The 44,531-nt window shown below is 65.6% G+C and carries 49 protein-coding genes; 27 read left to right on the forward strand and 22 right to left on the reverse strand.

The window, feature by feature from the left end:
• The first annotated feature begins 131 nt into the window (after positions 1–131).
• Positions 132–818 (forward strand): hypothetical protein, encoded by a 687-nt coding sequence (locus tag A0U87_RS15030; protein ID WP_170978403.1) that lies wholly within the window; start codon positions 132–134, stop codon positions 816–818.
• Between the two features lie 87 nt (positions 819–905).
• Here A0U87_RS15030 and A0U87_RS15035 read toward each other — a convergent pair whose 3' ends face one another.
• Positions 906–1,358: a peptidylprolyl isomerase gene (locus A0U87_RS15035; protein WP_004208636.1), complete on the reverse strand. Its 453-nt coding sequence runs from the start codon at positions 1,356–1,358 to the stop codon at positions 906–908.
• 183 nt (positions 1,359–1,541) lie between these two features.
• On the opposite strand from A0U87_RS15035, the gene mgtE reads away from it, so the two are divergent.
• Both mgtE and A0U87_RS15045 read left to right on the forward strand, forming a co-directional pair.
• Entirely contained in the window at positions 1,542–2,993 is a 1,452-nt protein-coding gene (mgtE, locus tag A0U87_RS15040) for a magnesium transporter (protein ID WP_010339599.1), read from the forward strand.
• 23 nt (positions 2,994–3,016) lie between these two features.
• On the forward strand, positions 3,017–3,415 hold the full coding sequence (locus tag A0U87_RS15045) for a DUF1489 domain-containing protein (RefSeq protein WP_010339600.1): 399 nt from the start codon (positions 3,017–3,019) through the stop codon (positions 3,413–3,415).
• 19 nt (positions 3,416–3,434) lie between these two features.
• Here A0U87_RS15045 and A0U87_RS15050 read toward each other — a convergent pair whose 3' ends face one another.
• The 6 genes from A0U87_RS15050 to A0U87_RS15075 form a co-directional block, all read right to left on the reverse strand.
• On the reverse strand, positions 3,435–4,760 hold the full coding sequence (locus tag A0U87_RS15050) for an amidohydrolase family protein (RefSeq protein WP_010339601.1): 1,326 nt from the start codon (positions 4,758–4,760) through the stop codon (positions 3,435–3,437).
• Between the two features lie 67 nt (positions 4,761–4,827).
• The gene (locus A0U87_RS15055; RefSeq protein WP_010339602.1) at positions 4,828–6,234 is read right to left on the reverse strand and encodes a UdgX family uracil-DNA binding protein; all 1,407 of its coding nucleotides are present in this window, start codon (positions 6,232–6,234) and stop codon (positions 4,828–4,830) included.
• Positions 6,235–6,244: 10 nt separating this feature from the next.
• Complete coding sequence (locus tag A0U87_RS15060) at positions 6,245–6,715, reverse strand: hemerythrin domain-containing protein (RefSeq protein ID WP_010339603.1); 471 nt, start codon at positions 6,713–6,715, stop codon at positions 6,245–6,247.
• 61 nt (positions 6,716–6,776) lie between these two features.
• Complete coding sequence (locus A0U87_RS15065; RefSeq protein WP_010339604.1) at positions 6,777–7,133, reverse strand: hypothetical protein; 357 nt, start codon at positions 7,131–7,133, stop codon at positions 6,777–6,779.
• Between the two features lie 82 nt (positions 7,134–7,215).
• Positions 7,216–8,457: a putative DNA modification/repair radical SAM protein gene (locus A0U87_RS15070; protein WP_048937449.1), complete on the reverse strand. Its 1,242-nt coding sequence runs from the start codon at positions 8,455–8,457 to the stop codon at positions 7,216–7,218.
• 44 nt (positions 8,458–8,501) lie between these two features.
• A complete protein-coding gene (locus tag A0U87_RS15075) occupies positions 8,502–10,364 on the reverse strand; it encodes a CHASE3 domain-containing protein (RefSeq protein ID WP_010339606.1) in 1,863 nt (620 codons plus the stop codon).
• Positions 10,365–10,480: 116 nt separating this feature from the next.
• Here A0U87_RS15075 and A0U87_RS15080 point away from each other — a divergent pair, with 116 nt between their 5' ends.
• A complete protein-coding gene (locus A0U87_RS15080) occupies positions 10,481–11,635 on the forward strand; it encodes an FAD-dependent oxidoreductase (protein ID WP_137405663.1) in 1,155 nt (384 codons plus the stop codon).
• Positions 11,636–11,665: 30 nt separating this feature from the next.
• Here A0U87_RS15080 and A0U87_RS15085 read toward each other — a convergent pair whose 3' ends face one another.
• Complete coding sequence (locus tag A0U87_RS15085; RefSeq protein WP_137405664.1) at positions 11,666–12,559, reverse strand: NAD(P)/FAD-dependent oxidoreductase; 894 nt, start codon at positions 12,557–12,559, stop codon at positions 11,666–11,668.
• A gap of 119 nt (positions 12,560–12,678) precedes the next feature.
• Between A0U87_RS15085 and A0U87_RS15090 the strand changes: the two genes are divergently transcribed.
• Together A0U87_RS15090 and A0U87_RS15095 are read left to right on the forward strand one after the other, a co-directional pair.
• Positions 12,679–13,143, forward strand: a complete 465-nt coding sequence (locus A0U87_RS15090) for an Rrf2 family transcriptional regulator (RefSeq protein WP_004208622.1) — start codon at positions 12,679–12,681, stop codon at positions 13,141–13,143.
• A 46-nt stretch (positions 13,144–13,189) separates the two neighbouring features.
• Complete coding sequence (locus A0U87_RS15095) at positions 13,190–16,771, forward strand: hydantoinase B/oxoprolinase family protein (protein WP_010339609.1); 3,582 nt, start codon at positions 13,190–13,192, stop codon at positions 16,769–16,771.
• Between the two features lie 48 nt (positions 16,772–16,819).
• Here A0U87_RS15095 and A0U87_RS15100 read toward each other — a convergent pair whose 3' ends face one another.
• Positions 16,820–17,578 carry a class II aldolase/adducin family protein gene (locus tag A0U87_RS15100; RefSeq protein ID WP_029548003.1) on the reverse strand — a complete coding sequence of 253 codons (759 nt, stop codon included), beginning with the start codon at positions 17,576–17,578 and terminating at the stop codon, positions 16,820–16,822.
• 233 nt (positions 17,579–17,811) lie between these two features.
• Here A0U87_RS15100 and rpsU point away from each other — a divergent pair, with 233 nt between their 5' ends.
• Complete coding sequence (rpsU, locus tag A0U87_RS15105) at positions 17,812–18,018, forward strand: 30S ribosomal protein S21 (RefSeq protein ID WP_004208618.1); 207 nt, start codon at positions 17,812–17,814, stop codon at positions 18,016–18,018.
• An 83-nt stretch (positions 18,019–18,101) separates the two neighbouring features.
• Positions 18,102–18,683 (forward strand): FKBP-type peptidyl-prolyl cis-trans isomerase, encoded by a 582-nt coding sequence (locus A0U87_RS15110; RefSeq protein WP_004208617.1) that lies wholly within the window; start codon positions 18,102–18,104, stop codon positions 18,681–18,683.
• A gap of 139 nt (positions 18,684–18,822) precedes the next feature.
• Here the strand turns inward: A0U87_RS15110 and A0U87_RS15115 are convergent, their stop codons facing one another.
• The 6 genes from A0U87_RS15115 to pyrE all read right to left on the reverse strand — a co-directional run bounded on the left by A0U87_RS15115 (position 18,823) and on the right by pyrE (position 23,007).
• Positions 18,823–19,149, reverse strand: a complete 327-nt coding sequence (locus tag A0U87_RS15115; protein WP_004208616.1) for a hypothetical protein — start codon at positions 19,147–19,149, stop codon at positions 18,823–18,825.
• Positions 19,150–19,215: 66 nt separating this feature from the next.
• Entirely contained in the window at positions 19,216–20,298 is a 1,083-nt protein-coding gene (locus A0U87_RS15120) for an AI-2E family transporter (RefSeq protein WP_048937447.1), read from the reverse strand.
• A gap of 29 nt (positions 20,299–20,327) precedes the next feature.
• Positions 20,328–21,242: a signal peptidase I gene (lepB, locus tag A0U87_RS15125; RefSeq protein WP_010339612.1), complete on the reverse strand. Its 915-nt coding sequence runs from the start codon at positions 21,240–21,242 to the stop codon at positions 20,328–20,330.
• 35 nt (positions 21,243–21,277) lie between these two features.
• Positions 21,278–21,679, reverse strand: a complete 402-nt coding sequence (gene acpS, locus A0U87_RS15130) for a holo-ACP synthase (RefSeq protein ID WP_010339613.1) — start codon at positions 21,677–21,679, stop codon at positions 21,278–21,280.
• Between the two features lie 13 nt (positions 21,680–21,692).
• Positions 21,693–22,424, reverse strand: a complete 732-nt coding sequence (locus A0U87_RS15135) for a pyridoxine 5'-phosphate synthase (protein WP_010339614.1) — start codon at positions 22,422–22,424, stop codon at positions 21,693–21,695.
• 1 nt (position 22,425) lies between these two features.
• The gene (pyrE, locus tag A0U87_RS15140) at positions 22,426–23,007 is read right to left on the reverse strand and encodes an orotate phosphoribosyltransferase (RefSeq protein ID WP_137405665.1); all 582 of its coding nucleotides are present in this window, start codon (positions 23,005–23,007) and stop codon (positions 22,426–22,428) included.
• A gap of 284 nt (positions 23,008–23,291) precedes the next feature.
• Between pyrE and coxB the strand changes: the two genes are divergently transcribed.
• The 11 genes from coxB (at position 23,292) to A0U87_RS15190 (ending at position 32,463) form a co-directional block, all read left to right on the forward strand.
• Positions 23,292–24,299 carry a cytochrome c oxidase subunit II gene (gene coxB, locus A0U87_RS15145; RefSeq protein ID WP_137405666.1) on the forward strand — a complete coding sequence of 336 codons (1,008 nt, stop codon included), beginning with the start codon at positions 23,292–23,294 and terminating at the stop codon, positions 24,297–24,299.
• Positions 24,300–24,313: 14 nt separating this feature from the next.
• Entirely contained in the window at positions 24,314–25,993 is a 1,680-nt protein-coding gene (ctaD, locus tag A0U87_RS15150) for a cytochrome c oxidase subunit I (RefSeq protein ID WP_004208609.1), read from the forward strand.
• Positions 25,994–26,125: 132 nt separating this feature from the next.
• Positions 26,126–27,046: a heme o synthase gene (locus A0U87_RS15155; protein WP_048937459.1), complete on the forward strand. Its 921-nt coding sequence runs from the start codon at positions 26,126–26,128 to the stop codon at positions 27,044–27,046.
• On the forward strand, positions 27,043–27,180 hold the full coding sequence (locus A0U87_RS26225) for a hypothetical protein (protein ID WP_010339616.1): 138 nt from the start codon (positions 27,043–27,045) through the stop codon (positions 27,178–27,180). The genes A0U87_RS15155 and A0U87_RS26225 overlap by 4 nt, the downstream gene beginning before the upstream one ends.
• A complete protein-coding gene (locus A0U87_RS15160) occupies positions 27,180–27,755 on the forward strand; it encodes a cytochrome c oxidase assembly protein (RefSeq protein ID WP_010339617.1) in 576 nt (191 codons plus the stop codon). Before A0U87_RS26225 ends, A0U87_RS15160 begins: the two co-directional genes overlap by 1 nt.
• Before the next feature lie 44 nt (positions 27,756–27,799).
• A complete protein-coding gene (locus A0U87_RS15165) occupies positions 27,800–28,630 on the forward strand; it encodes a cytochrome c oxidase subunit 3 (protein ID WP_004208605.1) in 831 nt (276 codons plus the stop codon).
• 10 nt (positions 28,631–28,640) lie between these two features.
• A complete protein-coding gene (locus A0U87_RS15170; RefSeq protein ID WP_010339618.1) occupies positions 28,641–29,024 on the forward strand; it encodes a DUF983 domain-containing protein in 384 nt (127 codons plus the stop codon).
• The gene (locus A0U87_RS15175; RefSeq protein WP_010339619.1) at positions 29,021–29,662 is read left to right on the forward strand and encodes an SURF1 family protein; all 642 of its coding nucleotides are present in this window, start codon (positions 29,021–29,023) and stop codon (positions 29,660–29,662) included. Before A0U87_RS15170 ends, A0U87_RS15175 begins: the two co-directional genes overlap by 4 nt.
• 44 nt (positions 29,663–29,706) lie before the next feature.
• Positions 29,707–31,107: a threonine synthase gene (gene thrC, locus A0U87_RS15180; protein WP_048937446.1), complete on the forward strand. Its 1,401-nt coding sequence runs from the start codon at positions 29,707–29,709 to the stop codon at positions 31,105–31,107.
• Between the two features lie 53 nt (positions 31,108–31,160).
• Positions 31,161–32,030 (forward strand): class I SAM-dependent methyltransferase, encoded by an 870-nt coding sequence (locus tag A0U87_RS15185; RefSeq protein ID WP_010339621.1) that lies wholly within the window; start codon positions 31,161–31,163, stop codon positions 32,028–32,030.
• Between the two features lie 166 nt (positions 32,031–32,196).
• On the forward strand, positions 32,197–32,463 hold the full coding sequence (locus A0U87_RS15190) for an endonuclease domain-containing protein (protein ID WP_010339622.1): 267 nt from the start codon (positions 32,197–32,199) through the stop codon (positions 32,461–32,463).
• Between the two features lie 61 nt (positions 32,464–32,524).
• Here the strand turns inward: A0U87_RS15190 and A0U87_RS15195 are convergent, their stop codons facing one another.
• Both A0U87_RS15195 and A0U87_RS15200 read right to left on the reverse strand, forming a co-directional pair.
• Positions 32,525–33,271 carry a glutaminyl-peptide cyclotransferase gene (locus A0U87_RS15195; RefSeq protein WP_010339623.1) on the reverse strand — a complete coding sequence of 249 codons (747 nt, stop codon included), beginning with the start codon at positions 33,269–33,271 and terminating at the stop codon, positions 32,525–32,527.
• Positions 33,268–34,005, reverse strand: a complete 738-nt coding sequence (locus A0U87_RS15200) for a folate-binding protein YgfZ (protein ID WP_010339624.1) — start codon at positions 34,003–34,005, stop codon at positions 33,268–33,270. Before A0U87_RS15200 ends, A0U87_RS15195 begins: the two co-directional genes overlap by 4 nt.
• A gap of 69 nt (positions 34,006–34,074) precedes the next feature.
• Between A0U87_RS15200 and A0U87_RS15205 the strand changes: the two genes are divergently transcribed.
• Complete coding sequence (locus A0U87_RS15205) at positions 34,075–35,406, forward strand: dihydroorotase (protein WP_010339625.1); 1,332 nt, start codon at positions 34,075–34,077, stop codon at positions 35,404–35,406.
• A gap of 185 nt (positions 35,407–35,591) precedes the next feature.
• Here the strand turns inward: A0U87_RS15205 and A0U87_RS15210 are convergent, their stop codons facing one another.
• From A0U87_RS15210 to A0U87_RS15225, 4 genes are all read right to left on the reverse strand, one after another.
• Complete coding sequence (locus tag A0U87_RS15210; protein WP_137405667.1) at positions 35,592–36,200, reverse strand: outer membrane beta-barrel protein; 609 nt, start codon at positions 36,198–36,200, stop codon at positions 35,592–35,594.
• 171 nt (positions 36,201–36,371) lie between these two features.
• Positions 36,372–36,812, reverse strand: a complete 441-nt coding sequence (locus A0U87_RS27125) for an excalibur calcium-binding domain-containing protein (RefSeq protein ID WP_199909696.1) — start codon at positions 36,810–36,812, stop codon at positions 36,372–36,374.
• Between the two features lie 568 nt (positions 36,813–37,380).
• Positions 37,381–38,277, reverse strand: coding sequence for an EamA family transporter RarD (rarD, locus tag A0U87_RS15220; protein WP_199909709.1), 897 nt, complete (start codon positions 38,275–38,277; stop codon positions 37,381–37,383).
• A gap of 2 nt (positions 38,278–38,279) precedes the next feature.
• Positions 38,280–38,501, reverse strand: coding sequence for a hypothetical protein (locus tag A0U87_RS15225; protein WP_004208594.1), 222 nt, complete (start codon positions 38,499–38,501; stop codon positions 38,280–38,282).
• Between the two features lie 162 nt (positions 38,502–38,663).
• On the opposite strand from A0U87_RS15225, the gene A0U87_RS15230 reads away from it, so the two are divergent.
• The 5 genes from A0U87_RS15230 (at position 38,664) to A0U87_RS15250 (ending at position 42,440) form a co-directional block, all read left to right on the forward strand.
• A complete protein-coding gene (locus tag A0U87_RS15230; RefSeq protein ID WP_029548006.1) occupies positions 38,664–39,410 on the forward strand; it encodes a hypothetical protein in 747 nt (248 codons plus the stop codon).
• 140 nt (positions 39,411–39,550) lie between these two features.
• Complete coding sequence (locus A0U87_RS15235) at positions 39,551–39,916, forward strand: hypothetical protein (RefSeq protein WP_010339630.1); 366 nt, start codon at positions 39,551–39,553, stop codon at positions 39,914–39,916.
• Positions 39,906–40,157: a hypothetical protein gene (locus tag A0U87_RS15240; protein ID WP_234415716.1), complete on the forward strand. Its 252-nt coding sequence runs from the start codon at positions 39,906–39,908 to the stop codon at positions 40,155–40,157. The genes A0U87_RS15235 and A0U87_RS15240 overlap by 11 nt, the downstream gene beginning before the upstream one ends.
• An 86-nt stretch (positions 40,158–40,243) precedes the next feature.
• Positions 40,244–41,152, forward strand: coding sequence for a LysR substrate-binding domain-containing protein (locus tag A0U87_RS15245; protein WP_010339632.1), 909 nt, complete (start codon positions 40,244–40,246; stop codon positions 41,150–41,152).
• A gap of 268 nt (positions 41,153–41,420) precedes the next feature.
• The gene (locus A0U87_RS15250) at positions 41,421–42,440 is read left to right on the forward strand and encodes a fatty acid desaturase family protein (RefSeq protein WP_010339633.1); all 1,020 of its coding nucleotides are present in this window, start codon (positions 41,421–41,423) and stop codon (positions 42,438–42,440) included.
• 18 nt (positions 42,441–42,458) lie between these two features.
• Here the strand turns inward: A0U87_RS15250 and A0U87_RS15255 are convergent, their stop codons facing one another.
• Entirely contained in the window at positions 42,459–43,037 is a 579-nt protein-coding gene (locus tag A0U87_RS15255; RefSeq protein WP_010339634.1) for an Lrp/AsnC family transcriptional regulator, read from the reverse strand.
• Here A0U87_RS15255 and A0U87_RS15260 point away from each other — a divergent pair.
• Together A0U87_RS15260 and crcB are read left to right on the forward strand one after the other, a co-directional pair.
• Entirely contained in the window at positions 43,036–43,998 is a 963-nt protein-coding gene (locus A0U87_RS15260; protein ID WP_010339635.1) for a DMT family transporter, read from the forward strand. The genes A0U87_RS15255 and A0U87_RS15260 overlap by 2 nt on opposite strands.
• 44 nt (positions 43,999–44,042) lie before the next feature.
• Positions 44,043–44,429, forward strand: coding sequence for a fluoride efflux transporter CrcB (gene crcB / locus A0U87_RS15265; protein ID WP_010339636.1), 387 nt, complete (start codon positions 44,043–44,045; stop codon positions 44,427–44,429).
• Positions 44,430–44,531: the final 102 nt, after the last annotated feature.

Genomic DNA, 44,531 nt, shown 5'->3' on the forward strand with positions numbered 1-44,531 from the left:
CAGGCGAGCCGCCCGCCGCGCGACATGGGCGGCAGCGCCCGTCCGGCGCCGCGCATGCGGTCGGACGCCGGGACAAGGGGCGGCGGCCGCGAACCGGTTCGGACCCGTCCTCAATAATGCGGGAGACGTTCATGAGGGGAATGACCGGCGCCGCGTTGTTGCTGGGCCTGGTGAGTCTGGCCGCCTGTGACGGGCGGGAGGAAAGCGCGATCGACAATCTTGCCAATGGCGCCAATGCCAGCCAGGTCGAGAATAATGTCCGGGCCGAGGCGCAGGCGCTGATGGAGCCGCTGGCGCCGCCTGCGCCCGGCACGCCCGGTGGCCTGCCGGTCGAACCGGCGCCGGCCGAGGAAGGGGCGATCGACCCCGACAGCGCCCAGGGCGCGGCCCAGGTGGTGCAGGGCTATTATGGCTTGCTGGAGGAAAAGCGCTTCAGCGACGCGCAGGATCTGTGGAACGACAAGAGCGCGATCGGCGCGCAGGATGATGCGCATTTCGCCGCGCGCTTCCGTGGCTTCAGCGAGATCCATGCCAATATCGGCAGCCCGGCCGAGATCGAGGGCGCGGCCGGATCAAGCTTCGTGACGGTGCCGGTGCAGGTCTATGGCCGGCTGAAGGCGAACGGCAGGCCCTGGTATCGGCTGCGCCAGGTGGTGTTGCGCCGGGTCGATGCGGTGCCGGGCGCGAGCGAGGCGGATCGGCGCTGGCATATCGAATCGATCGGCGCCTATGTCGCGCCGCCGGCGGACGAGTCGGACAATGCGACCCAGACCGCGCAGCTGATTTCCGCGACCGACGGCCTGGCCCGGAAACACTGACACCGGCGCGGCGGGGCCGCACCGGTGTCGGGGCTTGGCCTGCCGCCATGCCCATGAGGGCTGGCGGTGGCCTTGACGGCGTATCGCTTAGGCGACGGTCGCCTTGACGATCTTGCCCGGAGTCTTGGGCGGCTCGCCCTTGGGCAGCGCGTCGACATGTTCCATGCCCGAGGTGACTTCGCCCCAGACGGTATACTGACCGTCGAGGAAGGTGGCGTCGTCGAAGCAGATGAAGAACTGGCTGTTGGCGCTGTTCGGGTTCATTGCGCGGGCCATCGAGCACACGCCGCGGACATGCGGTTCGCGGCTGAATTCGGCCTTGATGTCGGGCAGCTTGGAGCCGCCCATGCCGGTGCCGGTCGGATCGCCGCCCTGCGCCATGAAGCCGGGGATGACGCGGTGGAAGACCACGCCGTCATAGAAGCCGTCCTTGGCAAGGGTGGTGATGCGTTCGACATGGCCGGGCGCCAGATCGGGGCGCAGCTTGATCACGACGTCGCCGCCGCTGTCGAGGGAAAGGGTAAGGGTTTCGTCGGCCATGAAAGATCCTCTCATTGGGGAAGGCGTTGATCGCCTCATATAGAGGCTTGGGATGGGGATGGAAGCGGCTGTTTGGCAAAGCCTGTCCCATCTGTTGCCAAAGCGCGTCCAACCCCATTGCAATTATATTGTGCATCGGCGAAAGCATCGAAATGTTACAGGAACCGGACAGTTGCGCGCGCCATGACCGAACGTGGCGATTTGGCCGAGCCGCGGCCGCACGAGGAACTTGCTGACGAGAGTCTGATCTCGGCCGGTATGGAGCAGGCCGAGTCGAGCCTGGACGAGGATGACCGGCTGAAGCCCGAATTCCTGTCCGCCGTGCTGGATGCGGTGGATGAAGGCGATATCGACCATGCGCGCGAGTTGGTTTCGCCGCTGCACCCCGCCGACATCGCCGACCTTCTGGAACTGACGCCCGCCGAGCAGCGTGGCGAAGTGGCCGCCGCGCTGGGCGACCTGGTTGGCGCGGAGGTTCTGTCCGAACTCAATGATTATGTGCGCGACGACCTGATCGGCGCGCTGGCGCCCGAACAGGTCGCCGAATTCGCCTCCGAACTCGATACCGACGACGCCGTCGCGATCATCGAGGACATGGAGGAGGCCGACCAGCAGGCGGTGCTGGAGGCGATGGAGCCGGAGGATCGCGCCGCGATCGAGTCCGCGCTTTCCTATCCCGAAGAATCCGCCGGCCGCATGATGCAGCGCGACCTGGTCGCGGTGCCCGAGCATATGACGGTCGGCCAGGTGATCGACTATCTGCGCGACAATGGCGACCTGACCCGTGATTTCTGGGAAATCTTCGTCGTCGATGAGGGGCATAAGCCGATCGGCACCTGTCAGCTCAGCTGGGTGCTGACCTGTCCGCGCGGCATAGCCATGGCCGACCTGATGAAGCGCGAGCAGACGCTGATCCCGGTCGACATGGACCAGGAAGAAGTGGCGCTGCGCTTCCAGAAATATGCGCTGATTTCCGCCGCGGTGGTCGATGGCAGCGGCCGGCTGGTCGGCATGATCACGGTCGACGACATCGTCCACATCATTTCCGAGGAAGCGGGCGAGGATATTCTCCGCCTGTCGGGTGCGGGCGAAGGCGACATCAACGAGCCGGTGATGGACAGTTATCGCGCGCGCGTGCGCTGGCTGCTGACCAATTTGCTGACCGCGCTGGTGGCGTCCACCATCATCGGCATTTTCGAGAATACGATCGAGAAGATGGTGGCGCTCGCCACGCTGATGCCGATCGTCGCGGGCGTGGGCGGCAATGCCGGCAGCCAGACCATGGCGGTGACGGTGCGCGCGCTGGCCACCAACCAGATTACCGGGTCCAACGCCCGCCGCACCATATTGCGCGAAATTCGCGTGGCTTTGCTCAATGGCTGCACCGTGGCGCTGGTGCTGGGGCTGGGCGTGGGGCTGGTGTTCCACAATGTCGCGCTGGGCGGCGTGATAGCCGCGGCGATGATGACCAATATTGTGACGGCCGGGCTGGCGGGTGCGGCGGTGCCGCTGGCGTTCGACCGGATGAACCTCGACCCGGCGGTGGCATCCTCCATCTTCGTCACCATGATCACGGATTCGATGGGCTTCTTCGCTTTTCTGGGGTTGGCGACGGCGGCGGGATTGACCGGCTGAACCGCCGCCCCATCTAGACGCCAATGCCGCTGCACCTGACCAAGATCGCCTTCCAGAGCGAAAGCCCCGCAACCCTCAAGGCCTGGCTGGAAAGCCATGCGGACGAGGCGCGCCTGACCACCCGTTACCTGCCCAAGCGGCTGGAGGAGATGGAGGGCGGGTCGCTCTACTGGATTCACGGCCATGCGCTGGTCGGCCGCAGTCCGATCCTGGGATTTCAGGAGACCGGGCAGGGGCGCTACTGGATCCGGCTGGCGCCGCGGCTGATCCCGGTGCGGACGGCGCCCAAGCGTGCGCATCAGGGCTGGCGCTATCTGGAGGACAAGGATGCGCCGCCCGATCTGGGCGGGGGCGAGGCGGACGATCTGGAAGCGATGCCGCCCGCCATGCTGAACGAACTGGCGCGGCTGGGGCTGGTCTGACGCCAGCCCCAGGCGAGGTTCAGATCATCGGCTTGCCATCGGCCTTCACCACGGCGCCGCCCTTCATGACGAATCCGACCTTTTCGAGCTGGCGGACATCGGCCAGCGGGTCGCCGTCGACCGCGATCAGGTCGGCATAGCGGCCGGCCTGCAACGTACCGACATCGGCGCTGCCCAGCAGGTCGGCGGCATTGGCGGTGGCGGCCTTGATCGCTTCCATCGCCGGCATGCCCGCCCGCACCATCAGCGCGAATTCCTGGGCATTTTCGCCATGGTCGGACAGGCCGAACGTGTCGGTACCGAAAGCGATCTTGACCCCGGCGGCATAGGCCTCGCGCAGATTCTTCTGCAGCAGCGGGCCGATCACCAGCGCCTTTTCGGCGGTCGAGGGATTGAGCTGTTCGGGATGTTCCTTGGCGCGCTGATAGACGCGCTCGCCCACCAGCATGGTCGGCACCAGATAGGCGCCATATTGCTTGAAGATCTTGTAGCTGCCGGCGTCGGCATAGGAACCATGCTCGATCGAATCGACGCCCAGCGCGATCGTATGGTCGATCGCCTCCTTGCCATGGGCATGGGCCGCGACCTTCATGCCCAGGCTGTGGGCGGTATCGATCACCGCCTTGATCTCCTCGTCGGTCATCAACTGATGCTTGGGATCGTCGCCGATCGACATGACCCCGCCCGAGGGCATGATCTTGATGAGGTCGGCGCCCTCGCGCTTGAGCCTGCGCACGGCGATGCGGGCGGCTTCCGGGCTGTCGATCACATTGTCGCTGATGTGCGGAATGTCGGCAAATTCGACGCGCAGGCCGTTGACCGCGTCGCCATGGCCGCCGGTCGGGCCGAGCGGCGTGCCCGCCACCCACAGGCGCGGGCCGGGGATGACGGCGCCGTCGATCGATTTCTTGAGCGCGACGATCACCTGGGTATCGGCGCCGCAGTCGCGGACCGAGGTGAAGCCGGCGAGCAGCGTGTTGCGCACGAAACCGGTCGCCTCGATCGCGTCCTCATAGGCGCTGCGCGTCACGGCGTTGCGGATCGGGTCGCCGCTGTGCCAGCCGGCGGTGATATGGTCATGGGTGTCGATCAGGCCGGGCAGCACGGTCTTGGCCGACAGGTCGATCACCTCTGCGCCGGCGGGGGTGACGAAACCGGACTGGATCGCGGTGATGCGATCATCATGGATCAGGATCGACACTTTCTCGCGCGCGGCAGCGCCGGTGCCGTCGATCATCCGTCCGGCATGGACCACGACATCCTTGGCCATTACGGCCGGCGCCGACACCGCGACCAGTGCTGCCATGCTGCATGCGGCGAGTGCCGCTGCCTTCCCCCAGATCATGTAACCCCCTGTTTAATTTGATGGCGGCAGCGTCGCGCGCAGCGAGCCGGCCGTCAACGGATTTATATCAGGCGAGGGCGTGGAGCCGATCGCCGACCATCCGCAGGTCGGCGACGAAGCGGGCCTGTTCCTGCGCCTGACGATCGGGGTCGGGCAGGCGCAGCAGATAGCTGGGATGGACGGTGATCCAGGCTTCGGTGCCGTCATCGAGCGGGATCGGCCGGCCGCGCATCTGGCTGATCGTCACCGGCTTGCCCAGCAGGGCGCGGGCCGCGGTGGCGCCCAAAGCGACGATGATGCGCGGGCGGATCAGGTCCAGTTCCTGTTCCAGCCACCAGCGGCAGGCCCTGATCTCCGGCACGTCGGGTGTCTGGTGCAGGCGGCGCTTGCCGCGCTGTTCATATTTGAAATGCTTGACGGCGTTGGTGACATAGGCGCGTGCCCGATCCACGCCGGCTTCGGCCAGTGCAGCGTCGAACAAATGGCCGGCGGGACCGACAAAGGGGCGACCGGCCAGATCCTCCTGATCGCCCGGTTGTTCGCCGATGAAGAGCAAAGATGCGTCGAGCGGCCCTTCGCCGAACACGGTCTGCGTGGCTGGCCCGTGCAGCGGACAGCGGGTGCAGGCCATCGCTTCGTTTCGCAACGCCTGCCAGGCGGCGCGGCTATTGCCGGAGCGAGCGGCCGGGCGTGGCGCAGTGGCGATCATCGCCGCCTCGCGTGCCTGGGCGCCGGCGACCAGATCGGGGATCAGGGCGGCTTCGGGCAGGTTGCGCCAATATTTGCGCGGCATTTCCGACAGCATCGCCCCGGTCTTCAATCGGGCCGGGTTGAAGATGGCGGCATAATAGCCCTTCCACACATCTTCGACCGGATCCTCGGCCGGGGCGTCGCCGCGCTGCGCGCCGGGGCCTTCGGTCAATATGTCGCCATCCCAATGGATGCTGACCTCCGGCGTCAGGATCGACCAGCGCATCGATGCGAAGCGGCGGGTGAAGAAGCCGGCATTGGCGCGGACGATATGATGGTCGGGCTCGAACCAGGCGATGAAGCGCGGGCCGTCGCCTTCATCCAGTTCGCGGAAGCGGACGAAGGCGCGCATCTTGTGGATATCGCGCCGCACCGCCTTGGCCAGATCCTCGACCCGGCGCAGCAGCGGATCGGCGCGATCCTCCATCCGGCCGGGCACCGCGCGCACCGCCAGCAACAGGCTGTAGAGCAGGGAGAAGCGGGCGGGATCGCGATGGAGGATCGCGCTTTGCGCCAGGTCGACAAAGGCGCGCGGCACGGAAAAGGCCGCATCCGCCGGAGCCGGGGGCAGGGGTGTTGCGTCGCTGCCGAACAGGTCTGGCGTGGCGCTGCCCGCGACATCCCAGAGGATGGCGTCGGCGGGAATGGCGGCCAGGGCCAGCGCGCGGGCCGCATCGCGCCAGCCCTCAAAATCGTCCGGCCCCGCCAGCGTCACCCGATGCATGGCCGTCCGGTCAGTCCTCCGCCTCGGCGCGGGCCAGTTCGGCGGGCTTGCGGCGCGCGAACAGCTTCGCCAGCTTTTCCTCCTCGGCGGCGCTCAGTTCCTTGGCGGCGTCGGGGAACATCTCTTCCTCTTCCTCCTCGATATGGTGGAGGTAGCGCTTCTTGAGCTGGTCGAAGGTGCGGCGCCAGGCATCGCCATTGAATTTCAGGCCATCCAGCTCCTCCAGGAAATCGTCGATTTCCTTATGTTCGGACACGCTGTGCTGGGCATCTTCGCGCAGGTCGGGCTGGGCGAGCATAGTGGCGTAGAGCGTCTCTTCCTCGGCGGCGGCATGGGCCGTCACCTCGATCTTGAACTGGTCGAACAGCTTCTCCAGCCGGTCGTCATCCTTTTCGCGCGTCGCCTCCGCCATCTTGTCGAACAGCTGGCGATGGGCGTCATGATCCTGTTTCAGGCGATCGAAAATGCTGGCCTTGGCCATGGGCAATCCTCCTTCATGCGATGAAGGAGGAAACGATGGCCCAGTAAAAAGGGTCCGGCGCTTAGCCGAACAGCGCGTGGAAGATGATCGCGACCGGAACCCAGAGCAGCGCGCCCAGCAGGCTGGTGCCCCAGAGCTGGAGCAGGTCGCGGCGGAAGCGCAGGCGCAGACCGGCATGGGACAGGCCGCTGTGGTCAAGCATCTGCCAGCGATGTTCGAGCGCGCGGGCGGCGATGGCGAAACCGCCGATCGCGATGATGACGCCGAGGTGCAGGACCAGCGAGCCGCCCATCTTGGCGACGATGAAGATCTGAAGCAGGCAGAAGACGACAAGGGCGGCCGCAAGATGCGTGCTGATGCGCTTGGCAAAGCCTGCGCCCTGCCGCTCCATGGCCTGATTGTCGAAAAGTGTCGCCAAAGTCCCGATCCCCTTGCTGATCGTGTTACAAGAGTTTCATGAACCGTGCTTGCGATCAACCGCAAAATTGCCTCGGCTCCCCTTAAAAAAGTTCGAGCTGGGCGGCGGGACGCCGCAACTGCGCGGACAGATCGACTCGGTCGGCCAGTTGCACCGGGCGCCAGTCGGCGGCGATCAGGAAGGGGCGCAGCTTGACGATCGACGTGGTCAGGCGCGCGACATCTTCCAGCCGCAGCTGGCGATGGCGGCGACTGGCCAGGATGCGCTCGACCGCCTTCACCCCCAGGCCCGGCACCCGCAGCAGCATTTCGCGCGGCGCATGGTTGACGTCGACCGGGAAGCTGGCGCGATGCTGCAAGGCCCAGGCGAGCTTGGGATCGATGTCGAGCGGCAGGCAGCCACTGTCCCGGTCGGTCGCGGCGGCGATTTCGGTGGCGGAATAGCCATAGAAGCGCATCATCCAGTCCGACTGGTAGAGCCGATGTTCGCGCATCAGCGGCGGGCGCTTGAGCGGCAGCACGCTGCTGGGCGAGGGGATGGGGGAGAAGGCGCTGTAATAGACGCGGCGCAGCCGGTGCCGGTCATAAAGGCTGCTCGCCCGCTGGATGATGGCGCGATCGTCAGCGGCATCGGCACCGACGATCATCTGGGTCGACTGGCCCGCCGGGGCAAAGCGGGGGGCATGGCGATATTTGCGGCGGGCGTCGCCCATATCGTCCATCTGGCTGCGCATCTGCGCCATCGCCCCCTCGATCCGACGGCCGTCCTTTTCCGGCGCCAGCCGCTTGAGGCCGGGTTCGGTCGGCAGCTCGACATTGATCGACAGCCGATCGGCATGGAGGCCGGCCTGACGCAGCAGGTCCGGATCGGCATCAGGAATGGTCTTCAGATGGATATAGCCGCGAAAATCATGATCCTCGCGCAGGCTGCGGGCGACCTCGACCATCTGCTCCATCGTATAGTCGGACGAGCGGATGATGCCGGAGGAGAGGAACAGTCCCTCGATATAGTTGCGGCGATAGAAGCTGAGCGTGAGGTCGACCACTTCGCGCGCGGTGAAGCGGGCGCGGCGGACATCGCTCGACCGGCGGTTGATGCAATAATGGCAGTCGAAGATGCAGCTGTTGGTCAGCAGGATTTTCAGCAACGAGATGCAGCGGCCGTCGGGCGCATAGGCATGGCAAATGCCCATGCCTTCGGTCGAGCCTATCCCCTTGCCGTCGCGCGAATCCCGCTTGGTCGTGCCGGACGAGGCGCAGGACGCGTCATATTTGGCGGCATCGGCAAGGATTTCGAGCTTTTTACGGGTGGACAGGGCGGACATGTGTTCATGTTACGTTCCTGATTCCGGCTTGTCCATAATCCAGATCAGGCCGGCTCCTCGTCCAGCACCTGGCGCACCTTGCCGGCGAGCTGGTCCATGGTGAAGGGCTTGGCCAGGAAGGCGACGCCGGGATCGAGCATGCCGTTATGGACGATGGCGTTGCGGGTATAGCCGGTGGTGTAGAGGACGCGCAGTTCCGGCCGGTCGGCACGGGCGCGGTCGGCGAGGATGCGGCCGTTGATGCCGGGCATGACGATGTCGGTGAAGAGCAGGTCGACCCGCGGTTCGATCGCCAGCATCGCCAGCGCCTGTTCGCCATCGGCGGCCTGGACGATGGTGTAGCCCAGTTCGCGCAGGGAATCGACCGACATGTGCCGCACCCGGTCCTCATCCTCGACCACCAGGATGATCTCGTCCCCCTGGGCACGGGGCAGATCGAGGGCGATGGCGGGCGCCACCGGATCGGCGACCGGCACGCCATAATGGCGGGGCAGATAGATTTTGATCGTGCTGCCCTGACCGGGTTCGGAATAGATTTTCACATGGCCGTGCGACTGGCGGACGAAGCCGAACACCTGGCTGAGGCCCAGGCCCGTGCCCTTGCCCACGCCCTTGGTGGTGAAGAAGGGGTCGAAGGCGCGCTCGACCACGTCGGGCGTCATGCCGGTGCCGCTGTCGGTGACCGACACCAGCACATATTGGCCGGGGATCACCTCCGCATGGGTCGCGGCATAGGCATCGTCGAGATAGGCATTGCCGGTTTCGACCGTCAGCCGGCCACCATCGGGCATGGCGTCGCGGCCATTGACGCACAGGTTCAGGATCGCCGCTTCCAGCTGGCCGGGATCGATGCTGGCCCGCCACAGGCCGCCGGACAGCACGCTTTCCACCCGCACCCGCTCGCCGATCGTCCGGCGCAGCATGTCCGACATGCCGCCGACCAGCTTGTTCACGTCGGTCGATTGCGGCGCCAGCGGCTGCTGGCGCGAGAAGGCGAGCAGCCGCGCGGTCAGTTGCGCGGCGCGCTGCGCGCCCTCGGTCGCATTGTCGAGGCCGTTGCTGATGCGCCGATCGATATCGGCGGGCAGGCGGCGCCGCGCCATGTCGAGCGAGCCGATGACGACCGCGAGCATATTGTTGAAGTCATGGGCGATGCCGCCGGTCAGCTGGCCGATCGATTCCATCTTCTGCAACTGGCGGACCTGCGCCTCCATCGCCGTGCGCTGTTCCGCTTCGCTGACCAGCCGGGCATTGGCCTCGGCGAGCGCCCGTTCGCTCGCGACCGCCTCGATCATGCGGCGGCGGGCGTTGCGCAGCGCCAGCAGGCCCAGGATGATGACCAATGCGGCGCTGACCGACAGGCTGGCGGTGACCCAGAAGGTCAGCCGGTTGGCCTCCATGCTGCGCAGGCGCAGCAGATCGGTCTCGCGCGCCTTCATGGCGGTGATATGGGCATGGATGCCGGCCATCGACATCAGGCCCGGCGCGAAGGCGTTGGGATCGACCGGGCGGTTGCGCCGTCGCAGCTCGATCCCGCCGTCCAACAGGGTCAGGCGCTGCGCCAGCATCTGGCCCAGCCGATCGGTCGCCTGCACCTGTTCCGGATTGTCGCGCACATCCTCGCGCAATTGCGCGATCTCGCGCGGCCAGTCCGCCTTGAACGTGTCGAACGGCCCCAGGAAAGGATCCTGGCGGGTCAACATATAGCCGCGCTGGGCGCTTTCGGCGGCCTGCACCCGCGACAGGATCACCGACAGGCGGTTTTCGACGCGCAGCGTGTGGTTGACCCAGCCGATCTCGGCTTGCTGGCTGCGATAGAGCCAGATGGTGCCGCCTACCGCAACGATGACGGTGGCAAGCGCGAGCAGCAGAACGACGATGGATCGTTCGGGGCGGAGCGCATTCATCTGGTCTTAATGGGCAATTAACAACGGTGGGGCAACCCGATTGTGTCTGTCATGCGACGGGTCGTTGCGGTTATGTCCGGGCACTTCGTTGAACCGGTCGGCAGATAGGGGGCGGGATGATGGACAGACGCGATTTTCTGGCGCGGGGCCTGGGCGGGCTGGGTGCCCTGTCGCTGGCGGCGGGGGGCGATGCGGCCAGCCTGTTCGATCCGCTGGCCGGGCTGGAGCCGATCCGCGCGACGCCCGATCGCATCTTTCGCATCACCGTCTGCCTGCGGCCCTTCCGCGCCGCCGGGCCGCGCATCGCGGTGGAAGAGGTGGGACGCAAGCGGGTCGTCCATCATTATGGCCATGGCGGCAGCGGCTGGTCACTGTCCTGGGGATCGGCCGAGGTTGCGGTCGGCATGGCGCTGGCGGATGGGATGACGGATATTGCGGTGATCGGCGCCGGCGCGATCGGCCTCACCACTGCGCTCACCGCCCAGCGTGCCGGGGCGCAGGTGACCATCTATGCCAAGGAGCAATTTCCCGACGTGCGATCGGCGCGGGCGACCGGCACCTGGTCGCCCGATTCCCGGATCGCGATGGAGGGTGGCGTCGATGCCGGCTTTGGCGATCGCTGGGAGGCGATGGCGCGGCGATCCTTCGCTTTCTATCAGGGGCTGCTCGGCCTGCCGGGCGATCCGGTGGAATGGACCGACCGTTACATGCTGTCGGACGGCCCGGCCGTGGCGCCCGCCGTCGAGATGCCGACGCCGCAGCGGCCCGATCGCTTCATCCGGCTGGTGGAGCGGCTGCACGACATCATGCCGCGATCGGTCGAGCTGGCGCCGGGCACCCATCCCTTCCGCACCGAACGCGCCCGGCGCAGCAGTTCGCTGACCTTCAATGTCGCCGACCTTGCCCATCAATTGACCAATGATTTCCTGATCGGCGGCGGCCGCATCGTGCCGATGGAATTGCACGAACCCCAGGATGTGACGCGGATGAAGCAGAAGACGGTCATCAACTGCACCGGCTATGGCGCGCGGGCTTTGTGGCGGGACGAGAGCATCGTGCCGGTGCGCGGCCAGATCGCCTGGCTGATCCCGCAGGCCGGCGCCACCTATGGCGTCTATCATGACAAGCTGGCGATGCTGGCGCGGCGCGACGGCATCGTGGTGCAGGAGGTCGGGGAGGACGACTGGTTCGGCTATGGCGACGCCAACGAAGCCCCCGACCGCGCCGCCGCCGAGGCATCGGTGCGCAAGCTGGCGGGCTTCTGGAAATAGCGCGGCGCCGTCCAGCCCCGCCCCCGCCTGTCAGGCGAAGACCAGCGACTGGTGCGCGCCGACCCCGGCCTTGACCCCGGATGCGGAGGCAAAGGTCGCATTGTGCATGGGGGAGGTGGCGTCGCCGGCGGCATAGACGCCGGGCACCGAGGTCAGGCCCCAGGCGTCGATGCTGATGAAGGGGCCGGTCGGGCCATCCTCCAGCGCGCAGCCGAGCTGGACCGCGACATCGCTGCTGAGCCGCGTTCTGGGAGCGGTGAAGACAGCGGCGATTTCTATCGTCCGGCCGTCGGCCAGTTGCACGGCGCTCAGCGCGGGCGCGTCACCAATCAGTGCGACCACGGGCACGCGCTCGATCGTGACGCCGCGCGCCTCCAGCCGGGCGCGTTCGGCATCGTCCGGCTCATATTGGCCCTGGGTGAAATAGGTGGATGGTCCCCAGTCGGGGATCAGCGTGGCCTGATGCGCGCACATTGGGTGGTTGGCGATGATGCCCAGGGGATGGTCGCGCACTTCATAGCCATGGCAATAGGGACAGTGCAGCACCGTCTCGCCCCAGCGTTCCGCCATGCCGGGGATCGACGGCAGCTCGTCGCTCACGCCGGTCGCCAATATCAGCCGCCGGGCCAACCGGGTTTCGCCGCTGGCCAGGGTCAGTGCGAAGCTGTCGCTGCTCTTGATGGCATGACGCACTTCGCCGGCCAGCATCCGGGCGGTGGGATAGGCGAGCAGCTGGCGCGCGGCATCGCGGATGATGGCGCGGGGCGTGCGGCCATCCTGCCCCAGGAAGCCATGGGCGGCGTCGGCAAAGCGGTTCCGCGGCAGGCCGGCATCGATCAGCAGCACATCCTGCCGCGCGCGGGCGAGCTGCATTGCCGCCGACTGGCCGGCAAAGCTGCCGCCGATCACGATCACGTCATGCATGGGTCTTCCTTTCAATGGCTGCACCGAATCACGATACTTGATAAGTTACATAATCGTGCCTCGCACATTTGCAACAATTGATGTTGCGTGATAGGCGAGCGGGAAAGGAGACGCCTGCGATGCAGCTGGATGCGCGCCTGTCGAGAATGCTGCATATCCTGATCCACATGGATCGGCTGGACGGCCCGATGACGTCGGAGCTGGCGGCGCAGATGCTGCGCACCAATCCGGTGGTGGTGCGGCGGACCATGGCGGGCCTGCGCGACGCGGGCTATGTGCGATCGGAAAAGGGGCATGGCGGCGGCTGGACCCTGGCCCGTCCGCTCGACGCGATCCGCATCCTCGACATTTATCGCGCGGTGGGCGAGCCGCGCATCTTCTCGATCGGCCCGGCCGACCCCAATCCGCAATGCCTGGTCGAACAGGCGGTCAACGCCTCCATGGCGGCCGCGATGCAGGAGGCGGAGGCGATGCTGATCGCCCGGCTGGGACAGGTGACGCTGGCGCAGATCGCGGCGGACTTCGACCAGCGCTATGCCGCGCTGCTGGCGACCGGGGCGATCGAGCCGCTGACCGGCCATTGAGCCAAGCGGCTTGCCAACCGCCTGTGGCGCGGCCATCAGGCGGGGCATGCAATGGCAATTCTGGATCGACCGCGGCGGCACCTTTACCGACGTGGTGGCACGCGACCCGCAAGGGGTTCTTCACACCGCCAAGCTGCTGTCGAGCGACCCCGAGCGCTATGCCGACGCGGCGGTCGAGGCGATCCGGCGGCTGACCGGCGCGGGCGACGGGCCGATCCCGCCCTGTACGCTGCGGATCGGCACGACCATCGCCACCAATGCGCTGCTGGAGCGCAAGGGCGAGCCGGTGCTGCTGGCGATCACGAAGGGATTTCGCGACGCGATCCGCATCGGCTATCAGGACCGGCCGGACCTGTTCGCGCGGCGGATCGACCTGCCGCCGCCGCTCCATGCCGATGTCGTGGAGATGGACGAGCGGCTGATGCAGGATGGCACCATCCTGACGCCGCTGGACGAGGTCGCGGCGCAGGCGGCGTTGCAGCGCGGCTATGATGCCGGGCTGCGCGCGGTCGCGATCGTGCTGATGCATGGCTATCGCTATCCCGCCCATGAGCAGGCGCTGGCGCGGATCGCCCGGCAGATCGGCTTCACCCAGATATCGGTCAGCCATGAGGTCGCGCCGCTCATCAAGCTGGTCGGGCGGGGCGACACGGTGCTGGCCGACGCCTATCTCTCGCCGGTGCTGCGCGCCTATGTCGACGGGCTGGGCGCGGCACTGGGCGAGGACGCCGACATGCTGTTCATGCAGTCCAATGGCGGGCTGACGCGGGGCGACCTGTTCCGTGGCAAGGACGCAGTATTGTCCGGCCCGGCCGGCGGCATCGTCGGCCTGGCTCGCACCGCCGAGCAAGCCGGGTTCGGCGAGGTGATCGGTTTCGACATGGGCGGCACGTCGACCGACGTGTCCCATTATGCCGGCAGCTATGAACGCGACAATGAGGCGCGGGTGGCGGGCGTGCGGCTGCGCGCGCCGATGATGCGCATCCACACCATCGCGGCGGGCGGCGGCTCCATCTGTTCGGTGGTCGACGGGCGTTTTCGCGTCGGCCCGGAATCGGCCGGCGCGGTGCCGGGGCCGGCCTGCTACCGGCGCGGCGGACCGCTGACCATCACCGACTGCAATGTCATGCTGGGCAAGGTGCAGCCCGATTTCTTCCCCAGCCTGTTCGGCCCCAATGGCGACCAGCCGCTCGACCGGGACGCGGTCGAGGCGCGCTTTGCCGACATTTGTGCGCAGGTGGAGGCGCAGACCGGCCGGGTGATGAGCGCGCGGGACGCGGCGCAGGGCTTCATCGCCGTCGCCGTCGCCAGCATGGCCAATGCGATCAAGCGCATCTCGGTCGCGCGCGGTCATGATGTGGCGCGCTATACGCTGGCGAGCTTTGGCGGGGCGGGCGGGCAGCATGCCTGTCTGGTCGCCGACGCATTGGGCATGGACCGGGTGATGATCCATCCGCTGGGCGGCGTCCTGTCCGCCTATGGCATGGGCCTGGCCGACCGGCGCGCGGTGCGCGAGCGGACGCTGGCGCTGCCGCTGGACGATGCGGGCGCCGACGCGCTGACAGCGGCGATCGCAGACCTGGGGGAGCAGGCGCGCGCCGACCTGCCCGAGGCGGAGCGGAGCGAGACGGTGCTGCGGCTGCGCTATGATGGCACCGACAGCCTGTTCGACGTGATGCTGGGCGATCGGGCGGCGATGCTGGCCGAGTTCGAGGCGCAATATCAGGCCCGCTTCGGCTATGGCGGCACCGGCACCGTGTTGGTCGACATGGTGCGGGTCGAGGCGATCGCGCCGACCGCCGAGGATATGGGCAAGGTGGCGACCATCGCGACCCAGAAGGCCGCGCCGCTGGCGCAGGTGATGCTGGCGGGCACACCGGCGCCGGTGTTCGACCGGGCCGGGCTGACGCTGGACAGCGCGATCGATGGCCCGGCGCTGATCAGCGACCCGGTGTCGACCACGGTGGTCGAGCCGGGCTGGCGCGCGCGGCTCGATTTGATCGGCAATCTGCTGCTGACCCGTCATGCGCCGCGCCCGGCACCCGCCGCCGATGACGGCACCGCCGTCGATCCGGTCCGGCTGGAGGTTATGGGCGGCCTGTTCATGGCGATCGCCGAGGAAATGGGCGCTGCGCTTCAGCACAGCGCGTCCTCCGTCAATATCCGCGAGCGGCTGGATTTCTCCTGCGCCCTGTTCGATGCCACCGGCAATCTGGTCGCCAATGCGCCGCACATGCCGGTTCACTTGGGCAGCATGGGCGAAAGCATCCGCGCGGTCATGCGCCGGCGCGGGATCGGTGCCGATGGCCGGGCGATCGACGGGCGCGGCATGCTGCCGGGCGACGTCTATGCGCTCAATGCTCCTTATGATGGCGGCACGCACTTGCCCGACGTGACGGTGGTGATGCCGGTGTTCGTGGATGAGACGGCGCACGCGCCCGCCTTCTATGTCGCGGCGCGCGGCCATCATGCCGATATTGGCGGTATCTCGCCCGGCTCCATGCCGCCCGACAGCCGCAGCATCGAGGAAGAGGGCATCGTCCTCGATAATGTGCTGGTGGTGGATCAGGGCCGCTTCCTGGAGGGCGATCTGCGCGCCTTGCTGGGCTCCGGCCGCTGGCCCTCGCGCAATATCGACCAGAATATCGCCGACCTGTCCGCCCAGATCGCCGCCTGCGCCAAGGGCGCGGCCGAGCTGCAGCGGATCAGCGGCGATTATGGCGCCGATGTCGTGGCCGCCTATATGGGCCATGTGCAGGATCAGGCCGAGGCAGCGGTGCGCCGGCTGATCGATCGCCTGTCCGACGGGCACTATCGCTATGCGATGGACAATGGGGCGGAGGTGGTCGTCAACGTGACGATCGACCGGGCGGCGCGCGGCGCGACGGTGGATTTCACCGGCACGTCGGACCAGCTGCCGGGCAATTTCAACGCGCCTTTGTCGGTCGCGCGCGCGGCCCTGCTCTATGTCGTGCGGACCCTGGTGGACGAGGCCGTGCCGATGAATGACGGCTGCCTCAAGCCCATGACTTTGGTGGTGCCAGAGGGATCGCTGCTGCGGCCGCTTTATCCCGCGGCGGTCGTCGCCGGCAATGTCGAGACCAGCCAGGTCGTTACCGACGCTCTGTTCGGCGCGCTGGGCGTGATGGCGGGCGCGCAGGGGACGATGAACAATTTCACCTTCGGCAATGCGCGCCACCAATATTATGAGACGATCTCGGGCGGATCGGGCGCCGGGCCGGATTTCGACGGCGCCGATGTGGTGCAGACCCACATGACCAACAGCCGCCTCACGGACCCCGAAATATTGGAAAGCCGATTCCCGGTGCTGCTGGAGGAATTTTCCATCCGGGCCGGATCGGGCGGCGCGGGCGCGCATCATGGCGGCAATGGCGGGCTGCGCCGCATCCGCTTCCTGGAGGATATGACCGCCGGCATCCTGGCCAACCGGCGCAGCGTGCCGCCCTTTGGCCTCGACGGCGGCGCGCCCGGCGGGCTGGGGCGCAACTGGGTCGAGCGTGGCGATGGCCGGGTCGAGATGCTGGGCGCGACCGGATCGGCGCAGATGGCACCGGGCGACGTCTTCGTGATCGAGACGCCGGGCGGCGGCGGATTCGGCAAGGGCTGATCCGCCTCCGTCCGCGCGGAGCGAACGGAGGTCGGGAGGCAGGGTGCTCTAGTCCCGCCAGCTCCTGTCGGTGCGGTCGATCAGGCGGACCATCGCCTGGAAATCCGGCACGCCGACGCCGACCGGCAATTGCACCCCGGCGAGGTCGCGCTGATGCACGGCGATGACATCGGCGGGGATCTCCACCGGCGTGCCGGCGGCGCAGGCCGCGACCTGGATCTCGCAGGCACGCTGGAGCATCCATTGCATCAGGAAGGCTTCGGGCAGGCTCTTGGCCATCACCAGCGTGCCATGGTTGCGCAGCATCATGATTCGCCGCGCGCCCAGATTGGCGATCAGCCTTTCCCCTTCGTCCGGCCGGATCGTGACGCCTTCGAAGTCATGATAGGCGATCCGCCCGGCAAAGGCGGCGGCGTAGAAATTGATCGGCCGCAATCCTTCCTGCGTGGCGCTCACCGCCATGCCTGCGGTCGTATGGGTGTGGATGATGCAATGAGCGTCGGCCAGGTGGCGGTGGAACACGCTATGCTGGGTGAAGCCGGCGCGATTGACCGGATAGGGGCTGCCGTCCAGCACATGGCCGTCGATATCGATCTTGACCAGGTTGGACGCCGTCACCTCGCTGTAGAGCAGGCCGAACGGGTTGATGAGGAAGGCGTTTTCCTCATCGGGCACGCGCAGGGTGATATGATTGTAGATCAGTTCCGACCAGCCGAAATGGTCGAAGATGCGATAGCAGGCGGCGAGCTGCTGGCGCGCCTCCCATTCGGCAGGCGACATGTCGGGCTGTCTGGCGGCACTTGCCATGGCCATCCTCCTTTATATTATGGACGCCACTATCCTCCGCTCGACGCATTCTGTCGAGGGAAAGGGCGTGAAAGCCCTGCAGGGGTTGAATTTGCCCGACTCTGCTGGTAGGGCGCGCCCCACATGCCTCAGGGTGACCTGTGGCGACTCACGGATTTTTATATTCGGTCGGCCCGTCGGGAGGGTTTCATTCCTGGCGATCCGCCCGTTTTCGATTGGAGATTGACGGACTTATGCAGATCATCGTTCGCGACAACAATGTCGACCAGGCCCTCCGCGCGCTCAAGAAGAAGCTGCAGCGTGAAGGCGTGTATCGCGAAATGAAGCTGCGTCGTCACTACGAGAAGCCCTCGGAAAAGCGTGCGCGCGAAAAGGCGGCTGCTGTCCGCCGCGCCCGCAAGCTGGAGCGCAAGCGCGCCGAGCGCGACGGCGTCCGTTAAGGACTGCCGATATCAGGACGGCCGGTTCGCGGTCGTCCTGACTCTTTGCTGATTTCCCGTTCTTCATTGCGAGGCGTTCGCCCATGTCCACGACGGCTGTCCCCCTTCGTCCTATCGCCAAGGGGTCGCTGACGCGACTCTGGATCGGTGTCGCCGCGATCGCGCTGGCGGCCGGTGGTCTGGCCTGGGCAGGGCAGCAGGGCGTGGAAGCATCGCCGGCCGCCTTCCTGACGCAGAACGCCCATGCCAAGGGCGTGGTGACGACCGAGTCGGGCCTGCAGTACCAGGTGCTGGAGGAAGGCAGCGGGCCGAGCCCGACGACCGCCGACGTTGCGCTGGTGGGCTATAAGGGCACGCTGCTCGACGGCACCGTGTTCGACGAGAATCCGCAGACGCCGATGCCGGTCGATGGCGTGGTGCCGGGCTTCTCCGAAGGCCTGCAGAAGATGAAGAAGGGCGGCAAATATCGCCTGTGGATCCCGCCGCAGCTTGGCTATGGCGAACAGGCCGCCGGCCCGATCCCGGCCAATTCGGTGCTGGTGTTCGATGTCCAGCTGCACGACTTCAAGTCGCGCGCGGAAATCATGCAGATGCAGCAGCGGATGCAGCAGATGCAGGGTGGCATGCCGCAGGGCGCCGTTCCGCAGGGCGTGCCGGGCAACTGATCCGATCGATCCGAGAGTAGAGAAGGGCCCGGTTTCCGGGCCCTTTTTCTTTGGTGGTTAGAGGTTGTCTGAAAAATGCGCGAAAGGGCGCATTTTTGATGCGGTGCGGCTGCGCCAGAGGCGCAGTCCGGACAAATGCTCAGAGGCTGGCCTGATCGCCGGGCGCCGATGGCGGGAAGGCGAGGCCTTCGGCGCTGCCAATCTTTTCCTCGCCGGTGAACAGGCGGTCGAGTCGCGCCTTCACGTCGCGCCGATATTCGACGCAGGACACCGAACGCGGTGCGCCAATGTCGATATCGTCGGCGATCGCCGACTTGATCCGTTCCAGTGCGTCATTGTCGAGGATGCCGGCCCGATGCAGTTCCCGGCAGAGCTGGACCATTCCGGCGGCGGTCGCCTGGGCCCGCATGCCGACATTGGTCAGTTCGAAATGCAGCTTCTTCTGCTGCTCCATTGCCACGGTCATGCCATTCTCTCCTTTCGCTTTAGGATAGAAGCGCAGGAGCAATCGTTACGTTCCGGGACGCATTCGTCAATCGCCGTTTTTATCGTCGCTTTTCAGGATGGTCTGCCCTGCCAGAGCCTTGGACCGTTCCTCCAGATAGACCTTGATCATGGCGACGATCGGATCGGCCAGGAACAGGCCGAGGATGCCGAACAGCGCACCGAGCAATATCTGCGCCGCCAGCACCAGTGCCGGGGCCAGGTCGGTTGCGCGCTTGGCCACCATCGGCACGATCAGATAGCCGTCGATGATCTGCACCGCCATGTAGACGCCAAAGGCATAGAGGCCGGTATGGGTGCCGCCGGAAAAGCCGACAAGGACGATCAGCACGCCCGAGATGATCGCGCCGATATTGGGCAGGAAGGCGAGCAGGCCGGTGAGGATGCCGAGCAGGCCCGCCATCGGCACGCCGCCCGCCCACAGCAGCAGCCATACGCCCACGCCCTCCACCGTCATGCCGATCAGCCGGCCGAACATCAGCCGGCGCAAGGTGAAGGCCATCTTGTCGGCGACGGTGTAGAAATGGGCGCGCTTGTCCATCGGCAGCATCCAGGCGACGCCGCGCTCGTACAGCTTGGGTTCGACCGCGATGAAGATGGCCAGCACCAGCATCATGACGCCGCTGGTGATCGCGCCGACGGCGGTGCCGACGGCGGCGGTGACCCGGCCCATGGAACTCATTGCCTGCTGGGCCAGGCCCTTGAGGTCTTCGGGCGTGGTGGTGATGCCAAGCTGCTGCATCCAGCCGCCGACCCGCTCCACCTGCGCCTCGACGATGGTGCGCATCGCCTGCGCCTGGGCGGCCAGGCTGGAGCCGGTGAGGTAGAAGGTGTAGGCGAGGAAGGCGACGACGGCGAGCAACACGATCGTCAGGCGCCAGCCCCGGCCGATCGGCAGCACGCGGCCCAAGAGGCGGGTGCCGCCATCCATCACGGTGGTGAAGACCAGCGCGCCCAGGATCAGCATGATCGGCTGGGCCAGCAGCACGATCAGCGCGATGCCGATCGCCATCGCGAACCAGACGCCCGCCCGCTTGATCTCATGCTGGACCAGCGGGCTGCGCAATTCGCTGGGGCCGGGTTGCTCGATATGCTGCTGCGCGTCGCTCAAACCCGGAACCCCCTGTCAGATGCTGTGAACTATTTCGCCTCGGTAACGCTCTGGGGGCGCAGGCTGTTCCCGGCACGGCCGCCACGGAAGGCATGGAGCCAGCTGATCGGATTCCAGCTCGAATCGCCGTCCAGGCTGAAGGTGATGAATTCGGCGCGACCGCCGATCGCTTCCCACGGCACCGGGCCGCCCAGGCCATTTTCCTCCAGCGGCGCGCGGCTGTCGGCGCTGTTGTCGCGATTGTCGCCCATCAGAAAGACATGGTCGGCGGGCACGCGGACCGGGCCATACCAGTCGAGCGCGCTCGGCCCCATGTCGATCGTGACATAGGTCTTGCCGTTGGGCAGCACTTCCTGCCGCACCGGCAGTTCGCACCAGCTCTTGCCCGCCTTGTCGGTCACCAGCGCGCCAGGGAACTGCATCGGCGGGCAGGGGGCGTTGCCGTCGACCGCTATGCGCAGGGGCTTGAGCACCTTCTGCGGCACCGGCACGCCGTTCAGGATCACCTGACCGCCGCGCACCTCGACAATGTCGCCGGGCAGGCCGATGACCCGCTTGATATAATCCTCGCGCCGGTTCTGGGGCGAGACGATGACGATGTCGCCACGCTCGGGCAGATGGCCCAGGATGCGCCCCTTCAGGAAGGGCAGCGGATGGAAGCTGGGGCTGACATAGGACCAGCCATAGGGGAATTTGCTCACCACCAGCCGGTCGCCCTTCAGCAGCACCGGCATCATCGATTCCGACGGGATGTAGAAGGGCTTGGCGACGAAGCTGTGAAAGGCCAGCACGGCGAGGATGAGCAGCACGATGCTCTTCACCTCATGCCACCAGTTCACCCCGCTGTTGCCGGCCCCGCTATTGCCTGCCTCCTTGTCGTCGGCTGCCGTTTCGGGCGCGGCGGGGGGCAGGGGGTCGGTTTGGGTCATGTCGACTGCCGTCATGGAAGGGCTATGCTCGGATGGGGAGGGCGGCCCGCTCAAAGCGGCAGCGCCTCGATGATGACGAAGGCCTGCGCCCATGGATGATCGTCCGTGAGCGTCAGGTGAATGACCGGCTTGTAGCCCGCCGGCACCATCGATGCCAGCCGCTGTGCGGCACCGCCGGACAGCGCCAGCGTGGGGGCGCCGCTGGGCGCGTTGACGACGCCGATATCCTTCATGAAGACGCCGGCCTTGAAACCGGTGCCGACCGCCTTGGAAAAGGCCTCCTTGGCGGCGAAGCGCTTGGCCAGCGTGCCGGCTTTGGTAAACGGCCGGCGTTCCGCCTTGGCCTGTTCGACATCGGTGAAGACGCGCTGGACGAACCGGTCGCCGAAGCGGTCGAGCGAATTCTGGATCCGCTCGATATTGCAGAGATCGGAGCCGAGGCCGATGATCACGCTTTGGCGGCCTTCATCGGGCCAGGTCCATCTGGCGCCGCATTTCGCGGATGCTGGCTTCCAGCCCGCCGAAGATCGCCTCGCCGATCAGGAAATGGCCGATATTGAGTTCGGCGATCTGCGGGATGGCGGCGATCGGCGCGACATTGTCGAAGGTGAGGCCATGGCCGGCATGCGGCTCGATGCCGTTCTTGGCGGCGAGCGCGGCGGCGTCGGCAATGCGGCGCAGCTCGACCGCGCGGGCCTCGCCGGTCAGATGGGCATAGGCGCCGGTATGAAATTCGACCACGGGCGCGCCAAGCTGGATCGCGGCCTCGATCTGGGCGGCGTCGGCCTCGATGAACAGGCTGACGCGGATGCCGGCCTCGGTGAGTGCGGCGACGATCGGGCGCAGCACTTCGATCTGGCCGGCGGCGTCCAGGCCGCCCTCGGTCGTGCGCTCCTCGCGCTTTTCCGGCACGATGCAGGCGGCATGCGGCTTGTGCTTGAGGGCGATGCCCAGCATTTCCTGCGTCGCCGCCATTTCCAGGTTCAGCGGCACGTCGAGCGCCGCCATCAGCATCGCGATATCCTCGTCGCGGATATGGCGGCGATCCTCGCGCAGATGCGCGGTGATGCCGTTGGCGCCGGCCTTCACCGCCAGCAGCGCGGCCTTGACCGGATCGGGATGTTCGCCGCCCCGCGCGTTGCGGATCGTCGCCACATGGTCGATATTGACCCCCAGGCGCAGCGGAACGGCGGCCATCTTATTGCTTCCGGCTGCCGGGCTTGATCGCTGGCACCGCTTCCAGTTCGGGCGGCAGCTGATCGGCGTCATAGACCGGGAAATTGATGCTCACGAGCGGGTAGAAGGGGACGCCCAGGTCCACTTCGCCGGCCGAACGATCGACCAGCGCCACTTCGGCGACGACGATGCCGCCTTCGCGCTCGACCGCCTCGATCGCCTGGCGCGAGGACAGGCCGGTGGTGACGACGTCTTCCACCATCAGCACTTTCTGCCCCGGCGATATGGCAAAGCCGCGGCGCAGTTCGAACACGCCCTCGGGCCGTTCGAGGAACACCGCATCCTTGTCGAGCGCGCGGCCGACTTCATGGCCGATGATCAGGCCGCCCATGGCGGGCGACACGACCAGGTCGATCTCCTGGCGCAGCTCGCGCGGCAGCTGCTGCACGGTGGCGCGGGCCAGCTTGCCGGCGCGCTCGGCATTCATCAGCACGCGGGCGCACTGCAGGTAATTGTCGCTGCGGCGGCCCGACGACAGGATGAAATGTCCTTCGAGCAGCGCACCTGCTGCCCGGAATTCTGCCAATACTTCTTCGTCGGTCATTCCGCCCTGTTCCACTATTCCGTTGCGGGAGGTCGCGCAAAAACGGCGCCCGGCCCGCCCATATCGCACGGGCATGACATGCCCATGATCGCGCACCTGTGCGCGAGGTGCGAGATAGGCGGGAGCGGGAGGCGTTGCAACAGCGAAGAAAATCTGGTCCACACTGACTTGAGGCAGAAAAATTCGTTGCCTATAAGCCGCCACATAGACCGAACGGGCGGGCACGACGCGAAAGTGGACGTTCCCGTTGCAGCGGCAACAAGGGGTTAGGGGTAGATGAGGCTATGAAAAAGGTGAGATCGCTCATTCTGGCCGGCTCGCTGGCAATGGCGCCGGCAACGGTGATGAGCCCGATGGCATTGGCGCAGGAGAATGCCGCCGCTGCCGCCCCCGCTGCTGACAATGCAGCTATATCGACCGAATCACCCGACAATGCGACGGCCCCTGCGGCCGAAGCCGCGCCCGCCGCCAAGGTCGCCGCGCCGCCGCGGATGAAGCCGACCGAAGGCATCGGCATGCCCAAGCCCGGCGAGATCACGCTGCAGGAGCAGTTCACCTCCACCGGCCACACCGCGCGCTGGCTGCACGACAAGATGCTGCTGCCGCTCATCACCATCATCTCGGTCTTCGTGCTGCTGCTGATGCTCTATGTGATGGTGCGCTATCGCCGCTCCGCCAACCCGGTGCCGTCCAAGACCTCCCACAACACTGTCATCGAAGTGGTGTGGACGCTGGTCCCGGTCCTCATCCTGCTGGTGATCGCGATTCCCTCGATCGGCCTGCTGGCCGACCAGTATAAGCCCGCGCCCAAGGATGCGCTGACCGTGAAGGTCACCGGCTATCAATGGTATTGGGGCTATGAATATCCCGACAACGGTATCCCCGAATTCGTGTCGAACATGCTGCCCGAGGACAAGGCGAAGGAAAATGGCGAGCCCTATCTGCTCGCGCCCGACAATCGCCTGGTCCTGCCGGTCGGTCGTCCGGTCAAGCTGATCATCACCGGCGCCGACGTGATCCACAGCTTTGCCGTGCCTTCGCTCTGGGTGAAGATGGACGCCGTGCCCGGACGCCTGAACGAGAAGAGCTTCACCATCGAGAAGCCGGGCGTCTATTATGGCCAATGTTCGGAACTGTGCGGCGCACGCCACGGCTTCATGCCGATCGCGATCGAGGCGCTGCCCCCGGCTCAGTTCGACCAGTGGGTCCAGTCGCAGGGCGGCACGCTGAAGGGCGCAGCGGCGGAGAAGACGGCTGAAGCCGCTGCCGCTACTGCTGAAAAGAAGATCTGAGGGGTAGGAACGTCATGACCACCATCACCGCCGACCATCATGGCGATCATCATGGCGACCATGCCCATGATCATCATGATGCCGACCACAAGCCGGCCTTCTTCCAGCGCTGGTTCATGTCCACCAACCACAAGGACATCGGCACCCTCTATCTGATCTTCGCGATCATGGCCGGCCTGATCGGCGGCGCCATTTCCGGCCTGATGCGCATGGAATTGCGCGAGCCGGGCATCCAGTTCCTGCATATCTGGGCGCAGTGGAGCGACGGTCCCGCCGCGACGCTGGACCAGGCCTATCACCTCTGGAACGTGCTGATCACCGCCCATGGCCTGATCATGGTCTTCTTCATGGTGATGCCCGCGATCATCGGCGGCTTTGGCAACTGGTTCGTGCCGATCATGATCGGCGCGCCGGACATGGCCTTCCCGCGGATGAACAATATCAGCTTCTGGCTGCTCATCCCCGCCTTCCTGCTGCTGCTCGGCTCCACCTTCGTGCCCGGCGGCACCGGCAATGGCGCGGGCACCGGCTGGACCGTCTATGCGCCACTGTCGACCAGCGGGTCGGCCGGCCCGGCCGTCGACATGGCGATCCTGTCGCTGCACATCGCCGGCGCCAGCTCGATCCTGGGCGCGATCAACTTCATCACCACCATCCTCAACATGCGTGCGCCGGGCATGACCCTGCACAAGATGCCGCTGTTCGTCTGGTCGGTGCTGGTTACCGCCTTCCTGCTGCTGCTCGCGCTGCCGGTTCTGGCCGCGGCGATCACCATGCTGCTGACCGACCGCAATTTCGGCACCACCTTCTATGATGCGGCCGGTGGCGGCGATCCCGAACTCTACCAGCATCTTTTCTGGTTCTTCGGCCACCCCGAAGTCTATATCATGATCCTGCCGGGCTTCGGCATCGTCAGCCAGATCGTCTCGACCTTCAGCCGCAAGCCGGTGTTCGGCTATCTCGGCATGGCCTATGCCATGGTCGCGATCGGCGTGGTCGGCTTCGTCGTCTGGGCGCACCACATGTTCACCACCGGCATGTCGGTGAATGTGAAGATGTATTTCACCGCCGCCACCATGGTCATCGCGGTGCCGACCGGCATCAAGATTTTCTCGTGGATCGCCACCATCTGGGGCGGGTCGATCAGCTTCAAGACGCCGATGGTATGGGCGCTGGGCTTCATCTTCCTGTTCACCGTGGGCGGCGTGACCGGCGTGGTGCTGGCCAATGGCGGCGTCGATGACGTGCTGCACGACACCTATTATGTGGTCGCGCACTTCCACTATGTGCTCTCGCTGGGCGCGGTCTTCTCGCTGTTCGCGGGCTTCTATTACTGGTTCCCGAAAATGACGGGGCGCATGTATAATGAAGTGCTGGGCCAGCTCCATTTCTGGGTCTTCTTCATCGGCGTGAACCTGCTGTTCTTCCCGATGCACTTCCTGGGCCTGAGCGGCATGCCGCGCCGTTATCCCGACTATCCCGAGGCGTTCGCCTATTGGAACAAGATCGCGACCCACGGCTATGAGATCATGGCGGTCGGCGTGCTGATCTTCCTGGTCAATGTCTTCTGGTCGCTGTTCGCCGGCAGACGCGCCGAGGGCAATCCCTGGGGCGAAGGCGCGACGACGCTGGAATGGACGCTGACCAGCCCGCCGCCCTATCACCAGTTCGAGACCCTGCCGGTCATCGACTGATTGCCATGCGGGTGCCCGGCCTAGACCGGGCACTCCATCCCCCTGCGGCGGGGCAGATGGGTAGGACCGTCTGTCCATTTGCCGGAATCGGTCAGGGCCTGTATGGGGCGCCGGCTGATCGAAGAGGAGTTTATGGCCAGTTCGCCGCTTTCGTCCGGGGCTAATGCCCCCGTCCTGCCCGCTCATTGGCGCGATTTCGTCGCGCTGACCAAGCCGCGCGTGATGACGCTTGTGGTGTTCACGGGCCTGTGCGGGCTGCTCGCCGCGCCCGGCCATATCCATCCGGTGCTGGGCTTTACCGCGATATTGTGCATCGCGCTGGGCGCCGGCGCGGCCGCCGCGCTCAACCAGTGGTGGGAAGCCGACATCGACGCCAAGATGAAGCGCACCGCCAGCCGGCCGCTGCCCGCCGGCCGGATGGAGCGGCAGACGGCGCTGCATTTCGGCGTCGGCCTGTCCTTCTTCTCGGTGATCCTGATGGGGATGGCGACCAACTGGCTGGCCGCTGCGGTGCTGACCGTCTCGATCCTCTTCTATGTCTTCATCTATACCATCTGGCTGAAGCCCCGGACGGCGCAGAATATCGTCATCGGCGGCGCGGCCGGCGCCTTCCCGCCGGTGATCGGCTGGGCGGCGGTGACGGGCGACATCACCGCGCTGCCGATTGCGCTGTTCATGCTGATCTTCTTCTGGACGCCGCCCCATTTCTGGGCGCTCGCGCTATTCGTGAAGACCGATTATGCCGCCGCCGGCATCCCGATGCTGCCGGTCGTGTCGGGCGAGGTCGTGACCCGGCGCCAGATCCTCTTCTACACCTTCATCATGGCGGTTGCCGCGCTGGCTCCGGTCGCGCTGCAACTGACCGGCGCGATCTATGGCACGGCGGCGCTGGTGGGCACCGCGATCTTCGCGGCCATGGCCTTCCAGGTCTATCTGCGCCGCGAAACCGATCCCGCGCGCATGGCGCCGGAAAAGCGGTTGTTCAAATATTCGATCCTGTATCTCTTCCTGCTGTTCGGGGCAGTGGTCGTCGACCGCTGGCTGCTGGCATGAGTCCGGAAGATCAGGATCAGGTGCGCGCACGGCAAAAGTCCCGTGCGCTGGTGACCGGGCTGCTGCTCGGCTTCCTCGCCATCCTCTTCTTCGCCATCACTTTGGCGAAGATCGGCGCGAGCCATAATATCTGATGGCCTCGCTCCCGCCCTCGCCCTTTGACCGCGACCGCCGCAACCGGCGGACGCTGGTGGCGATGGCGGGCATCGGCCTGGCGATGCTTGGCCTCGGCTTCGCCTCGGTCCCGCTCTACCGCATCTTCTGTCAGACGACCGGTTTCGGCGGCACGACCCAGCGCGCGGCGGCCGATGTGAAGCTGACCCCGGTGGCCGGGCGGACCATGTCGATCCGCTTCGATTCCAATGTCCAGCCCGGCATGCCCTGGGAATTTCGCCCCGAACATCGCACCGACACGGTGACCGTCGGCGCCCGCGACATGGCGATTTTCATTGCGAAGAACCTGTCCGACAAGCCGGTGACCGGCACCGCCAGTTTCAACGTCACGCCGACCCAGGCTGGCGCCTATTTCACCAAGATCCAATGCTTCTGCTTCACCCAGCAGACGCTGCAGCCCGGTGAAGAAGTGCGCATGCCGGTGATCTATTATGTCGATCCCAAGATATTGCAGGATCCCGACAACAAGGACACGCAGCAGATAACGCTCAGCTACACCTTCTATCCTGTTGAGCAGGGGAAGCAGCCAAGCTAAGCTGACGAGAATAACCGAAAAACAGGGAAGAGGTAGAAACCGTCATGGCAGGCGCCAAGAACCACGATTATCATATCCTTCCGCCCAGCATCTGGCCGCTGTTCGGCTCGATGTCGGCGCTGGTGATGGCGATGGGCGCGATCATGTGGATGCATCCCGACGCGATGCCCGCCGGCGGTGGCTGGATCTTCCTGATCGGTGTGGCCGGTGTCCTCTTCACCATGTTCAGCTGGTGGAGCAATGTGATCGCCGAGGCGCATGCCGGCGATCATACGCCGGTGGTTCAGCTGCATCTGCGCTATGGCATGATCCTGTTCATCGCGTCCGAAGTCATGTTCTTCGTCGGCTGGTTCTGGGCCTTTTTCGACTTCTCCCTCTTCCCCAGCGAACTGGCGCCGATCGAGGGCATGTTCCCGTCCAAGGGCATCGAGGTGATGAACGCGTTCGAGCTGCCCTTGCTCAACACGCTGATCCTGCTCTGCTCGGGCACCACCGTCACCTGGGCGCATCATGCGCTGATCCACGGCGATCGCGAAGGGCTGAAAAAGGGCCTGTGGTGTACGGTGATCCTGGGCGCGCTGTTCAGCTGCATCCAGGCCTATGAATATATGCACGCGCCGTTCCCGTTCGGCGGTTCGCCCTATAGCTCGGCCTTCTATATGGCGACCGGCTTCCATGGCTTCCATGTGCTGGTCGGCACCATCTTCCTGGTGGTGAACCTGATCCGCGCCTATAAGGGCGACTTCACCCCGCGCCAGCATTTCGGCTTTGAAGCGGCCGCCTGGTACTGGCATTTCGTCGACGTGGTGTGGCTGTTCCTGTTCGCCGCCATCTATGTCTGGGGCGGCTGGGGCGCGCCGATCCACGGCGGCTGATGATTCAAGCATGACGGCGAAGGCGACAGGCATGGACCTGCTTGCGGCCTCCGCCCGCGGCCTTTGCCCCCGTTGCAGCGCACCGACCCTGTTCGAAGGGCCGGTGCGTTTTGCGTCGCGCTGTCGCCAGTGCGGGCTGGACTATGGCCAATATAATGTCGGCGACGGGCCGGCGGCTTTCCTGACGCTGATCATCGGCGCGGTCATGGTCGCGCTGGCGCTCACGCTGGAACTGACGGTCCATCCGCCGCTGTGGCTGCACCTGCTGCTCTGGGCGCCGCTGACCGCCGGCGCCGTGGTCGGCAGCCTGCGCGTCGCCAAGGGCGCGCTGCTGACGGTCGAATATCGCAAAAATGCCCGCGAGGGACGGGTGGTGGAGAAGAAGGACGCATGAGCGGACGGCGCATCCCGATTGTTCCGACCGTGCTGGTCTGTGTCGCGATCGCTGTCATGATCGCGCTCGGCATCTGGCAGTTGCAGCGCCGGGGCGAGAAGGAAACCATGCTGGCGTTGGCGGCCAGCAATGTGTCGCGCCCGGCCGTCGCCTTCCCCAAAATGCCGCCGGTGCCCGATGAACTTCTGTTCCGCCCGTCGTCGGTCCATTGCCTGCGCGTCGTCGGCTGGCAGGTGGAGGCCGGGCGCGCCGCCGACGGATCGACCGGCTATCGCCATATCGCCCAATGCACGACCGGCGCCGAAGGGCCGGGCGCGCTGGTCGCTGTCGGCGTCGGCCAGAAGCCGGATGACAAACCGGCCTGGACCGGCGGGCAGGTCGAAGGCTGGATTTCGCAGGAGCCCGATCATCGCTCGCTGATCGCGCGGGCAGGGGGCAGGACCATGCCGCTGCGGCCGATGCTGGTCGCGCGCGCCGCACCGCCGGGCCTGAAACCCATGGCACCGCCCAGCACCGCCGACGTGCCCAACAATCATCTCGCCTATGCGGTGCAATGGTTCATTTTTGCCGCGCTGGCGGCAATAATCTATCTGCTTGTCCTGCGCCGACGCAATGCGGAGCCGCCAAGGCCGTCGTAAAGGCTTGCCCCGGCGCGCGCGCGTCGCTACCGCGCTTTCCCATTATGCAATATGTCAGCACCAGGGGAAGCGCACCGGCGCTCGGTTTTGAAGATGTCACGCTGGCGGGCCTGGCGTCCGACGGTGGGCTTTATGTGCCGGAGAGCTGGCCGCAATTTTCCGCTGCCGACATTCGCGCCCTCGCTCGCCTTTCCTATGTCGAAACCGCCGTGCGCGTCATGGCGCCGTTCGTCGCCGGATCGCTGAGCGAAGAGGAACTGCGTGAGCTGTGCACCGCTGCCTATGGCCGGTTCAGCCATGACGCGGTGACGCCGCTGGTCCAGCTCGACAATCGCCACTGGATGCTGGAGCTGTTCCATGGTCCGACCCTGGCGTTCAAGGATGTCGCGCTCCAGCTGCTCGGCCAGCTGTTCGAGCGCTTCCTGTCGCGCCGCGACGACCATCTGACCATCGTCGGCGCCACATCGGGCGACACCGGTTCGGCCGCGATCGACGCGGTCGCCGGCCGCGAGAAGGTCGACATCTTCATGCTGCATCCCGAGGGCCGGGTGTCCGACGTGCAGCGCCGCCAGATGACCACGGTGCTGGCGCCCAATGTCTACAACATCGCGATCGACGGCAGCTTCGACGATGCGCAGGCGCTGGTGAAGCGCATGTTCAACGACGCTGACTTCAAGGCGCGCTTCAACCTGTCGGCGGTGAACAGCATCAACTGGGCGCGGCTGATGGCGCAGGTCGTCTATTATTTCTACGCCGCCGTGCGGCTGGGCGCGCCCGATCGCCCGATTGCCTTCTCGGTGCCGACCGGCAATTTCGGCGATGTCTTCGCCGGCTATGTCGCGTCGAAAATGGGCCTGCCGATCGCCAAGCTGGTGGTCGCCACCAACGTCAACGACATATTGCACCGCGCTTTGTCGGAGGGCGACTATAGCCAGGGCCAGGTCGTGCCGACCGCGACGCCCAGCATGGACATTCAGGTCAGCTCCAATTTCGAGCGGCTGCTGTTCGATGCCGGCGGCCGTGACGGCGTTGCGCTCGCCCAGCAGATGCAGGGTTTCGAGGCGAGCAAGGCGATGCGCCTCACCAATGCTCAGCGCGAGGGCGCGGCGAACCTGTTCACCTCCGCCCGGATCGATGCCGACGGCATGACCATGGCGATGCGCTGGGCGTTCGACGCCGCCGGCCAGGTGATCGACCCGCACAGCGCCATCGGCCTCGCCGCCGCGCGCGAGGCGGACATCGACCCGTCGATCCCGGTGGTGACGCTGGCGACCGCCCATGCCGCCAAGTTCCGCGACGCGGTGGAGCGGGCGACCGGCACGCGGCCACCGCTGCCTGCACGGGTCGGCGACCTGTTCGCGCGCGAGGAAAGCTATGCCAAGCTGCCCGGCACGTTCGAGGCGGTGACCGCCTATGTCGCGGAGCGGGCGACGCCGCGCGGCTGATCGCGGGTTGATCCCCTCTCGACAGGAGCGGCGCAAGAGACGATGAGGCCGAAATGGAACTCAAGACTCTCATCGGCGAACCCTGGTCCGACTATGGCCTGATCGACTCGGGCAACGGTCGCAAGCTCGAACGCTATGGCCGTTTCCGCTTCATCCGCCCCGAACCGCAGGCGATGTGGGCGCCGGCGACCGAAGACTGGCGCGCCGACGGCGAATTCATCCCCGGCTCTGACGAGGATGGCGGCGGCCGCTGGTATTATGACAAGCCGGTCCCGGCCGAGGGCTGGCCGCTGCACTGGAAGGAAGTGACCTTCCAGTCGAGCTGTACCCCCTTCCGCCATCTCGGCTTCTTCCCCGACATGGCGCCGGTGTGGGATTTCATGCGCGCCAGCACCGCCGACAAGCCCGAGGCCGAGGTCATGAACCTGTTCGGTTATACCGGCGTCGGGACGCTTGGCATGTCGGCGGCCGGCGCGCGCATGGTCCATGTCGATGCGTCGAAGAAATCGGTGGCGCAGGCGCGGGCGAACGCCGACCTGTCGGGCATGGGCGGCCGGCCGATCCGTTGGATCGTCGAGGATGCGGCCAAGTTCGTCGCGCGCGAAGTGCGGCGCGGCCGCCGCTATGACGGCATATTGCTCGACCCGCCCAAATATGGCCGCGGCCCCGACGGCGAAGTGTGGCGGCTGGAGGAGGATCTGCCGGGCCTCATCGCCAATTGCCGCCAGTTGCTGGACGCGGACAGTCGCTTCCTGTTCCTCACCGTCTATGCGGTGCGCATGTCCGCGCTGGCGATCGGCGAATTGCTACGCCAAGCCTTTGCCGACCTGCCCGGCGAGGTGGAAGCGGGCGAACTGACCGTGCGCGAGGAAGCCCGCGGCCTGCTGCTCCCCACCGCCATCTGGGCGCGCTGGAAGCGCTAAACCGCCTATAAGCCCTCTCCCGTTTACGGGAGAGGGTTGGGTGAGGGCTTTTCTACGACTGCCCTCATGATAGACTCTGCCAATGCCCAGCATCGGCCCGACCAGTCCCAACGCTTCACGTCTGCGGCGCAACGCAACTGAATGTGAGCAACGGCTATGGGCCGTCTTGCGCAATCGCCAGCTTGAAGGTTTCAAGTTCCGGCGCCAGGCGACGGTCGGGCCATTCGTGGTCGATTTTCTCTGCGCCGAATATCGCTTCATCGTCGAGATCGATGGCGGGCAGCATGATGAACGGACGGATGCGTCGCGCACGACGCAGCTGCAATCGGCGGGCTATGTGATCCACCGGTTCTGGAATCATGATGTGGTCGAGAATTTCGACGGCGTGGTGGAGCGGATCAGGCTGGAATTGCTTGCCGTTCGAGAGACGTAAGCAAGAAGACCCTCACCCAACCCTCTCCCGCCTGCGGGAGAGGGCTATTACGCGCGTTGCCTTACTTCCCGACCTTGATTTCGAACAGTTTCGGCCAGTTCTTGCCGGTGATGAAGACGCGGTCGGTCTTCGCGTCATAGGCGATGCCGTTGGCGACGGCTTCGCTGTCGGTGACGCCGGCCTGCTTGCGCAGCGGGGCGACATCGATCCAGTCGATCACGCCGCCGCTGCGCGGGTCGATCCGGGCGATCTTCGTGTCATACCAGACATTGGCCCAGATCTCGCCCTTGACCCATTCCAGCTCGTTCAGCCGATCGACCGCGCGGCCGTTCCAGGTGACGGTGATGCGGCGCTGTTCGTTCAGCGTCTCGGGATCGAGGAAGCGCAACTGCGCGCTGCCGTCGCTCATGATGATCGACCGGCCATCCTGGGTCAGGCCCCAGCCTTCGCCTTCATAGCGGAAGGTGGAGAGGGGCGAGAAATCGTCCAGCTTCCAGACAAAGCCCTGGCGGTGGCGCCAGGTCAGGCTGACCAGCTTACCGCCCCAGTTGACGATGCCCTCGCCGAAATAGGGCTGCTCGACCACGCGGCGCTGTTCGACTTTGCCGGTCTTGAGCGCGACCTTGCGGATCTCCGACTGGCCTTCAAGGCCGGTGCTCTCATAAAGCGCGCCGTCGAGGTAGAAGAGACCCTCGGTGAAGGCCGCCGGATCATGCGGATAGGCCTTGACCAAAGTCCAGGGGGTTTCCGCCCCGGCCGGCGCGGTCAGGGTAAGGGCGCAGGCGAGCGCCAGCAGCCCTTGCCTCATTCGGCGGCCTGCGCGGCGATCGCGGTGGCGAGCCAGGCGGGCAGGGTGGCGGGGGCGATCGCCTCCACCCGTTGCAGTTCGATCGAGAGGCCAAGGTCGGGCAGGGCGGCGCGCTGGCGCTTTTCGTCGGCCTGTTCCAGCGGCACCGCGACCAGCCGCCGGTTCACCTTGTTGCGATAATGCATGCGGGCGGTGTTTTCCTGACCGACATAGCAGCCCTTGTCATAATCGACGCCGTGCAGCTCCTCGGCATTGGTTTCGAGCCACAGAATCTGGTCCTGCCCCAGTTCCGCCGCGCCTTCGAACACCCCAAGCGACAGCCGATGGGCGCGGAACGCGGCGGCGGCGTCGCCATCGCTCGCCGGCGCCAGCCAGCGCGCGCCCAGTTCAGGCAGGCGCGGGTCGCGGGGTCTGTCGGCGGCATCGAGCGCCCAATGCACCGCCAGCGACTCGTCGCGGGCAATCACCACCTTGCGGCGCAGCCGGTATATGGTCAGCCGCTTGGCCAGCGCATCTGCCTGCGCCGCCTCGCAGTCGATCAATATATCGCCGTCATCGCCCCACAGGATGAAGTCGAACAGCGCCTTGCCCTGCGGCGTCAGCAGCGCGGTCCAGCGCGCTTCGCCGTCTTTCAGCGTCAGCACGTCGCGGGTCAGCAGCCCCTGCAGGAAGGGACGCGCCTCTTCGCCGGAAATGCGCAGCACCGCGCGGTCGGTAAGGGTGGTATCGGTCATCGGCTTTAGGTAGGACGGCGGCACGACTTCGCCAAGCGGTTCGCGCGAACAGCAGACAGGAATATCGCCATGACCCAGACCTTCGACATGATCCTCAAGAACGGCACCGTCCATACGCCGGGCGGCGCGGAGCAGGTGGATGTGGGCGTGCGCGGCGGCAAGATCGTCGCCATCGGCACCAGCCTTGGCGATGCGGGCGAAGTGATCGACTGTACCGGCCTTGACGTGCTGCCGGGCTGCATCGACAGCCAGGTGCATTTCCGCGAGCCGGGGCTGGAATATAAGGAGGATCTGGAATCGGGCAGCCGCGCCGCGGTGCTGGGCGGCGTCACCGCCGTGTTCGAAATGCCCAACACCAATCCCAATACCGACACTGCCGAGCGGGTGCATGACAAGCTGAAGCGCGCCCATCACCGCATGTGGTGCGACCATGCCTTCTATGTCGGCGCGACGGCAGAAAATGCCGAGCAGTTGAAGGAACTGGAGCGCATTCCCGGCACGTCCGGCGTCAAGATCTTCATGGGCGCATCGACCGGCAGCCTGCTGGTGGATGATGACAATGCGCTGGCCCGCGTGCTGGCGTCGGGTACCCGCCGCGTCGCCATCCATGCCGAGGACGAGACGCGGATGAACGCGCGCAAGGATTATCGGGTCGAGGGCGATCCGTCCTCGCATCCCGTGTGGCGCGACGATGAAAGCGCGATGATCGCGACGAAGCGGATCATCGCGCTCGCCCGCAAGGCGCGCCGCCGCATCCACATCCTGCACGTCACCACCCCGGCGGAGCTGGAATATATCGGCCAGAACAAGGATGTCGCGACCTGCGAAGTCACACCGCAGCATCTGACCCTGGCCGGCGAGGATGCCTATCCGCGCCTGGGCACCTATGCCCAGATGAACCCGCCGATCCGCAGCGCGGCGCATCGCGACGGCCTGTGGTTCTGGCTCAACCAGGGCGTGCCCGACGTGCTGGGCAGCGACCATGCGCCGCACACGATCGAAGAAAAGGCGAAGGTCTATCCCGCCTCGCCCAGCGGCATGCCGGGCGTGCAGACGCTGGTGCCGCTGCTGCTCAATCATGTCGCCGAAGGGCGGCTGACGCTGCGCCGCTTCATCGAACTGACCTCGTCGGGGCCGCAGCGCGTGTTCGGCCTCACCTGCAAGGGCCGGATCGCGCTCGGCTATGATGCCGACTTCACCGTGGTCGACCTCAAGAAGAAATGGACCGTCGGCAAGGATTGGCTCGCCTCGCGCTGCGACTGGTCGCCGTTCGACGGCATGGACCTGACCGGCAAGGCGATCGGCACCATCATCCGCGGCAACCGCGTGATGTGGGAAGACAGCCTGGCCAATCAGGCGGTCGGCGAGCCGGTCCGGTTCGAGGCGACCGAATTCAACTGATCGGGATCAGGCCGTCGCCACCGACGGCCTGCAGCCCCCTCCCGTAAACGGGAGGGGAATGGCGGGAAACCACCCATCTCAGACATGAAAATGGCCCTGACCATCCGAAGACGATCAGGGCCGCAAGTCGTACGGAAAAGAATTCCGGGCCGGTCGCTCAGCCGCGTTCGCCGAGCAAGATCAGATTAGAAGCGGAAACCGCCCGTTACCGCGATCTGATGGCGCGACGCGGCGATGCCGGTGTTGAAACCGTCATAGCTGTAATTGCCATAGTCGCTGTAGCGATATTCGAGACGGGCAAAGTTTCCTGCGTTCGCGAATTCGATGCCGCCGCCGACGCGGTAACCGTCAAGGTTGTCGCCTTCGCTGGCGCTGTCGCCATCATAGCTGACCGAGAGCTTCGCGCGGGCGTTGGTGTAGCCGCCCTTGGCATACAGCATCAGGTTCTGCGACACCGGGAAACCAAGGCGCGCGCCGACATAGAGGTCGCGGCCAGCCGACAGCTTCCAGCGATCGCCATCGACAAGAACGTCGGTTGCGGTTTCCTTGACGGTGGAGTCGCTGACTTCACCGTCAACGCCGATTACCAGAGTGCCGATGTCATAGTCATAGCCAGCGGTCAGGCCATAGAGGAAGCCGCCCTTGCTATCGTCGAGATCGTCGTAGGACAGATTGACACTGTCATAGCCAACGGTCGCACCGACCTTAAAACCGCCGAAATTCGAGGCTTCCTGCGCGTATGCGGGAGCCGACACAGCAGCCAGAGCGGCCGCCGCGAAAAGAACGTTCTTCAAATTACAAACCCCTGATATTGATGCACAAAGTTATCGTGCGACCCTTGCTGGCTCAAATAGGGGGTGAAGCCGTTAGGGCAACCTTGGTTTCGTTTCCAAACCGTTTCGAGGATGGATTGTGACAATTATGTCGCGTTGCGATTTGTCGGGATGGATTGACGATGATTGGGGTTATCGTCCCCGATATGGCTCACATGCGATGCCATCCCCGTCGCCATCCATATGTGCCCCATAGCCCGGCTGCCCCCGGTGGATTGGCGCAGCGCCGGCTGCACGGGCGTCGGCGCAATTCCGATACGACCATGTTCCCGACCCCGTTGGAGTTTGGGCGCGTGGGCTGCGCTGAGGAGTGGCGCTAGAACCTGAAGGCTGCTGGGCGTCCAGTTCGTCCGCCGACATCGGGCGATCCCGGATCGTGTCGCGGGTCGGTCGCCACTCTGATGTGACTTCGTCGGCGGCGCTGGCTTCGGGGACCGTCGTTGAGGAGGACATGTATCTGCTACCACCGCCCACGGCGACGCCGACCAGCCCGGCGACCGCAAACGACTTCAAGGCGAAATTGTTACGCATGTGGGGCATATTGTCGATCGAGAGTAAAGGATCGGTTTGCATTCGAGGGCGGTGCCGATCCGGTGCCCCATTGGCGCGACTCGCTTTGATGGGAGCCGTGCTGCCGCGCGGCGGTCAGAGGGTTTCCGGCTTTGAAGTGGGGGGCCTGCCAGCGGGCCTGTTCGAGATTGCATCAGTGATATGGATAGCCATGGGACAAGCGCGAGGCGGCGTGCCAACGATTATGTCCAGTATCAAACATTCTCTTCCAAAACCCGTCAGTCCGCTTCCCACCCATTCCGGCCGCCCCGATAAAAGCCCTGTCCTACAGCCATGTGCCCGGTATAAATTTCCGGCCGGCTCCTTCCTATCGTCAACCCATTCTATTCCGGTCGTTTTTTCCGATCGGCCCAATATCCCTCATGGCGCACACGCGTAAACTTCCACGCGCTTGCAGCTAAGGCATTGAAAAGATGTTGTTATGATCGGGGCAAAACGTCATCGGGCAGCCGCTATCGCCGCCTGATCGGCATAGTTTCGCCTCTTGCGACCAAGTAATCCCGCTGTTTGGGCCTTTTCGCCCACCATGCACGCCCATCCGCTACCCTGAACGGGTCTGTCCAGACCGGGGTCAGGCCGTGGCCAGCCGGTTGCGGCGGGCGGCGGCATAGCTGTCGCTGGCGAAGAGGATGAGGCCCAGCCAGATCAGGCCGAAGCTCAGCATCTGCCCCTGGCTCAGCGTCTCGCCCAGCAGCACCACGCCGCACAGAAATTGCAGCGTCGGCGCCAGGTATTGCAGCAGCCCCAGCGTCGCCAGCGGCAGGCGCTGGGCGGCGGTGGCGAACAGCACCAGCGGCACGGTGGTGACGCCGCCGGCCAGGATCAGCAGGCCGGTGGTCGGCACGTCCTGGCCAAAGCTGATGCCGCCATGGCCCGACAGCCAGATCAGGTAGCCGATCGCGGGTGCGACCAGCAGCAGCGTCTCGACGCCGAGGCCCGTCATCGGCGCAATCGGGGTGAGCTTGCGGATCAGGCCATAAAGGGCGAAGCTGATCGCCAGCGCCAGGCTGATCCACAAGGTGGTGAGCGCGGCCGCAGCCAGGATGGCGACGCCGATCGCGGCGATCGCGATCGCCAGCATCTGTCCGCGCCGCAGCCTTTCCTTGAGTATGACGACGCCGAGGCCCACGCTGACCAGCGGGTTGAGGAAATAGCCCAGGCTGCAGGCGACGACATGGCCGTCATTGACCGCCCAGACATAGACCAGCCAGTTGATCGCGATCATCACCGCCGATGCCATCAGCGGCAGGACCAGCCGGGGCGTCCGCAAGGCGGTTATGAAGGCCGCCAGTCCCTTGCGCGCGGCCAGCAGCACCAGGATCAGGATGACCGACCAGATCACCCGCTGGGTCACGATCTCGATCGGGTCGACATGATGTAGCAGGCGGAAGAAGAGCGGCAGCATCCCCCAGATGCTGTAGGTGCCGATCGCGGCGATGACGCCCTTGCGGGCTTCGCTTTCCGCTATGGTCACAGGATTCCGCCGCCCAGGAACAGGCGCAGCGCGCCGAAGGCGGCGACGATCAGGCAGAAATTCTGCCCGCCCTTTTTCGACGACATCAGGCCGATGAAGGCGCCGAACAGCGCCATCGGCACCAGCAGCCAGTTGAGCGCGCCGAGCAGCGGAAACACCGCCGGGATCATCAGGACAAGGGTGACAAGACCGATCAGGGCTGACAGAAGGTTGAGCATAGTCCGACTGATGGCGGCTTTGCTGTCCCGGAACAAGACAAGCGACCATGCCACCCTGCAGAAACTGGCCCTGCGATGGGGTAGGGGCGTCTATGCACCCTGAATGCGAACGGAAAGTCCCGCTATCCGTTCTATGTGCCGGGTTATGAAGGAGCGAGGCGGATGGCGATTTCCAGACAAGTTGGTGTGATGGCGTTGCTGCTGGCGCTCGCGGCCTGTGGCAAGGGCGGCAAGGACGGCAATCTTGCCGCGCTGGACGACCAGTTGACCAACAATGCCGCGGACCCGGCGGTCAAGGGCGCGCTGGCCGATGATATCGTCGTCGATCCCAATCTGGTCGGCCAGTCGAACCGCAATGCCGTGCGCAGCGCCGATCGTGCCGCCAATGGCGCATTGCCGGTGCTGAGCGGCGACGCCGGCAAGGCGCAGGCGGAAGCGGCCAAGCTGGTCGGCGGCAAGCTGCTGTCCGCCCCGGCGCCGGTCAGCGGTCCGATCAAGAACAGTCCGATGACGCTGGGCGGGCTGGCGCGCGAACAGGCGCAACTGGGCGGCGGGGGCAATGCCGGCTGCGCCAAGAAGCTGGTCTATGGCATGCAATGGGCCAGCCGCATGCCCGATCCCTTCACCCTCTATCCCGGCGCGCAGCTGACCGAGGCGGCGGGTGCGGAGAAGGATGGCTGCACCCTGCGCGCGGCGAGCTTCGTGACGCCGGTGCCCAAGCAGGGCGTGATCGATTATTATTATACCCAGGCCCGCCGCGCCGGCTTCGATGCGGAACATCGCATCGTCGAGGGCGACAATGTGTTGGGCGGCACGCGCAAGGCCGATGGCAGCGCCTATTTCATCGTCTTCACCAATGCGCCGGGCGGCAAGACGGGCGTCGACATCATCGCCGACCACGGCCGATAAGCGTAAGGGGGGCTTCGCCCTCTTTTGCTGCACAGGGTCGCTTTGTTTCCAAAACGGAAACGATCTGTCGTCCTTTTGCCGGCTACAAGCCCGACCCGTGCATCGCTACATCCCCTGCAACAACAGGTGGGATCAAGGCGATGCAACACTCCGTCTTCAACCGGGCCGATACGGCCAATGACAATGTCGGCGAACCCTTTGACGCGCAGGAGCGCCAAGTGCTCTGGCTGGCCGATAGCGATCCGGCCAGTTCCGTGCCTTCGGTCCGCGCGCCGCTCGGCCGCTTGCGCAGCTTCCTGCGCGGCCCGGAACCGACCTACACCCTGGCCAATCCGCGGCTGGAAACGCTGCGCCAGAGCGCGATCATCCTGCGCACTGGCCGGTCGCTGACCGGCGAGGAGCTGGAGGCGTTCGATGCGGCGGGTTTCTCGCGCGAGCAGCTCGACCTGCTGCGCGTGCTCTACATGACCGGGGATGCCCGGCGGGCGGTGGTCCGTGCGGCCTGATCCTTCAGGCGGCGCGTTGCGCCAGCCGCCGATGCAGGCGCTGGAGATGCTGCGCGCATTCCATCTGGCGCATCCGCGTGTCGTCACGCGGCTGGCGCTGTTCTTCCTGATCCTGTTCGTGGAAATCGTCTTGTTCAGTGGCATCAACGGCATGGTCGATGATCTGCTGGTCTCCTTCGTGGCGACGGTCGCGGCGTCGCTGCTGTTCCTGCCGATGATGGTCAGCGGCCAGGCGCGGTGATCGTGGATGCCGCGCCCGGCTGGCGCCAGCCGGGCGGAGCGTGTAGCACCGGTCCGACGCGGAAGGAGAGCGGACGGGACGGCGCCATGGATCTGGATGATTTGCGCAGCTTTGCCCAGGTCGTGCGCCATGGCGGCTTCAGCGCGGCGGAGCGCGCCACCGGCGAACGCAAGGCGAAGCTCAGTCGCCGGGTTGCGCGGCTGGAACAGGTGCTGGGCGTCCGCCTGATCGAGCGATCGACCCGCAATCTGCGCGTGACCGATGTCGGCCGCGAAATCTATCGCCAGTGCGAGACGATCGCCGAGGGGATCGACGCCACCCAGGCGATCGCCGCGCGTGCCCGGTCGCAGATCAGCGGCAATCTGCGCATCGCCTGCCCGCCGGGGCTGGCCCGTTATCTGCGCACCGATGTCTTTGCCCGGTTCCTGCTGCTCTATCCCGACGTGCATCTGGAAATGCATATCAGCAGCCAGCGGATCGACCTGATCCAGGAACGGTTCGATGCCGCCTTTCGCGTGGATATCGACACCGTGCATGATCAGGCGCTGACGATGCATCAATTGGGACGGCTGGACCGCATATTGGTTGCCGCGCCGGCGGTGGCGGCGCAGGTCGCGGCAACGACCATCGCCAGCCTTGCCGACCTGCCGACGCTGAGCGTGGGCGAGCATGTCGAACATGATGAGTGGCTGTTGATGAACGGGCAGGGGCGACAGCATGTCGTCGCCCATCATCCCCGATTCTGCAGCAATGATTCAGCGACGGTGCGCGATGCGGCGGTGGCCGGGCTGGGCGTGGCGCTGCTGTCGTCAGCGGCCTGTTCGGTCGAGCTGCAACAGGGACGGCTGGTGCATGTCCTGCCCGACTGGCGGACCAGCGAGGGCATCGTCCACGTCCTCTTCACCGCGCGCACCGGCATGTCGCCGACCCTGCGCGCGTTCATCGACTATGTCGCGGAAAGTTTTCCGTCGCTGACGAGCGGCCCGCTGGCCTGAATGGCCGTCAGCGCAAGCCGGCTTCCTTGGTCAGGCTGTACAGCCCGCCGACGATCAGCCCGAGCGCCAGCATGTGCGCCGAAAATTCGAAAACAATATCAACCATCATCGATCCCCACCGATTGGAAGCGATCCTTCTGCGGCCATGCGCCTAACAAGCCGTTAATGCTGATGGGAAAGAGGGGCGCCCGGCACGATGCTTGACGCTTGTTTGTCCCGATCATAGCATTGGGGCCAAATTTGGTGGAGCGTTCGGAGACTGGGTTCCATGGAAGAAAATGTCCAGGAACGTGGCGCCGGATACCGCTATTCGCGGCGTGCGACCCTGCCGTTGATCCGGCAATTGTCGGTCGTGCCCAACTGGCGCAACGCGCTGCTGCTGGCGCTGCAATGGGCGGTGATGATCGCCGCCTGCGTGATCGCGATCCGGGCCGATCGCTGGCCGGCCTATCTGATCGCCGGCATCGTCATCGGCACGCGGATTCAGGTTCTGGCGGTGATGATGCATGAGGCCTGTCACGGGATGCTGTTCAGCAACCGGCGCGTCAACGACCTGATCGGCGACCTGTTCGTTGCCTATCCGCTCGCGCTGAGCATCGATCTCTACCGTGTCGCCCATATGGTGCATCATCGCCATACCAACACGATGCGCGACTATGATTATCGGGTGCAGCGCAAGGATGCCGACCAGCATTTCCCGAAAAGCGGGCGCGCCATGGTCGTGCTGCTGCTGCGCAGCCTGTCCGGCCTCAACTATTATCGGGCGGCGCGGGCGGCACGAATCTGGTCGCCCTTGTCCAATTTCCACAATCCGATGCGCTTCGGCTTCGATTTCCGGCTGGCGCTGCGCGTCCGCTACATCGTCTGGGCGGTGCTGGTCTATGGCGCGATCCTGTGGTCGCCCTGGCGCTGGCAGATATTGGGGCTGTTCATGATTCCCCAGTTCATCTGGGCCAATGTGTTCAACCGGTTGCGGGCGATGGCGGAACATAATGGCGTCACCGACGAGACGGAAATCCGCGGTACCCGCACCGTCATCCCGACCCTGATCGACCGGATCCTGATCGGGCCGCTCAATGTCAGCTATCATCTGGAACATCATCTGTTCCCGTCGGTGCCCTGGCATAATCTGCGCCGCTTGCACCGGCATCTGATGGCATCCGATCCGCTCTATGCGCGCGATGCGCACGTTACGCAGGGCTATTGGGGGGTGATCCGGGAATTGATGCCGCCGCCTGCGGTCAGTGGTCCCGATCGGCAGCAGGTTCCGGTCGAGACGAATCCGTAATTCGAAGGGGCGCACGGATCAGGGAATGACCAGTTCCATCCCCGCCTTCACCCGGTTGAGCGCCAGATAGCTGTGATAGCTGGCGACCGATTCATTTTCCGCGAACAGGCGGCGGGTGATCGCTTCATAACTGCGCATGTCGGGTGCGACGATCAGCATGATGAAGCTGCGGCCGCCGGTGACATAATAGCATTGTTGCACTTCGGGCGCGTCGCGGAACAATTGCTTGGCCTTGTCGACGCGCGCCGCCTTTTCATCGACCAGATTGACCTCGACGATCGATGTGACGCCCAGGCCCACCTGATCGGGATCGACGATCGCGACATTGCGCACGATCACGCCGCTGCGCTCCATCGCGGCGATGCGGCGCTGCACGGCGGCGGTCGACAGGTTGACCGCCTCCGCAATTGCGCGCTGGGGCATGCGGGTGTCGCGCTGGATCAGGCGCAGAATCGCCCGGTCGAAATGGTCGATCTTGGTGGTCTGGCTCATGAAATGAGTAATTGTTGCATTTGACCGGCCAATCAAGAGCGCCTTTCTCATGTCGATGATGATATTTCCCGTCACCTGAATTTTCGACAGGCGGAAGGCGAGCATGAACCAGTCACGAGCATCCGGCGCGATCCTGGCCGGCATCTTTTGCGGTATGGGAGCAGGGGCGCTCTGGGGCCTCGTCTTCCTGGCGCCTGAGATCGTGCCGGGCTTCAGCCCGCTTGAACAGGCGATCGGCCGTTATCTGGCCTATGGGCTGATGTCCGTGCTGCTGGTTGCGCCGCGCTGGCGGGCGATCCGGCCGCTGCTGACGCCGCGCATCCTGTGGGCGCTGGCCTGGCTCGCACTGGCAGGGAACCTCTTTTATTATGTGCTGCTGGTGAGCGCGGTGCAGATGGGGGGCATTGCCATGACCTCACTGGTGGTCGGCTTCCTGCCGGTGGCGGTGACCATCGTCGGCAGCCGGCAGGCCGGCGCGGTGTCGCTGCGGCATCTGGCGCCGTCGCTGCTGCTTTGTGTCGCGGGTGCGCTGTGCATCGGCTGGCAGGCGATCGTCATGCCGGGCGGGGGCGCGGTGGCGACGCGGATCATCGGCTTTGCCTGCGCGGTCGGGGCGCTGATTTCCTGGACCGCCTTTGCGATCGGCAATGCCCATTGGCTGCGGCGGATGGACGGTATCACGTCGCAGGACTGGAATTTCCTGATCGGCCTTGCCACCGGCGCGCAGGCGCTGCTGTTCCTGCCGTTGGTGCCGTGGCTGGGCAGTGGCACGCATGATGCGGCCGACTGGACCCGCTTTGCGGCTGTCGTGATCGCTGTCGCTCTGTTTGCCTCGATCGTCGGCAATGCGCTGTGGAATCGCATGACCCGGCTGCTGCCGCTGACCATGGTGGGACAGATGATCCTGTTCGAAACCGGCTTTGCCCTGCTCTATGGTTTCATCTGGGAAGCGCGGCTGCCGACGCCCTTGGAGGGCACGGCATTCGTGTTGGTGATCCTCTCGGTGCTGAGTTGCATCGCCGCCCATCGCCGTCCCGTCCCGGCGGAGGCCAGCATCGCCGCCTGAATGCGTCCTTTCCCCTTTGGCGGAATCGCGATAGGGCGACAATCATGACCAATATCTTCCTTGTTATGGGCGGCGGCGCGGTTGGCGCGGCGCTGCGTTATCTGCTGGGGCGGTTCGCCGGGCAGATGGCGCCCGGCGCGGCCTGGCCCTGGGGCACTTTTGCCGCCAATCTGATCGGCGGTTTCGCCATGGGCCTGCTCGCCGGATGGCTGGCGCGTGGCAGCACGGCGTCGGGCGAACCGATGCGGTTGCTGCTCGGTGTCGGCGTGCTCGGCGGTTTCACCACCTTTTCCTCCTTCAGCCTGGAGACGATGCTGATGATCGAGCGCGGCCAGATCGGCCTGGCGCTGGGCTATGCACTCTTCTCGCTGGTCGGCGCGGTGGCCGCGCTGGCGCTGGGTCTTACGGTTATGCGGAGTGTTGCGGCATGAAGGGGCGTCCTCCCGGCAAATCCGGCGGTCCGGCACGGGGCGGCAAGCCCGGCGGTAGCAGCGCGAAACCCGGCGGCCGCAGCGGCGCGCCCGGTCGCGCCC

Origin of the sequence: Sphingobium sp. MP9-4 (genome assembly GCF_005281675.1) — a bacterium.
GTDB classification, from domain to species: Bacteria; Pseudomonadota; Alphaproteobacteria; order Sphingomonadales; family Sphingomonadaceae; genus Sphingobium; species Sphingobium yanoikuyae.

Coding starts and splice junctions, on each gene's coding strand:
- A0U87_RS15085 (WP_137405664.1), bottom strand. CDS start 12,559: ATGCATGACGTGATCGTGATCGGCGGCAGCTTTGCCGGCCAGTCGGCG.
- A0U87_RS15090 (WP_004208622.1), top strand. CDS start 12,679: ATGCAGCTGGATGCGCGCCTGTCGAGAATGCTGCATATCCTGATCCAC.
- A0U87_RS15135 (WP_010339614.1), bottom strand. CDS start 22,424: ATGGCCGCCGTTCCGCTGCGCCTGGGGGTCAATATCGACCATGTGGCG.
- lepB (WP_010339612.1), bottom strand. CDS start 21,242: ATGACGGCAGTCGACATGACCCAAACCGACCCCCTGCCCCCCGCCGCG.
- A0U87_RS15060 (WP_010339603.1), bottom strand. CDS start 6,715: ATGGCCAAGGCCAGCATTTTCGATCGCCTGAAACAGGATCATGACGCC.
- A0U87_RS15175 (WP_010339619.1), top strand. CDS start 29,021: ATGAGCGGACGGCGCATCCCGATTGTTCCGACCGTGCTGGTCTGTGTC.
- A0U87_RS15205 (WP_010339625.1), top strand. CDS start 34,075: ATGACCCAGACCTTCGACATGATCCTCAAGAACGGCACCGTCCATACG.
- A0U87_RS15080 (WP_137405663.1), top strand. CDS start 10,481: ATGATGGACAGACGCGATTTTCTGGCGCGGGGCCTGGGCGGGCTGGGT.
- ctaD (WP_004208609.1), top strand. CDS start 24,314: ATGACCACCATCACCGCCGACCATCATGGCGATCATCATGGCGACCAT.
- A0U87_RS15045 (WP_010339600.1), top strand. CDS start 3,017: ATGCCGCTGCACCTGACCAAGATCGCCTTCCAGAGCGAAAGCCCCGCA.
- A0U87_RS15195 (WP_010339623.1), bottom strand. CDS start 33,271: ATGAGGCAAGGGCTGCTGGCGCTCGCCTGCGCCCTTACCCTGACCGCG.
- A0U87_RS15235 (WP_010339630.1), top strand. CDS start 39,551: ATGCAACACTCCGTCTTCAACCGGGCCGATACGGCCAATGACAATGTC.
- A0U87_RS15030 (WP_170978403.1), top strand. CDS start 132: ATGAGGGGAATGACCGGCGCCGCGTTGTTGCTGGGCCTGGTGAGTCTG.
- A0U87_RS15245 (WP_010339632.1), top strand. CDS start 40,244: ATGGATCTGGATGATTTGCGCAGCTTTGCCCAGGTCGTGCGCCATGGC.
- A0U87_RS26225 (WP_010339616.1), top strand. CDS start 27,043: ATGAGTCCGGAAGATCAGGATCAGGTGCGCGCACGGCAAAAGTCCCGT.
- A0U87_RS15095 (WP_010339609.1), top strand. CDS start 13,190: ATGCAATGGCAATTCTGGATCGACCGCGGCGGCACCTTTACCGACGTG.
- A0U87_RS15165 (WP_004208605.1), top strand. CDS start 27,800: ATGGCAGGCGCCAAGAACCACGATTATCATATCCTTCCGCCCAGCATC.
- rpsU (WP_004208618.1), top strand. CDS start 17,812: ATGCAGATCATCGTTCGCGACAACAATGTCGACCAGGCCCTCCGCGCG.
- A0U87_RS15055 (WP_010339602.1), bottom strand. CDS start 6,234: ATGCATCGGGTGACGCTGGCGGGGCCGGACGATTTTGAGGGCTGGCGC.
- A0U87_RS15200 (WP_010339624.1), bottom strand. CDS start 34,005: ATGACCGATACCACCCTTACCGACCGCGCGGTGCTGCGCATTTCCGGC.
- A0U87_RS15170 (WP_010339618.1), top strand. CDS start 28,641: ATGACGGCGAAGGCGACAGGCATGGACCTGCTTGCGGCCTCCGCCCGC.
- A0U87_RS15035 (WP_004208636.1), bottom strand. CDS start 1,358: ATGGCCGACGAAACCCTTACCCTTTCCCTCGACAGCGGCGGCGACGTC.
- A0U87_RS15185 (WP_010339621.1), top strand. CDS start 31,161: ATGGAACTCAAGACTCTCATCGGCGAACCCTGGTCCGACTATGGCCTG.
- pyrE (WP_137405665.1), bottom strand. CDS start 23,007: ATGACCGACGAAGAAGTATTGGCAGAATTCCGGGCAGCAGGTGCGCTG.
- A0U87_RS15075 (WP_010339606.1), bottom strand. CDS start 10,364: ATGAATGCGCTCCGCCCCGAACGATCCATCGTCGTTCTGCTGCTCGCG.
- A0U87_RS15160 (WP_010339617.1), top strand. CDS start 27,180: ATGGCCTCGCTCCCGCCCTCGCCCTTTGACCGCGACCGCCGCAACCGG.
- crcB (WP_010339636.1), top strand. CDS start 44,043: ATGACCAATATCTTCCTTGTTATGGGCGGCGGCGCGGTTGGCGCGGCG.
- A0U87_RS15070 (WP_048937449.1), bottom strand. CDS start 8,457: ATGTCCGCCCTGTCCACCCGTAAAAAGCTCGAAATCCTTGCCGATGCC.
- A0U87_RS15100 (WP_029548003.1), bottom strand. CDS start 17,578: ATGGCAAGTGCCGCCAGACAGCCCGACATGTCGCCTGCCGAATGGGAG.
- A0U87_RS15225 (WP_004208594.1), bottom strand. CDS start 38,501: ATGCTCAACCTTCTGTCAGCCCTGATCGGTCTTGTCACCCTTGTCCTG.
- A0U87_RS15050 (WP_010339601.1), bottom strand. CDS start 4,760: ATGATCTGGGGGAAGGCAGCGGCACTCGCCGCATGCAGCATGGCAGCA.
- A0U87_RS15230 (WP_029548006.1), top strand. CDS start 38,664: ATGGCGATTTCCAGACAAGTTGGTGTGATGGCGTTGCTGCTGGCGCTC.
- A0U87_RS27125 (WP_199909696.1), bottom strand. CDS start 36,812: ATGCAAACCGATCCTTTACTCTCGATCGACAATATGCCCCACATGCGT.
- A0U87_RS15260 (WP_010339635.1), top strand. CDS start 43,036: ATGAACCAGTCACGAGCATCCGGCGCGATCCTGGCCGGCATCTTTTGC.
- A0U87_RS15250 (WP_010339633.1), top strand. CDS start 41,421: ATGGAAGAAAATGTCCAGGAACGTGGCGCCGGATACCGCTATTCGCGG.
- A0U87_RS15115 (WP_004208616.1), bottom strand. CDS start 19,149: ATGACCGTGGCAATGGAGCAGCAGAAGAAGCTGCATTTCGAACTGACC.
- A0U87_RS15155 (WP_048937459.1), top strand. CDS start 26,126: ATGGCCAGTTCGCCGCTTTCGTCCGGGGCTAATGCCCCCGTCCTGCCC.
- A0U87_RS15110 (WP_004208617.1), top strand. CDS start 18,102: ATGTCCACGACGGCTGTCCCCCTTCGTCCTATCGCCAAGGGGTCGCTG.
- mgtE (WP_010339599.1), top strand. CDS start 1,542: ATGACCGAACGTGGCGATTTGGCCGAGCCGCGGCCGCACGAGGAACTT.
- A0U87_RS15255 (WP_010339634.1), bottom strand. CDS start 43,037: ATGCTCGCCTTCCGCCTGTCGAAAATTCAGGTGACGGGAAATATCATC.
- thrC (WP_048937446.1), top strand. CDS start 29,707: ATGCAATATGTCAGCACCAGGGGAAGCGCACCGGCGCTCGGTTTTGAA.
- coxB (WP_137405666.1), top strand. CDS start 23,292: ATGAAAAAGGTGAGATCGCTCATTCTGGCCGGCTCGCTGGCAATGGCG.